Origin of the sequence: Streptomonospora arabica (assembly GCF_039531585.1) — a bacterium.
Taxonomy (GTDB): domain Bacteria; phylum Actinomycetota; class Actinomycetes; order Streptosporangiales; family Streptosporangiaceae; genus Streptomonospora; species Streptomonospora halophila.
Map to the genome: position 1 here is coordinate 1 of NZ_BAAAQI010000012.1, position 57,406 is coordinate 57,406.

Sequence of the window (57,406 nt, forward strand, 5' to 3'; positions counted from 1 at the left end):
AGCAGTTCCGGGCGGTGGCCACGCGCTTCGACAAGCTCGCCCTGCGCTACGAGGCCACGGTCCACATCGCCGTGATCGACATCTGGCTGCGCGACCTCGCAACGACACCTTCTTAAACAGGGCCTAGCCGCCCCTCCGCGGCGGGCCCCGCTCCCCTCCCGCCGGAGGCCGCACTCGCCGGCGGCGTCCGGCGCGGGCCCGCAGCAGCCGACGGGCCCCGGAACGCGTGTTCCGGGGCCCGTCGGCCTGTGCGCCGCCGCTCAGGCGGGCGGGCGGGTCACTTGACCGCGCCGGCCATCACGCCCTGCACGAAGTACCGCTGAAAGGCGAAGAACACCAGCAGCGGCACGACCATCGACAGGAACGCTCCGGCGGAGATCACGTCGATGTTGGCGCCGAACTGGCGCATCTCCGACTGCAGCGCCACGGTCATGGGCTGGCTGGCCTCCGAGGCGAAGACCAGCGCCACCAGCAGGTCGTTCCAGACCCACAGGAACTGGAAGATCCCCAGCGAGGCGATCGCCGGGCCGCCCAGCGGCAGGATCACCCGCCGGAAGATCGTCAGCTCCTTGCCGCCGTCCATGCGCGCCGCCTCCAGCAGGTCGCGCGGGATTGCCGCGAAGAAGTTGCGCAGCAGGAAGATGCCGAACGGCAGCCCGAAGCCCACGTGGAACAGCACCACCGCCGGGATCGACCCGTAGAGCGGGGTGCCGCCGTAGAGGCTGGAGATGGGCACCAGCGCCACCTGGAGCGGCACCACCAGCAGGCCCACCACGGCCAAGAACAGCCAGTCGCGCCCGGGGAACTCCAGCCAGGCGAAGGCGTAGGCCGCCAGCGAGGCCACCACCACGATGAGCACGGTGGAGGGCACCGTGATCAGCACCGTGTTGCCGAAGGACGCGACGAAGTCGGGGTTGTCCAGCAGTTCGGCGTAGTTCTGCAGGGTCAGCTGGGAGGGCTTGGTCAGCACCGCCCACCAGCCCGAGGCCGCGTTGTCCTGGGGCGAGCGCAGGCTGGAGAACAGCAGCCCCAGGGTCGGCACGAGCCAGAACAGGGCGATGAGGATCAGCACCACCTGCACCGCGCCCGATCCCGTGCGGGCCACCAGCCGCGCGGCCACCGACCGGCGCGGCGCGCCCTCGCCGCCCGGCTCGGCCGGAGCGGGCCCCGCGTCCGGCCCGGCCGGCTCCACCTGTGTGCTCATGAGTCCTCCCGGCGGAACCGTCGGATCTGGAAGACCATCGCGGGCACGACCAGCAGGAGCAGGAAGACCGCCAGCGCACTGCCCAGTCCCTGGTCGTTGATGCCGAAGGAGACCTGCCACATCTCCAGCGCCAGCACGTTGGCGTCGGCCCGCACCGATCCCGGTGCGATCACGAACACCAGGTCGAAGATCTTCAGGACGTAGATCATCAGGGTCACGAATACCACCATGAGCACCGGTGAGAGCAGCGGGACGGTCACCCGCCGAAACACCTGCCACTCGGTGGCCCCGTCGACCCGGGCGGCCTCCAGCGCCTCCCGGGGGATGGCCGAGAGCCCGGCGGCGATCAGCACCATGGCGAACCCGGCCCACACCCACAGGTAGGCGGCGATGATGGAGGGCGTGATGAGCGTGGGCCCCAGCCACGTCAGGCCGTTGTAGGGCTCGGAGAAGTTGGATGCGGCCAGCCGCAAGGTGTGGTCGCCGCCCTCCAGCCCGGTCAGCGTGAAGGTGCCGTCCGCCGCCGTGGTGGCGGTCGCGACCGCTTCGCCGTCGCGCACGGCCTCCACGCGCAGCGCGGGCAGACCGGTCTCGGTGGAGTCGATCTCCCCCTCCCGGCCGCCGCCTCCGCGGGTGAAGTCCACCCAGACCGTGCCGGCGACCCCGTCCGGGGAGGCCTGCGGCCGGGCGGCGTGCTCGGTGTCGCTGGGCAGCTCGTCGCTGTTCACGCCCACCAGTGGGATCGTGACCGTGTCTCCGGGGGTGACGGGCTCGGCGAGCCGGTACCCGCCCCCGGGTGTCTCCTCCAGCGGCACGCCCTCGCGCGGCTCCGCGCCGGGGTAGGCGCCGGTCGGCGCGACGGTGTCCTGGACGGTGGTGATGACCGCGTTGGCCAGGCCCCGGTCGGGGTCCTGCTCGTAGACGAGCCGGAAGATCACGCCGGAGGCGAGGAAGGAGATCGCCATCGGCATGAACACGACGATCTTGAAGGCCGTCGACCAGCGGATGCGCTCGGTCAGCACCGCGAAGACGAGGCCGGCCACCGTCACCACGGCCGGGGCGACCGCGATCCAGACGACGTTGTTGCGCAGGGCGATGAAGGTGTCGGCGCGGGTGAACATGCGCGCGTAGTTGTCGAGCCCGACGAACTCGGTGCCCGGGGCGTCCCACAGGCTGCGGTAGACCGAGAACAGGATCGGGTAGACGACGTAGATCCCGAGGAACAGCAGCGCGGGCAGCAGGAAGAACACGGCCAGCCAGGCGGGCGGGCCGAGGCGGCCCCGGGGGGCGGGGCCGCCGGCCCGCTCCGCCGCGGGAGCGGGGCCGGCGGTGTCGGCGGTGTCGGCGGTCATCGCAGGCGGCCGCCTTTCCCGCCGGGCCGCCGCTCGCGCGGCGGCGCCGGCGTACTGGTTGTCGTCGCCGTCGTCATGGGGCTACTCCGCGTTCGAGGCGGCCTGTTCGAGCTTTTCGGCCGCCCCCTCGGGATCGCTCGGGTCGCGCAGGTAGTCCTGCAGGACCGCCCACATCCCCTTGCCCTCGGTGGCGCCGAACTGGCTGGGCACCTGGTCGGAGAGGTCGTAGCGGACGTCGTCCCCGGCCTCCAGGATGGTCTGCGCCAGGGTCTGGGTGAACTCGTCGGGGTAGGCGTCGGCCTCGACCTGGGAGTTGGCCGAGAGGTAGCCGCCCAGCCCGGCCCAGGTGGTCTGGGCCTCCGGCGAGGCGAGGTAGGCCATCAGCCGCTGGACGCCCTCGGCCTCGCTCATGGCCACGGCGATGTCGCCGCCGACCACGACCGGTGCGTCCTCGCCCACGGCCGGGAAGGGGAAGGCCTGCGCGGTCTCGCCGACGGTGGCACCGGCCTCCTGGGCGCTGGCCGCCACGAAGTCGGCCTCGTAGACCATGGCGGCCTGCTCCTGGCCGAAGACCTGCGAGACGCAGGTCGGGAAGTCGGTCTGCACCGCGCCTTCGGTGCCGCCGGCCATCCAGTCCTCCTTGCCCCACACATCGGCGAGGGTCTCCAGGGTCTGCACGACGCTGTCGTCGGTCCAGGGGATCTCGTGGGCCACCAACTGGTCGTACTTCTCGGGTCCGGCCTGGGACAGGTAGACGTTCTCGAACCAGTCGGTCAGCGTCCAGCCCGAGGCGCCGCACATGGCGAAGGGGGTGATCCCGGCGTCGGAGAGCGTGCCGACGGTGGTGCCGGTAAGGTCGTCCCAGGTCTCGGGCGGGCTGACGCCCGCCTGGTCGAAGGCGTCGGGCCGGTACCAGATGATCGACTTGTGCGCGGCCTTGAGCAGCACGCCGTAGGCGTCGCCGTCGACCGAGCCCAGATCGCGCCAGTAGCCGGTGTAGTTCTTCTCCAGCGCCGAGGCCGCGTCGCCCGACAGCGGCACGAGGGCGTCCTGGGCGGCGTACTCCCGGACCAGGCCGGGCTGGGGCAGGACGGCCACGTCCGGCGGCTCGCCGGCCTCGATCTTGGGGCCGAGGTAGGCGCCGGTGTCCTCGCCGGTGGACTCGTAGGTGACGGTCGCTCCCGTCTCCTCCTCGAACCCGGCCAGCACCTCGGTGAAGTTCTCCTGCTCCACACCGGTCCACTTGGCCGCCACCAGCAGCTCCACGCCGGCCAGGTCGCCGGCGCCGCCGGACTGCGTCGCTCCGGGGCTGCAGGCGCTCGCCGCGACCAGCGCAGCGGCCGCGGTCACCGCGAGCGCGCCGCGCCCCCTCCACATGTGCTCACGCATGTGTTCCCTCCTTCGGCTGGGTGGTGGAAGCCGGCTCGCCCCAGATGCCGTCTCCCGTGGCGGGGTCGAAGAAATACAGCCGCCCGGTGTCCACCCGCACCCGCACCGGCTCACCGGGTGCGGTCTGCGAGCGGGGGCTGAACCGGGCGATGGCGTCGCTGTCCGGAGCGGCGGCGTCGATCTGGTCGGCGCCGGCGTCCCGGGCGAGTTCCTTGGTGTCCTCGGTGACCACCGGCGGAGCCGACAGCCGGAAGTGCACCAGCAGTTCGGCGCCGAGCGCCTCGACGAGGTCGGTGGTCGAGGTCAGGACCGCGCCACCGTCGGCGCCGCCGAGGTCGGCGTCGTCCATGTCCTCGGGGCGGATGCCCACGGCGATCTCGCCGCCGAGGTAGTCGCGCAGGCGGGGGCGCTCGTCCAGCAGGCCGGCGGGCACGGCCAGACGCTGCCCGCCCAGCTCCAGGCGCGCCCCCGGCCCGTCGGCCTCGAGACGGGCCTGGAAGAGGTTCATCGACGGCGACCCGATGAAGCCGGCGACGAACAGGTTGGCCGGGCGGTTGTACAGCTCCTGGGGCGGCGCGACCTGCTGCAGGACGCCCTTCTTCAGCACGGCCACCCGGTCGCCCAGGGTCATCGCCTCGACCTGGTCGTGGGTGACGTAGAGCGTGGTCACGCCCAGGTCGCGCTGGAGGCGGGAGATCTCGGCCCGCATCTGCACGCGCAGCTTGGCGTCGAGGTTGCTCAGCGGCTCGTCCATCAGGAAGGCCTGCGGCTGGCGCACGATCGCCCGGCCCATGGCCACCCGCTGGCGCTGTCCGCCGGAGAGGTTGCGGGGGCGGCGGTCGAGGTGCTCGCTCAGGCCCAGCGTCTCGGCGGCCGCCTCCACCCGCTGCTTGATCTCGCGCTTGGGGAGCTTGCGCAGCTGCAGCCCGAAGGCGATGTTGTCGCGCACCGAAAGGTGGGGGTAGAGGGCGTAGCTCTGGAACACCATGGCCACGTCGCGGTCGCGGGCGGGTGTGCGGTTGACGACGCGGTCGCCGATGGCCAGCGTGCCCGAGGTGATCTCCTCGAGCCCGGCGACCATGCGTAACGCCGTCGTCTTCCCGCAGCCCGAGGGCCCCACCAGAACCAGGAACTCGCCCTCCGCGATGTCGAGGTCGAGCCCCGCCACCGCGCTCGTCCCGTCCGGATAGGTCTTGCCGATGCCGGACAGTCGGACCTGCGCCATATTCTCCTCCGTGTACCGCGCCGTTCGGACACACCGCGGCCGGCAGTCGTCGACCGCGGGGTGAGGCCGGTCTGCGTCACACGGGTTTGTGACCCGTGCCGCAGCAGCACTGGCCCTCTTGTATCAGGGCATGTCGCGGCTGCCCAGGGGCCGGGAACCCCCTGTTACAAAGCTGTATCCGCTACTGCGGGGGCCGTGCGGACGCGTCGGCGGATCGGGCCAGGTCGCGGCCGATCACCATGCGCTGGACCTGGTTGGTGCCCTCGACGATCTGCAGTACCTTGGCTTCGCGCATCAGCCGCTCGGCGGGCAGGTCGCGGGTGTAGCCCGAGCCGCCGAGGACCTGGACGGCGTCGGTGGTGACGCGCATGGCGGTGTCGGTGGCGAAGAGCTTGGCCATGGCCGCCCGGGTGCCGAAGGGCAGGCCCGCGTCGCGCCGCCGGGCGGCGGCGAGGTAGAGCTGCCGCGCCGCCTCGACGCCGGTGGCCATGTCGGCGAGCATGAACGACAGGCCCTGGAAGTCGCCGATCGGCCGGTCGAACTGGCGGCGGGCGCGGGAATGGGCCACGGCAAGGTCGAGCGCCGCCTGGGCCAGGCCGACGGCGCAGGCGGCGATGCCCAGCCGCCCGGAGTCCAGTGCCGCCAGCGCGACGGCGAACCCCTGGCCCTCGTCGCCGATGCGCTGCTCGGTGCGCGCGCCGTCGAAGTGCACGACCGCGGTGGGCGAGGACGCCATGCCCATCTTGCGCTCGGGCGGGTCGGCCTCAACGCCCGGAGTGTCGGCGGTCACGTGGAAGCAGCTGATCCCGCGGGCGCCCGAACCGGGCTCGCCGGTGCGGGCGAAGACGGTGTAGAAGTCGGCGACCCCGCCGTGGGTGATCCAGGACTTGGCGCCCTCGACCGTGTAGCCGCCGTCCCCGCGGCGGGCTCGGGTGGTCATGGCCGCGGCGTCGGAGCCGGACTGGGCCTCCGACAGGCAGTAGGCGCCCAGCCGCCCGCCGCCGATCATCCCGGGCAGCAGCCCGGCGCGCTGCTCCTCGGTGCCGTAGGCTGCCAGCGGGAAGCAGGACAGCGTGTGCACGCTCAGCCCCAGCCCCACGGCCAGCCAGCGGGCGGCCAGCTCCTCAACGACCTGCAGGTAGACCTCGTAGGGCTGCTCGCCGCCGCCGTAGGCGGCCGGGTAGGGCAGGCCCAGCAGCCCGGCGTCGCCCAGCAGGCCGAAGGCGTCGCGGGGGAAGGCGCCCCGCTCCTCGTCGCGGGCGGCCCGGGGCGCCAGCTCCCTGTCGGCGATGTCGCGGACCAGATCCAGCAGGTCTGCGGCCTCGGGTGTGGGCAGGACGGGCTCGTGGGCCATGCCTTCGCTCCCCTGGAGTCGTCGGGCGGGATCGCCGCCGCGAACTAGTCGGACATCCTAATTGTTACTAGGAAGGCCTACTATATAGCGAGCGACCGGCGCGCCGCCTCCGGCGGCGGCCCCCGGGGAGTCGGTAGACGAAGACGCGGGAGCGCGACCCGGCGGTGAACCCGGCTGCGCGCCCCGCAACCCGCAGTGATGCCGACGGGGTCTTCCGGCCGCGGGCCCGACCGGCTCAGGCGTGCCACCCCGGCCCCCGCGGTCCTCCACCGCCCCCGGGACAGGGCGCCCGCCGCCCGATCCGGTGCCGGCGCACGCGCCGACGGTTGTCCCGGCCTCCGCGGACCGGACGGTCACTCGGCGATCGGCTCCAGCCGTGCCAGCATCCGCTCCCACGTCCACTCCCGGCACACCCGGTCGCGGCCCCGCTCGCCCATCGCGCGCGCGGTGTCGGGGTCGGCCAGCAGCAGCGACAGCTTCCCGGCGACCGAGCGCGCGTCGCCGCCGTCGACCACGTAGCCGGTCTCGCCGTGGCGCACGCGCTCCCCCGCGGCCGCCCGGCCGGCGACCACCGGTCGGCCGCAGGCCGCGGCCTCCAGCAGCCGCGCCCCCGCATCGGCGTTGCGGCGGCCCGAATCGGTCCGGCACGGCAGCGCGAAGACGTCCGCGGCGGCGTAGAGCGCGGGCAGTTCGGCCCGGGTGAAGGGCCCGGCGAAGGCCACCTGCCGCTCGACCCCCGCCCAGGCGGCCAGCTCGCGCAGCCGCCGCAGGTCCGGCCCCTCTCCGGCCACCAGCAGCCGCACGCCGGGAAAGCGCACCCGCAGCCAGGTCATGGCCCGCACCAGGCTGTCGGCTCCGCTGTCGCGCACCAGGCGGGCGCCCGCGCACAGGATCACGGGGCCCTCCCCCAGCCCGTGCTCGCTCCGCAGCGGCGCCCCGTCCGCGCCGGGCCGGAAGAATCCGGCGTCCACCCCCTCGGCCAGGCGCACCAGCCGCACCCGCGAGTCGGGCGCCAGCACCCGCTCCACCCGTATCCGGGCGTCCTCGTTCGGGCAGGCGAGCACGTCGGCTCCGGCGGCGATGCGGCGCAGGATCGGCCGCGCGGCCGGGCCCCAGGCGCCGGCCCCGCGCGTGGCGGCCACCACCTCTCCGTCGGCGGCCGCGCGCACGGTCGACGCCATCAGCCCCAGCCCGGCCTCGGCCAGCAGGACCCGGTCGCAGCCGTAGCCGCGCATCAGCCCCGCCACGCGCCGCGCGGTGCGCCGCGTCGGCAGCAGCCGCGGGCCGGCGTCGCGCTCGATCGGATAGTCCTGGTGGTCGTCGAACCCGCCGGTGCCCGCCGCGACGGTGTGCACGACGACGCCCAGGCCGTCGCGGCCGGCCAGGTGGCGGGCCAGCCGACTCCCGAAGGTCTCGGCCCCGCCCCCGCGGCCGGGAAAGTCGTTGGTGACCAGCAGCGTGCGCGCCGCCATGGTGGACCCCCGCATAGCTCGTCATGGCAACGGCTCGATGGCCGTCGAGTTCCTCGGCTCCTGCAGTATCCGCACAGGCCGCGGACAACCGCGGCGCCGCTCACCGCTCCGCTCACGCCGGAGGAACCGGCGCCCCCGCGCCGTCCCCTGCCGGCCGCCCCCTGACGGCCGACACCGCCATTGTGCCGCTCGCGCACCGGCGCCCGCGACGGGGCATGCCAACCGTGACGGGCCACACGTCGGACCCCGCGCGCCGGGCGCTTCGGCCCCGCCCCGGCGCGGCGCGGCCGCACCGCGGAGCGGGTCAGCCCACCGAGGAGAAGGCGACCACGCCGCGGCGGACCAGGTCCACGGCGCGGCGCGCGCTGCGGCGGACGCCGCTGTCCTCGGGTGCGGCGCCGGCGATCTGGCCGAGCATGTCGACCAGCTGCTTGGTGGTGCGCACGAAGTCGCCGGCGGGCATGTCCGCCTCGCCGAGGATGCGGTCGAGCCGGTCGCCGCGCGCCCAGCGGTGGGTGGTCCACACGAACCCGAGATCGGGCCGGCGCAGGAACGCCACGCCGTTGTCGCGCTCGACCTCGTGCAGCTCGCCCCAGAGCCGCTCCATCTCCTCCAGCACCGCCGCGGGCGGGCCGTCGGGCACCCGCGGGAACGAGTCGTCGTTGCGACGCGACTCGTAGACCAGCGAGGCCACGCACGTGGCCAGATCCTGGGGGTCCAGCTCCTCCCACAGGCCTCGGCGCAGGCACTCCGAGACCAGCAGGTCCAGTTCGGAGTAGACCTTGGCCAGGCGGGACCCCTCGTCGGTGACCGTGTCGCCGTCGAGGTACTCCAGGGTGTCCAGCACGCCGCAGACCCGGTCGAAGGTCCGGGCGATCACGTGCGAGCGCCCCTCGACGCGGCTGCGCAGCGAATCGGTCTCCTTGCGCAGCCGGAAATACCGCTCGGCCCAGCGGGCGTGGTCCTCGCGGTCGTCGCAGCCGTGGCACGGGTGCTGCCGCAGCTCCCTGCGCAGGCGGGTGATCTCGGGGTCCTCGGTGTCGTCGCCGCGGCCCTGCTTGCCCGGGTCGACGCCGCCGGTCCTGTCGAGCTTGTTGCGCAGCGAGGACGCCAGGTCGGTGCGCGACTGCGCCGAGCGGGCCGAGAAGTTCTTCGGGATGCGCAGCCGCCCGGCCGGCTCCACCGGAACCGGGAAGTCCGCTGCGTTGACCCGCTTGACCTGGCGCTTGACCGTCAGCACCAGGGGGGCGGGCACGTCGCCGCGCAGACCCGGGTCGAGCACGACCGCGAAGCCCGTGTGGCGCCCCGAGGGGACCCGGATGATGTCGCCGGCGCGCAGCCGCTCCAGACTGCGCACCGCCTCCTCGCGGCGGCGCGCGCTGCGGCCCTTGGCCGCCTGGTTCTCGCGGTCGCTGAGCTCGCGCCGCATCCCCGCGTACTCCATGAAGTCGCCCAGGTGGCACGTCGCCGCCTGCGCGTAGCCCGCAAGGGCCTCCTCCTGCTTGCGCATCTGGCGGCTCAGGCCCACGACCGCCCGGTCGGCCTGGAACTGGGCGAAGGAGGCCTCCAGCATGGTGCGGCTGCGCTCACGGCCCACCTGGCCCACGAGGTTGACCGCCATGTTGTAGGAGGGCTGGAAGCTGGAGTTCAGCGGGTAGGTGCGGGTGCTGGCCAGGCCGGCGACGGACTCGGGGTCGGTGCCGGGCTGCCAGACGACCACGGCGTGGCCCTCGACGTCGATCCCGCGCCGCCCGGCGCGCCCGGTCAGCTGGGTGTACTCCCCCGCCGTCAGCGCGGCGTGGGTCTCGCCGTTCCACTTGTCGAGCTTCTCGATGACCACGGTGCGCGCCGGCATGTTGATCCCCAGCGCCAGGGTCTCGGTCGCGAAGACCGCGCGGATGAGGCCGCGGGAGAACAGGGTCTCCACGACCTCCTTGAACGTCGGCAGCATGCCCGCGTGGTGGGCGGCCACGCCGTGCTCCAGGGCGCGCAGCCATTCGTCGTAGCCCAGCACCCGCAGGTCGGCGGCGGGGATGTCGGAGCACTGGCGCTCGGCGTAGGCGCGGATCTCCGCGGCCTCCTCCTCGGTGGTCAGGGCCAGGCCCGAGTACATGCACTGGCGCACGGCGTCGTCGCAGCCGGCGCGGCTGAAGACGAACACGATCGCGGGCAGCAGGCCCTCGCGGTCGAGCTCGTCGATGATCTGCACCCGGCTCGGCGGCGCGTACTTGGCGCGCGGCCGCGCGGAGGTGCGCGCCCGCGCCTGGGGATGGCGCCGGCGGTGCGCCAGCTGGGTGATGCGGTCGTCCTCCTGGGCGAGGCGGATCAGCCGCGGGTTCACCGCCATGCGCTCGCCGTTGACCATGATCTCGGCGGGGCGGGAGTCGGCCTTGCGGTCGCGCTTGCGGGTGCGCTTGCCGCCCCGGCCCGGCCCCTGGCCGTCCTCGCCGCCCTGGCCGTCGGCCGCCTCGTCGACCGGCACGAACAGGTCGTGGATCCGCTTTCCGGCCATGACGTGCTGCCACAGCGGCACCGGGCGCTTCTCGTCGACGATGACCGTGGTCTCGCCGCGCACCTGCTGCATCCACTCGCCGAACTCCTCGGCGTTGCTGACGGTGGCCGACAGCGCCACCACCCGCACCGACTCGGGGAGGTGGATGATGACCTCCTCCCACACGGCGCCGCGGAAGCGGTCGGCGAGGTAGTGCACCTCGTCCATGACCACATACGCCAGGCCCCCGAGGGTGTGCGAGCCGGCGTAGAGCATGTTGCGCAGCACCTCGGTGGTCATGACCACGATGGGCGCCTCGCCGTTGACCGTGTTGTCGCCGGTGAGCAGGCCGACCCGTTCGGCGCCGTAGCGGCGTACCAGGTCGGTGTACTTCTGGTTGGACAGCGCCTTGATGGGGGTGGTGTAGAAGCACTTGGCGCCGTCGCGCAGCGCCAGGTGCACGGCGTACTCACCCACGACGGTCTTGCCCGATCCGGTGGGCGCCGCCACCAGCACCCCGTCCCCCGCCTCCAGCGCCTTGCAGGCGCGCAGCTGGAAGCGGTCGAACTCGAAGCCGTAGAGCCCCTGGAACTCCTCGATGGCGGCGCTGGATTCGGCTTGGCGCCGACGGAAGGCGGCGTACCGCGCGGCGTGGGTACTCATATCCACCAAGCCTATGGCGTTGCGGCGGGTGAAGCGCACGTGGCGCAGCGCGCCCCGCCCCCGTGCCAGGCGGGTTCGGAGCCGGCCCCGGCGGAGAACCCGGCGCCCGGCCCGTGCGCCCGAGCGGGCGCGGGTCAGCTCGCCGCGGCGCCCCCGTCGCGGCCCTCGCGGCCGCGGGCCCCGCCCGAGTCCTGCTCGGCGCCGGGAGAACCGGGTGCGACCACCGCGGTCACCGGGACCTCGCCGCGCTGGACGGCGGCCTCCTCAGCCGTGAGGTACTCCTCGGGGATGTCGAACTCGCCGTCCTTGGCACCCAGCACGAACGCCTCCCACTCGGCGGGGGTGAAGAACAGGGTGCCCTTCTCGGGGTGCTTGCCGTCGCGCACCGCGCGGTAGCCGTCGTCGAACTTGGCGACCTCGACCACGGCCGAGGAGTCCTCGCGCGAGAGGGAGGAGCGCTTCCAGACGGCGTGGGTGGTGTCGTGCCACTTGGAGTTGCCCTTGGCCTCGGGCGGCAGGTCCCGGCGGGTGGGAGTGGCGTCGTCCATCAGACTGCTCCTCGGCGGCGTCGGATCCACCCCGCTGGTCGGGGATCGGCGTATCCGAGACTAGCGCCTCGGTTCGGCGTCGGCCTCGGACTCCGCGTCATCGAGCGGGGAGATCTCGTCGTCGTCGAGCCCCGCCAGCCCGTCGTTCGTGCGCCGGCGCCGGTCGTTGACGAAGCAGAACAGCTCGGCGGCCTCGAAGAGCAGGATGAGCGGGATGGCCAGCGCCAGCATCGACAGCGGCTCGGCGGGGGTGACGACCGCCGAGAGCACGAAGATGCCGAACAGGATCATCCGGCGGGAGCGCGCCAGCGCCTCGTGGGTGACGACGCCCATCAGGTTCAGCAGGGCCACCAGCAGCGGGGTCACGAACCCCAGCCCGAACACCACCATCATCAGGGTCATGTAGCCCAGGTAGTTGGTGATCGTGATCATCGGCATCACGTCTTCGGGCGCGAAGCCGAACAGCACGGACATCGCGATGCCGGTGATGTAGTAGGCGAGGGTCGCACCGGCCACGAACAGCACCGCGGCCAGGGGCACGAACACGTAGGTGTAGCGCTTCTCGCGGCCGTTGAGCGCAGGGGCGAGGAAGGCCCACAGCTGGTAGAGCCAGAACGGGCAGGAGACCGCCAGCCCCACGATCAGCCAGACGCGGAAGGCGACGAAGAACGGGTCGAACACGCCGGTGAAGATGAGGTCGCAGCCCTGCTCGCCGCCGCGCACCTCGGCCGGCAGGGAGCAGTAGGGCTCGTTGAGCCAGGCCCAGACGGGATCGTGGACCACATAGCCCACCGCGGTGCCCGCCGCGATGAACAGCATCGCCTTGACCAGGCGGTTGCGCAGCTCGCGCAGGTGATCCATCAGCGGCATGCGGCCTTCGGGGTCTCTCTGCCGCCGCCCTGCTCGACCCACCTGCATCGCCGCTACGCTCCTAGAACCCGACCTGACTCACACACCGGTCGGCGCACCGTGCGCCGACCGCGCGGCACCCGCCTCCGCCGGCGGCGGCTGGGGCGCCGTTCGAACTCTAGCCGCCGTAGCTGCGGCGGATGGGCTCGCCGTTCTCGTTGACGACCTGCTGGCCCGCCGGAAGCTCCGGGTAGCCGGCGCGGCCGTCCTGCTGCGGCTGCTCCCGGCCGTCGGTTCCGGCCTGGGCGCGGGACTCGTCGCCCTGGCGGGCCTGGGCCTGCTGGTCCGGCTTCTCCTTGTCCTCGGTCTCCTCGTCGGTCAGGCCCTTGGTCTCGGACTTGAGGATCCGGGCACTGCGGCCGAGGGACCGCGCCAGGTCGGGAAGCCGCCGCGCGCCGAACAGCACCAGCGCGATGAGCAGCAGAATGAGCAAAGTGCGGGCATCGAAACCCATGTCTCAACCTCTTTTCCCGGCGCCGCCTGCGCCATCGATGGTACGCCCCGCCTGAATCGGGGTCATGGGGCGTCCACCCGCCCGCGCCCGGTGAGGGCGCGCAGCCTTTCGTATGCCGGTTCGACATCGTCGCGGGTCCGCGCGAGCTGCCGCTGGAGCCGGCGCAGCTGGGCGAGCATCCTCAGGGCGAGAACGCCCACGCAGATCAGCCCGACCAGGGTCAGCGCGGCCAGCACAGCGAACACGAACACGGCTCCAGCTTACTGCTTGTACAGCACGATGGGGATGGACGAGGGATGAACCGGACGGATCAGGCGCCCGACCGGCGACCGGGAGCGCAGCTTACACCGCCCGCGGGCACGGCAAAACGCCGAAAAATCCGACCGCTGTCATCCTAGGCCTCCCTCCCGCGGCCCGGAAGAGCCCGAGCGCGACCTCCGGCGCGCCGCCGCCTCCGAATGCTCGCAGGCGGCCCGTCAGCCGCCGGGGCCGTAGGCGGCGAGGGCCCGCCGCGCCTGTTCGCGCACCCGCTCGGCGAGCTCGACCGGGGCCACCACGCGCGCCCGCGGCCCCAACCGCAGCGCCAGCCGGCACACCCACTCCGGAGCCGGGGTGCGCAGCACCGCCCGCACCCGGCCGCCGTCGAGCTCGTGCACCGAGGAGCACAGGTACTCCTCGGTGACCCAGCGCTCCGACGGCTCCAGCTCCAGGGTGACGCGGGCGTCGTCGGCGGACAGCTGCAGCACGCCCTCGCTGAGGTCGCGGCGCCGCGCCCGGGCGGGCACCTGCGCCGCCTCGGGCAGCACGGTCAGATCCAGCACGCGGTCCAGGCGGAACAGACGCACGTCGCCGCGCAGCCGGCACCAGCCCTCAAGGAACGCGTGGCCGTCGTGCACCACCAGGCCCATGGGGTCGACGTCGCGCTCGGTCACCTCGTCGGCGTAGCCGGCCAGGTAGCGCAGGTGGACCAGCTGCCCGGCGCGCAGCGCGTCGTCGCAGCGCCGCTGGACCTCGCGCACCTCCTCGCTCAGCTCGATGCGCACGCCCACCGATCCGGCCAGGCGCTCCAGCGGGTCGGCAGCGCCGTCCTCGGGCGCGGCGCCGCCGGCACCGTGCACGCCCGCGGCCTCGCCCGCGCCGGGCGGGGCAGCGGCGGCGGCGCGCAGCTTCTCGCCGACGCGCTTGAGCGCCTCGCTGTCGGCGACGCCGGGCAGCTCGCCCAGCAGGTCGACGCCGATGACCAGGCTGGCGGCCTCGTCGGCGGTCAGCCGCAGCGGCTGGGCCAGGGTGTCGGCGTTGCCGATGATGATCTCGCCGGTGGCCTCGGCGGCCTCGATGTCGACGTCGATCAGGTCGCCGGGGGTGTAGCCGGGCAGACCGCACATCCACAGCAGGCTCAGGTCCTTGAGCACCTGGCGCTGGCTCAGGCCGAAGTGGGCGGCGACCTCGGGCACGCGCACGTCGTGGCTGAGCGCGTAGGGCACGAGCATCAGCAGGCGGCGCAGCTGCTCGGAGGAGGCCGACTGCCGGCGGCCGGCGGCCGCGGGCACGGGCTCGGCGGCGGACTCGGCCGCCCGGGGGTCGGGGTCGCGGGCCGCGACCTCGGCCAGGTGGGCCGCCATCGCCTCGCGTGCCGCGGCGGGCGACTCGATCACGGCGCGGTCGCCGAACCGGGCCACCGCTCCCACAAGGTCGGCGACGTCGGTGTAGGGCAGGTCGAGCAGGTCCCAGCGCCGCTCCCCCGCCGCGTGCTCGCCGGCGGCGATGCGCTGGGCGCCGCGCCGCAGCTCGTGGCCGGAGTCGGCGCGCACCCGCACCCGCGCCACGCCCCGGGCCTCGCTGGGGCGGCCGCGCCGCACCACCGAGCGGACGTCGACGTCGGCGGGCACCTCGACGGGCGGACCGGACGAGGCGATCTCGACGTCGCCGACGATCCGGCCCAGCCGGAACACCCGGCGGTCTGCGCGGTCGCGGTCGAAGCCGGCGACGTACCAGTGGCCCTGGACGTTGACGACGCCCCAGGGCTCCACGCGGCGGCGCCGGGCGACCTCGTCGCCGGGCTTGCGGTAGTCGAAGGAGACCGCGCGGCGGTCGCGCACCGCCTGCCAGATCGGCAGGAACGCGGGCTCGTCGGTGCCCAGAACCGGGGTCAGGGCGGGCGCGGCGTCGGTGTCGACGGGCACACCGGCCGCACGCAGCTTGAGGATCGCGTTGGCCGCGGCCTCGCCCAGCGCGGCGTGGCGCCAGGCCCGCGCGGCCAGGCCCAGAACGGCGGCCTCGTCGGCCAGCAGCTCGATCTCGGGGAGCTCGTAGTGGGACCGCAGGATGCGGTAGCCCTCGTCGTCGCTCCACAGGTCGCCGCCGCCGGTCTCGATGGGGATGCCGGAGTCGCGCAGCTCGCGCTTGTCGCGCTCGAACATCCGCTTGAAGGCGGCGTCGCTCTCGGCGTCCTCGTAGCCGGCCACCGTGGAGCGGATCTCACGCGCGGTCAGGAAGCGCCGGGTGGCCAGCAGGCAGATCACCAGGTTGAGCTGCCGTTCGGTCTTCTTGCGCGACATGGACCTCCCCTACCCTTCCGCCGCAGCCGCGGTCCTGTCAGCCACGACGGTACCGCGCCCGAGGGGTCCGCGGAGCGCCGTGCACAACCCGCCGCGCGCGGACGCCCGGCCGGATGCGGGCACGCCCCGCGCGAAACGTTCGGGGCGCCCGGCCGATGCGGGCCGGACGCCCCGAAAGCGGTGCTCTGCGGCGCTGCGGCGCGCGCCGCTCGTTCTTAGGAGGACCCGCCGCCGGAACCGCCGCCGCTTCCGGAGCCGCCGCCCGACTGCTCCTCGGGCGGGGCGCTGTTGACCGCGTCGAGGATGTCGACGACGAACACCAGCGTCCCCTCGGGCGCGCCCTGCTGCGCGGCGCTGTCGCCGTAGGCCAGGTCCGGCGGGATGACCAGCAGCACGCGGCTGCCGACCTTCTGGCCGACCAGGCCCTTGTCCCAGCCCTTGATGACCTGGCCGTCGCCGATGATGAACGTGGCGGGCACGCCCTCGGCTCCCTGCCGGGTCCAGGTGGCGTCGAAGGTCTCGCCGTTCTTCCACTGCACGCCGGTGTACTGCACGACCAGCTGCTGTCCGGCCTTGACCTCCGGGCCGTCGCCCTCGATCAGCTGCTCGGTCTTCAGCTTCTCAGGAGGATCGGTGTCCTCGGGGATCGTGATGTCGGGCTCGTCGTGGCCGGGCTGCTTGACGGTGGGCATGCCGTCGCCGCCGTTGCTCGTGTGCTCACCGGAGACCACTTCGGACTCGCCGTAGCGCTCGTGGATGTCCAGGACCGACACCGAGCTGCCCGGCTTGGGCGAGGGCTGGCCCTGCTGCTGGGCCTGGGCCGGGTCCTGGGGCGGGAAGGCGTAGACGACCCGGCTGCCCACCGGCTGGTTGACGAGGCTCTCGGTGAGGTCCTCGTTCAGCTGGCCCAGGTTGAGCAGGATCGGGGCGTCGGCCTCGTAGGTGGACTGGGTCTGCTTGGCCTTGCCTTCGGCCGTCCACTGGTACTCCACGACATCGGCCTGGACGATGTCGCTGTCGCGGATGAGCTCGTTCTCGCCGCTGCCCTTCTCGACCACTCCGGAGACCTGCTCCTGCGGCGGGGCCTTGCCGCTGAAGTCGACCTTGGGCTCCTTGCCGAATTCGCCGCTCACCTCGGGCAGCCGGTCGTCGAGCTCCTCCTCGCCCGACTTCAGGAAGGCGGGGGTGCGCCAATCCTCGGGGATGGCACTGCAGCTCGTCACCGCGAGCAGCACAGCAAAGCAAGGCGCCGCGATGGCGGCGGCACGCAGTCGCATAGGTCACTACCTCAAATATCCGGCTCGGGTCCCCGTCACACTATCGGAACGCCAATAATGCCCCGGCGGGGTGAGAACAGCGTAAGAGCCGGAGTCGCGCGACCGCATACCGATTCCATACCGGCACCGCCGGACTACATGCCGGCGATGAGCTTCTCGACGCGCTCGTCGACCGCCTTGAACGGGTCCTTGCACAGCACCGTGCGCTGGGCCTGGTCGTTGAGCTTGAGGTGGACCCAGTCGACGGTGAAGTCGCGCCGCTTCTCCTGCGCCCTGCGGATGAACTCGCCGCGCAGCCGGGCCCGCGTGGTCTGCGGGGGCACCGACTTGGCCTCGAACGTCTGCAGGTCGCCGATCACCCGGTCCATCTGGCCCTTGCGCTGCATGAGGTAGAACAGGCCGCGGTCGCGGTAGATGTCGTGGTAGGTCAGGTCGAGCTGGGCCACCCGCGGCGAGGACAGCGACAGGCCGTGCTTGGCGCGGTAGCGCTCCAGCAGCAGGTACTTGGCCACCCAGTCGATCTCGCGCGCGACCAGGTCGAGGTTCTGGGTCTCGACGGCCTCCAGCGTGCGCGCCCACAGCTCCAGCACCCGCTTGCCCGTGGCGTCGGTGCCGTTGCGGTCGACGAAGTTCTGCACCTTCTCCAGGTACTCGCGCTGGATCTCCAGCGCGCTGGCCTCGCGCCCGTTGGCCAGGCGCACCTTGCGCCGCCCGGTCATGTCGTGGCTGACCTCCCGGATGGCGCGGATCGGGTTCTCCAGCGTGAAGTCGCGCATGACCACGCCGTTCTCGACCATGCGCAGCACCAGGTCGGTGGAGGCCAGCTTGAGCAGGGTGGTGACCTCGCTCATGTTGGAGTCGCCCACGATGACGTGCAGGCGGCGGAAGCGCTCGGCGTCGGCGTGCGGCTCGTCGCGGGTGTTGATGATCGGCCGCGAGCGGGTGGTGGCCGAGGAGACGCCCTCCCAGATGTGCTCGGCGCGCTGGCTGACGCAGTAGAGCGCGCCCCTGGGTGTCTGCAGCACCTTGCCCGCCCCGCAGATGATCTGGCGGGTGACCAGGAACGGGATCAGGATGTCGGCGAGCCGCCCGAACTCGCCGTGCCGGCCCACCAGGTAGTTCTCGTGGCAGCCGTAGGAGTTGCCGGCGGAGTCGGTGTTGTTCTTGAACAGGTAGATCTCGCCGGCGATGCCCTCTTCGTGCAGCCGCTGCTCGGCGTCGACCTGCAGGCCCTCCAGGATGCGCTCGCCCGCCTTGTCGTGGGCGACCAGGTCGGCGAGGCTGTCGCACTCGGGAGTGGCGTACTCGGGGTGGCTGCCCACGTCGAGGTAGAGCCGGGCGCCGTTGCGCAGGAACACGTTGCTGCTGCGGCCCCAGGAAACCACCCGGCGGAACAGGTAGCGCGCCACCTCGTCGGGGGAGAGCCGCCGCTGGCCCCGGAACGTGCAGGTGACGCCGTATTCGTTCTCCAGACCGAAGATCCGACGTTCCATGTGGTCTCACCAATCCCGTCCTGTCACCGCCCCCGGCCGGCGCCGGAGCGCTGCACGACTCCCAGAGTATTTATCGGCAGCGGGGTCCGCCCGGAAACCCTGGAGCCCCGGCGGGGGCGGCCCCGCCGCCGGGCACCCCGTGCGGGCGCCGCGGCAGCCGGACCGCGCCCGCCGATACCGGGGTCAGGAGCCGTTCTGCTGTGCGGACCCGCTGCCCGACTCCTCCTCGGACGAATCACCGCCGCCGGAACCGCCCGCCGACGACGCCCCCTCCTCCATGAGCCCGGTGAGCCGGTCGCCGGTGATGCGGCGGAACTTGCGGTGCTCGCGCCGCTCGCGCTCCAGCACGGCCACCTCCAGGCCTCCGGCGTCCAGGTCGCGCTCCTCGCCGTTCTCGTGGCGCAGGGCGTGCACGGCCGCGTTGAGCGCGTCGCCCAGCGAGGCGTCCTTGTCGAAGCGCTCCTTGAGGGCGGTGGTGACCTGCTCGGCCGACCCGCCCATCGCGAGGAATCCCTGCTCGTCGACGACCGAGCCGTCGAAGGTGATGCGGTAGATCTGGTCGGCGGCGGCGTCCTCGCCCACCTCGGCGACGACGATCTCCACCTCCCAGGGCTTGTTGCTCTCGCTGAAGACGGTGCCCAGGGTCTGGGCGTAGATGTTGGCCAGCACCCGCCCGCTGACGTCGCTGCGGTCGTAGGCGTAGCCGCGCACGTCGGCCATGCGCACGCCCATCTGCCGCAGGTTCTCGAACTCGTTGTAGCGGCCCACCGCGGCGAAGGCGATGCGGTCGTAGAGCTCGCTGATCTTGTGCAGGGTCCGGGAGATGTTGTCGGCCACGAACAGGATGCCGCCGTCGTACTGCAGGACGACGGCGCTTCGGCCGCGCGCGATGCCCTTGCGGGCATAGTCGGCCTTGTCCTTCATGCTCTGTTCGGGCGAGACGTAGAACGGCATCGACACCGCGAATCGTTCCTTTGCTACAGATCGTCGGGGCGGGGGATCAGCGCAGCGGAGCCCGGGGGCCGTCGGGGCGCTCGGAGCGCTCCTGGACCACCCTGGTCGACAGGCGCGCGACGTCCTCCTCGGGCATGCGCCGGTGGCCGTCGCCGCCGATCACGTCGACCAGCGGGTAGATGCCGCGGTGCAGGTCGGGGCCGCCGGTGGCGGAGTCGTCGTCGGCGGCGTCGTAGAGCGCCTGGATCGCGACGGTGGCGGCGTCCTCCTCGACGAGGTCGCCGGCGAACAGCTTCTTCAGTGCTCCGCGCGCGTAGACCGATCCGGAGCCGATCGAGTGGTAGTCGTGCTCCTCGTAGCGTCCGCCGACGGGGTCGTAGCTGAAGATGCGGCCCTGCCGGCGGTCGGTGTCGTAGCCGACCAGCAGCGGCACCACCACGAAGCCCTGCAGGGCCATGGGCAGGTTGCCGCGGATCATCGTGGCCAGCCGGTTGGCCTTGCCTTCGAGGGACAGCGAGCGCCCCTCCATCTTCTCGTAGTGCTCCAGCTCCACCTGGAACAGCTTGGCCAGCTCGATGCCGATGCCCGCGGCCCCGGCGATCGCCATCGCCGAGAACTCGTCGGTGCGGTAGAGCTTGTCCATGTCGCGGTTGGCGATGACGTTGCCGGAGGTCGCCCGGCGGTCGCCGGCCAGGACCACGCCGCCGGGATAGGTCAGGGCGACGATCGTGGTGGCTTCAGGGGTCAGGTGCGATGCGGAGACGCCCTGCGGCAGCTCCCGGCCGGCCGGCAGCAGGTCGGGAGCGACCACGCCGAGCAGCTCGGTGAACGAGGAGGTTCCCGGATTCATGAACGCGGCTGGCAGCTGACCACCGCCGTCGAACGCTTCGGACACTCGGCTCCCTTCAGATGGCGTCCCGCCCGGTGGGGGCGGGCGGGACGCGTGAGGTTGTTCGGTTGGCAGGTACCGACGACCCTAGTGACCGCCGTGGAGGACGGCGCACCAGCGTGCCGGGACTCCGCTGAGAGCGAACCGGCCGGGCCCGCTGGCCGGGCCCGGCCGGACGGCTCGGGCGGCCTCGGTCCGGGACGGGTTCCCGGCCGGGGACCGCCGCGCCCGGGCGGCGCGGCCCGGGCACCGGATCACTGACCGCCCTTCTGCACGAACTGGCGCACGAAGTCCTCGCTGTTGCTCTCCAGGACCTCGTCGATCTCGTCGAGGATGTCGTCGACGTCCTCGTCCAACTTCTCGTTGCGCTCCTGCGCCTCGGCGCCGGCCTCGGTCTCTTCGACGTCCTCGTCGCGACGGCTGCCGTGCTTCTGGCCGCCCGTGTCCTTCGTCGCCATGGATGCAACCTCCTCAATGGAGCTTTCGCCCTTATCTTGGCCCAAGCGCGAGCGCCTCAACCTCGATGGCGGCGCCCGTTGTGCGCGTGTTACCGCCCGGCCCGGGCGTCGGCCCCTCATCCGGGCGAACGCGGGCGGGGTGGCGGGGATTCCCCGCCGCGGGCGGCACCGCCCCGGCCCGGGCAGGCTGCGGGGCGCTCAGCGGCGGTCCCCGGTGAGCACCGAGACCAGGTCGGCGGCGGTGGCCGAGCGGTCCAGCAGGTCGCCCACGTGCTCGCGGGTGCCGCGCAGGGGCTCCAGCGTGGGTACGCGCTGCAGCGAGTCGCGGCCGGGCAGGTCGAAGATGACCGAGTCCCAGGAGGCCGCGGCCACCGAGTCGGCGTACTTGGCCAGGCAGCGCCCGCGGAAGTAGGCGCGGGTGTCCTCCGGCGGCTCGGTGACGGCGCGCTCGACCGCGTCCTCCGGCAGCAGCCGCCGCATGCGGCCCCGGGCCGCCAGGCGGTTGTAGAGGCCCTTGTCGGGGCGGACGTCGGAGTACTGCAGGTCGACGAGCTGGAGGCGGTGGTGGCCCCAGTCGATCCCGTCGCGGGCGCGGTAGCTCTCCAGCAGCTTGAGCTTGGCCACCCAGTCCAGCTCCTCGGACAGCTGCATGGGGTCGCCGGCCAGGCGGTCCAGGGTGGACTCCCAGCGGTCCAGGATGTCGGAGGTGTCGGCATCGACGTCGGTACCGAAGCGGTCCTGGACGTACTTGCGCGCCAGTTCCAGGTATTCGCGCTGCAGCTCGACGGCGGTCATCCGGCGGCCGTCGCGCAGCCGCGCGGCGTGGGTGAGGCCCGGGTCGTGGGAGAACGCCCGCAGGTCGGCCACGGGTGTCTCCAGCGACAGGTCCACGTTGAGGAAGCCGTCCTCGACCATGGACAGCACCAGAGCGGTGGTGCCGAGCTTGAGATAGGTCGAGATCTCGCTCATGTTGGCGTCGCCCACGATCACGTGCAGGCGCCGGTACTTGTCGGGATCGGCGTGCGGCTCGTCGCGGGTGTTGATGATGGGCCGCTTCAGGGTGGTCTCCAGGCCCACCTCCACCTCGAAGAAGTCGGCCCGCTGGCTGATCTGGAACCCGCTGTCGCGGCCGTCGGCTCCGATGCCCACGCGGCCGGCGCCGCAGACCACCTGGCGCGACACGAAGAACGGGATGAGGTGGCGGACGATGTCGCCGAACGGCGTGGAGCGGCGCATCAGGTAGTTCTCGTGGCAGCCGTAGGAGGCGCCCTTGTTGTCGGTGTTGTTCTTGTAGAGCTGGATGGGCTCGACGCCGGGGATGGTGCTCGCGCGGCGGCAGGCGTCGGCCATCACGCGCTCGCCGGCCTTGTCCCACAGCACGGCGTCGCGGGGGTTGGTGACCTCCGGCGCGGAGTACTCGGGGTGGGCGTGGTCGACGTAGAGGCGGGCCCCGTTGGTCAGGATGACGTTGGCCAGCCCGAGGTCCTCGTCGGTGAGCTGGGTGGGATCGGCGACCTCGCGGGCGAGGTCGAAACCGCGCGCGTCGCGGAGCGGGTTCTCCTCCTCGAAGTCCCAGCGGGCCTTGCGCGCCCGCGCTGCGGAGGCCGCCAGGTAGGCGTTGACCACCTGCGTGGAGGTCACCATCGCGTTGGCACCGGGGTTTCCGGGCACGGAGATGCCGTACTCGGTCTCGATGCCCATAATCCGCTGCACACTCATGGTGGAAGGTTATCCATCGTGGGCGGGTCTTGAACTCGCCCCGGCGAATTGTGGCGCAAGAGCCACTGATTTCCCCCCTTTCGGTGCAGACCGCGGCATCGGGGAAACGGGGCTGTGCCCGGGATCCGCCGCCCGCGGGGCCCGATCGGGAATTTCCCGGGGCGGCGCGCCGGGGGCGCGAACCGCACCGGCCGGCCCCCGCGGGCGGGGGCCGGCCGGTGCTGGGCCGCCCGCGCGGGGCGGCCCGACGTGCCGATACGACGCTGCGGCCCGGTCCTGCAGGCGTCCTACAGGTACTGGCCGGTGTTGGCCACGGTGTCGATCGAGCGCCCGGAGTCGGCGCCCTTCTTGCCGGAGACCAGGGTGCGGATGTAGACGATCCGCTCGCCCTTCTTGCCGGAGATCCGGGCCCAGTCGTCGGGGTTTGTCGTGTTGGGCAGGTCCTCGTTCTCGCTGAACTCGTCGACGCAGGCCTGCATGAGGTGGGAGACGCGGATGCCGCGCGCCGTGTTGTCGATGTAGTCCTTGATGGCCATCTTCTTGGCGCGGTCGACGATGTTCTGGATCATCGCCCCGGAGTTGAAGTCCTTGAAGTACAGGACGTCCTTGTCGCCGTTGGCGTAGGTGACCTCCAGGAAGCGGTTCTCCTCGCTCTCGGAGTACATCCGCTCGACGACCCGCTGGATCATGCCGTCGACGGTGGCGCGCGCCGAGCTGCCGTGCTCGGCGAGGTCCTCCTCGTGCAGGGGCAGGTCCTCGGTGATGTACTTGGAGAAGATGTCGCGGGCGGCCTCGGCGTCGGGGCGCTCGATCTTGATCTTCACGTCGAGGCGCCCGGGCCGCAGGATCGCCGGGTCGATCATGTCCTCGCGGTTGGAGGCGCCGATCACGATGACGTTCTCCAGCCCCTCGACACCGTCGATCTCGCTGAGGAGCTGGGGGACGATGGTGTTCTCGACGTCGCTGGACACCCCGGACCCGCGGGTGCGGAAGATGGAGTCCATCTCGTCGAAGAAGACGATGACCGGCGAGCCCTCGCTGGCCTTCTCGCGGGCGCGCTGGAAGACCAGGCGGATGTGCCGCTCGGTCTCGCCCACGTACTTGTTCAGCAGCTCGGGGCCCTTGATGTTGAGGAAGAAGCTCTTGCCGACGTCGTGGCCGGTCTTCTCGGCGACCTGCCGGGCCAGGGAGTTGGCCACCGCCTTGGCGATGAGCGTCTTTCCGCAGCCGGGCGGGCCGTAGAGCAGCACGCCCTTGGGCGGGCGCAGCTGGTGCTCGTAGAACAGGTTCTTGTGCAGGTAGGGGAGCTCGACCGCGTCGCGGATCATCTCGATCTGCCCGCCGAGGCCGCCGATATCGGTGTAGGCGATGTCGGGGACCTCTTCGAGGATGAGCTCCTCGACCTCGGACTTGGGGATGCGCTCGTAGACGTAGCCCGAGCGCGGCTCCAGCAGCAGGGAGTCGCCCGGGCGCACGGGCTGGTCGCGCAGCGGCTCGGCGAGGCGGACGATCTTCTCCTCGTCGTGGTTGCTGATCACCAGCGCGCGGTCGTTGCCCTCGAGGAACTCCTTGAGCAGCACGACCTCGCCGATGGTCTCGAAGGACTGGACCTCGACGACGTTGAACGCCTCGTTGAGCATCACCTCCTGGCCGGGCCGGAGCTCGTCGACCTCGACCGAGGGACTCACGTTGACCCGCATCTTGCGGCCGTTGGTGAAGATCTCGACGGTCTCGTCTTCGCGCGCCTCCAGGAAGACGCCGAATCCCGACGGGGGCTGCGACAGCCGGTCGACCTCCTCCTTCAAGGCCGTGATCTGGTCGCGAGCCTCCTTGAGGGTCGCCACGAGGCGCTCGTTCTTGCCGTTCGCGGCGGCCAGGTTGGCCTGCGCCTCGCGCAACCGGTCCTCGAGCAGCCGCACGTGGCGGGGGGAATCGGCGAGCTTGCGCCGGACTACGCTGAGCTCCTTCTCCAGATAGGAGACCTGAGCGGTGAGTTCCGCGACTTCACGGTCGCGTTCGGTCTGACGCTCGTCGTCGCGATCGGCCACGTCCGCCACCTCCCTATAAGAAGGACGACTACTCGAAACCCTACCTACCCATGGACTATTCCTAACCTCCCGCCCGCCGCGAGTGTCGAAGCGCTCACTTTTCGATGTTGTGAAGGCCTAGGTCACCCTGATAGGGGGCTGCGCGGCGTAATGGGAACGTAATGTCAGGATTCCTGCGTTTCGGCCACCCCACCGGATTCGGACGCGGGGCCGCCGGCTTCGCCGCCGCTCCGCTCGCCGGAGCCGCGGGACTCCTGTTCACGCTGCCAGTCCTGGCCGTAGGCGCCCTTGGCGGGCCGCCGGCGGCGCTGGGGCGGCTCGGCGCCGTCGGCCAGGCGCCGCGCGGTCACCAGGAACCCGGTGTGGCCGATCATCCGATGATCGGGGCGTACGGCCAGCCCTTCGACGTGCCACTCGCGCACCAGCGTCTCGAAGGCGCGCGGCTCGTAGAAGGAGCCGTTGTCGCGCAGTCCCTCGACCACCCGCGAGATCTGGGTCGTGGTGGCGACGTAGGCGCACACCAGCCCGCCGGGCACCAGCGCCTCGGCTGCGGCGTCCAGGCACTCCCACGGAGCCAGCATGTCCAGCACGACCCGGTCGACCTCGGTCTCCGCCAGATCCTCGGCCAGATCGCCCACAGTCAGCCGCCAGGCCGGGTGCTCCCCGCCGAAGAAGCGCTCCACGTTGGTGCGCGCGATGTCGGCGAAGTCGGCCCGGCGCTCGTAGGAGCAGACCAGCCCCTCCTCCCCCACGGCGCGCAGCAGCCAGCACGTGAGCGCTCCGGAGCCGCCGCCGGCCTCGACCACCCGGGCGCCGGGGAAGATGTCGGCCTGGGCGACGATCTGGGCGGCGTCCTTGGGGTAGACGATCGTGGCGCCGCGCTTCATGGACAGGGTGAAGTCGGCCAGCAGCGGGCGCAGCGCCACGTAGGCGATGTTGGAGGTCGAGCGCACGACGCTGCCCTCGGGGCTGCCGATGAGCTCGTCGTGGTCCAGCCGCCCGCGGTGGGTGTGGAAGGCGGCCCCCTCCCGCAGGGTGATGGTGTGCATCTTGCCCTTGGGATCGGTGAGCTGCACGATGTCGCCCTCGCTGAAAGGGCCGCGGCGGCCGTGGATGCCGGTCACAGGTACTCGTCTCTTCACGGTGTCGGTGGATCGGGGGCGGGCAGTCGCCCACGTTAGCGGCCGGCGCCCCGCGCGGCGTAATCGCGCGCACCGCCCCACCTGGCGCGCAGCGCACCCGGGAGTGCCGCGCAGGGGCCACAATGAGACTGCGGGCACACCCGGGCCGTGCCCGCCTCGCACACGGGTCGAAAAGGACGGATGAGGATGGCGCCCAGTACTCCCGAGGTGGGTCTCGGCATCGACATCGGCGGCAGCGGGATCAAGGGGGCCCCGGTCGACCTGGGGCAGGGAACGTTCCTGGTCGACCGGATCAAGCGGGCCACGCCCCGGCCCGCGACGCCCGCCGCCGTGGCCGGGGTCGTCGCCGAGATCGCCGACGCGTTCCCCGAGCACGTCGCGGGGTCGGCGCCGCTGGGGGTGACCTTCCCCGCCGTCATCCAGCACGGCGTGGCCCGCAGCGCCGCCAACGTCGACGCGTCCTGGGTGGGCACCGACGCCGAGAAGCTGCTCGCCGACGCCACCGGGCGCCAGGTCTACGTGGTCAACGACGCCGACGCCGCCGCGGTGGGCGAGCACCGCTACGGCGCGGCGCGCGACATCCGGGGCGTGGTGCTGCTGACCACCCTGGGCACCGGGATCGGCACGGCGCTGCTGGTGGACGGGCACCTGGTGCCCAACACCGAGTTCGGGCACCTGGAGATCGACGGCCACGACGCCGAGACCAGGGCCGCGTCCAGCGTCCAGGACCGCGAGGGGCTCTCCTACGAGCAGTGGGCGCGCGAGCGGCTGCAGCGCTACTACGACGAGGTCGAGCGGCTGCTGTGGCCGGATCTGATCGTGGTGGGCGGCGGGGTGAGCCGCATCGCCGACAAGTTCCTGCCCTTCCTGCGGCTCAACGCGCCGATCGTGCCCGCCGAGCTGCGCAACACCGCCGGGATCGTGGGCGCCGCCTGCCTGGCGGTGGAGCGCTTCGGCCCGGCGGTGCCCGACCTCGGCACGCAGGGCGCCGACGCGCAGGGCTGAGGCCGCGCGGCCGCGGCGCTCAGTCGCGCGGCGCGGCCAGCACGCCCGCGATGCGCCGTGCGGCGTCGGCGGGCCGGGCCGCCGGGGTGAGCGGGGTGCGGTGCGGCGGCGGGACGACGGGCTGGGCGCCCCAGCACATCCACCACCACAGGCGCCCGCGGTGCGGCCGCAGCAGCGCCCGCTGGACGCGCGGCGCCGATCCCTCCGCCGGTCCCGCCCCCACGGCCTCGACCGCTCCGACGGCTGCGTCCATGCGGGCCTGCAGCCCGCGGGAGTGCAGCTCGGCGGAGAGACCGCACAGCGCGCGCAACCACAGGGGATCGTCGGCGCCGCAGTCAAGTCGGTGGCCACCTGCGGCCAGCACGGGTATCCCCGACGGCGGGGTCTCGACGGTCATCGTCGCTCCTGACTGTTACGCGAATCCCTTGCACCGCAGGGACTTTGGCCTCTTGACTGTGCCTCGGCACGAGGGTCCGCGAAACCCGGAATGCGACCTACGCATAGCGGCACTCTTTTCACTCATAGCCACCCATGCCAGGTAGAACCCCTAATCTAGGCTCATGCCCCGACGAGAAAGCGCTCTGCCGACGGAGTTCTGGGAACGCGACGGCGTCGCCGAAGCACTGGCGACCTGCGATCTCGCCCGTGTCCTGGCGCAGGTGCGGCTCGCCCGCGGATGGTCGCAGGGCGAGCTCGCCCGCGCGGTCGGCTACTCGCAGAGCTGGGTGTCGCGGGTCGTCAACCGTCAGCAGTCGCTCACCGTCGACCAGGTCCGCGAGATCGCCGGGCGGTTGGCCATCCCCGTCCGCCTCCTCGGGTTCGCGGACTCCGCAGAGCCGGAGAGGGGGGCCGGTCCGACGAGACGACGGGAATTCGGCAAGGCCGTCGCCGCGGCCGCGCTCGCGCCCCGCTCGGCGCCGCAGAGCGTGCAGGCCGACGAGGCGACGGCGCCCACGCTGCGCGCGATCACCGGCGGACAGCGCCGGCTCGACTCCGCCGCGCCTTCGCGCGAGCTCGCCCGCGGCGCCGTCGCCCACGTGGAGCTGACCGGGCGCACCCTGGCGCGCTCGCACAGCACGCCGTTCGCGCCGGGCATCGCCGCTGCGGCCAGCGAGGCCGCCGGCTTCGCCGCCTGGCTGCACGCCGACATGGACGACGCCGGCTCGGCACGCGGCTACTACCGCACCGCCGTGCGCAACGCGCGGCTGGCCGGCGACCCGCTGCTGGGCGCCTACATGACGGGCAGCCTGGCGGCCTTCGAGACCGACACCGAGGACGCCGCCGCCGGCCTGGAGCTGGCCGACGAGGCCGCACGGCTGCTGGGCACCGACGCCCACCCCACGGCGACCGCGTGGCTGGCCTGCACCCGCGCCATGGCCCACGCCACGCTCGGCGACGCCGAGGCCGCCGACGCCCAGATCGCGACCGCCGAGCGCGCCGTCGAGCGCAGCGACAACACCGGGCCGCCCTGGCCCTGGGTCTTTCCCTTCACGACCGCCAAGGTCGCCGGATACCGTGCGCTGACCGGAGTGCGGCTGCACCGCCCGCACGAGGCCCGCGCGGCCTTCGCCGAGGCCTTCGGCGGGGTGCGCCCCTCGGCCAAGCAGGGCGCGGGGCTGATGGTGGAGCTGGCGAGCGCACACGCCGACGCCGGCGACGTCGACGAGGCGTTCTCACTGGCCGCCGAGTCGCTGCGGATCGGCGCGCACTTCCGCTCCGACCGGCTGATCTCGCGCGTGCGGCGCTTCCGCCGCGCCTACAGGGGGCCCGGGGCCCGCTGCGTCAAGGAGCTGGACGAGCACCTGGCGGCGGCGCTGGCCGGGTAGCGCCACGCGGCCCGGCCGGCGTGGGCATCCGCAGCCGGCCGGGTACCACCCCGGCACGAGAGGAAGGACGATGCGGCGTCTTGCGATCACCGGCCACCGCGGACTCTCCGAGGCGTTGGAGCGCGATGTCGACTCCGGTCTGCGCGAACACCTGAGCGGCCTGGCTCCGCGGCTGACCGGGCTGTCCTGCCTGGCCGACGGCGCCGACGCACTGTTCGCGCGCGCCGTGTTGGACGCGGGCGGCGCGCTGGAGGCGGTGGTGCCCGCCGAGCGCTACCGCGACGGCCTGCCCGCCTGGCACCGGGCCGCCTACGACGCGCTGCTGTCGGAGGCGGTCCTGGTGCACCGGCTGCCGCACGTGGAGTCCACCTCCCGGGCGCACATGGATGCGGGCCGGTACCTGGTGGAGCACTGCGACGAGCTCGTGGCCGTGTGGGACGGCCGGCCCCCGCGCGGTCCGGGCGGCACGGCCGACATCGTCGACTACGCCCGGAGCCTGAACCGCCCCGTCACCGTGGTCTGGCCCGAAGGCGCCGCGCGCTGACGCGCGCGCACGCGCCGCCGATGGGCGGGGCCGGCGTCAGCGGCGGGTGAAGGCCTCCTGCACGTCGGCGGTGCGCAGCACGCCGTAGGTCGTGCCGTCGGGCTCCACCAGCAGGTAGTCCGGCGCCGAGTAGGCGCGCAGCGCTTCCAGCAGGTCGTCGCCCTCCAGGTCGGCGCTGATCACCGCGCCGCGGGTGATGCCGCCGGCCACACTGGAGACCGGCACCCAGGGCAGCCGGGCGTCGGGGACCGCGGCCGCGGCGGCCTCGTTGACGATCGAGGTGGGCGTGCCGGCGGTGTCGGCGACCAGCACCGCACGCGTGCCCTCCTCGCGCATGCGCCGCCGGGCCTCGGCCAGCGGGGTATCGGCGCCGACGACGGTGGCCCGCCTGCCGAGCTCACGGGCCCGCAGCGTGGGCACCCGCTCGCGCAGGCGCGCCGCGCGCAGCGCCGAGGCCGCGCCCATCCAGATGAACGAGGCGAGCAGCAGCGCCCACAGCAGCCCGAACAGGTTGGGCGCCGATCCGGTCCGCAGCCCGTAGAGCACCGGCACGGCGACGATGAGCACCGCCAGCACGCGGCCGCCCCAGGCCGCGACCACGGTGCCCGCGCGGGGCCGCCGGGTGATCGCCCAGACCACGGCGCGCACCAGGCGTCCGCCGTCCAGCGGCAGCCCGGGCAGCAGGTTGAACACGCCCACCAGCAGGTTGGCCACCCACAACTGCCAGATCAGCACGCCCAGAACGGTGCGCGGGTCGACGAGCCAGTAGGCCGCGAACCCGCCCCCGGCCAGCACCAGCGACAGCACCGGCCCCGACAGCGCCACCAGGAACTCGCGCCCGGGGGTGGGGGCCTCGCGCTCGATCTCGGAGACGCCGCCGAGCATGTAGAGGGTGATGCGGCCGACGGGCAGGCCGAACATGCGGGCTGTGACGGAGTGGGCGAGCTCGTGCACGAGCACCGACAGGTAGAGCAGCACCGCGAAGACGAACGCCACCAGGTAGGAGACCGCGCCCAGCTGGAGGGTGCGCTCGACCACCGGCTGGTAGATCACGGTGATGATGACCGCGATGATCAGCCACGACGGGGTCACGTAGACGGGGATGCCGAACGGCCGGGCCATGAGCCATCCCGACCTCCGGCGCGCGGGGCGGGGGGTGCTCGGGCTCTCGGGCGGGGTACTGCTGCCGTGGTCGGTCACACCCACCACTCTATGCAAACGGCCGCCGCGTACAGGGCCGTCGGGCCGCGGGCGGCGGCCGGGGCGCCCGGCCGCTCCGGACGGCGGAGGCCGCCGGGACGCCTCGCCAAGCCGAATGCCGCGCCCGGCGGGCCGTCGTACTGTTGGGGCATGGACTCCCCCGACGCCGCTCCCCTGATCCCTGCGCTGTCGCCGTCGCGGGCCGCCGACTTCCTGCAGTGCCCGCTGCTGTTCCGCTTCCGCGCCATCGACCGCCTGCCCGAGCGCCCCAGCGCCGCCGCACTGAAGGGAACACTGGTGCACGCGGTGCTGGAGCGCCTCTTCGAGCTGCCCGCCGAGACCCGCACCCGCCGGACGGCGCTTTCGCTGCTGGAACCGCAGTGGGAGCGCCTGCGCGAGTCCCGGGCCGAGGCCGCCGCCGCGCTGTTCCCCACCGAGGACGACGCCGCGGCGTGGCTGGCCGAGGCCCGCCGGCTGCTGGAGCGCTACTTCGAGATGGAGCGCCCCGAGCGGCTCGAGCCCCGCGACCGCGAGCTGCGCTTGGACGTCACACTGGAGTCCGGGCTGCGGCTGCGCGGCTACCTGGACCGCCTCGACGTCGCCCCGACCGGCCAGATCCGCATCGTCGACTACAAGACCGGCAAGTCCCCGCACCCCCGCTTCGAGGACAAGGCGCGCTTCCAGATCTTCTTCTACGCCGTGATGCTCTGGCGCGAGCTGGGCGAGGTCCCCGCCCGGCTGCAACTGATGTATCTGGGCGACGGCGGAGTGCGCTGGTACGAGCCCACCGAGCAGGAGCTGCGGGCGGCGGAGTCGGAGATCCTGGGCATCTGGCACGACATCGAGCGCACCGCGCGCTCGGGCTCCTGGCACCCGCGGCCCAGCAAGCTGTGCGGCTGGTGCGACCACCAGGCGCTGTGCCCGGAGTTCGGCGGCACCCCTCCCCCACTGCCCGAGCCGGCCCGGGCGGGCTGATCCGCGGCGCGTGCGCGGCCCCGCGTTCCTACCGGCGGAGGAGACGAGATCGGCCGGGCGGAGGTCCGCGGGGCGGGCGCGCGCTTCTAGCGTGGTGCGGGTGACCGCCGCACCGCCCGGGCCCGCGCCCGAAACCGCCTCCGGCGCCGACGACGCCGGCGGCGGGCTCGCGCCGCTGCGCGCCCGGCGGTGGGCGTGGCTGACCGACGCCGCGATGGTGGTGGCGCTGGCCGCCACGAACTCGGCACTGGTCACCCTCAGCCGCGAAACGCCCGAGATGTCGGCCGTGTGGGTCCACGGCGCCGTCGGCCACGCCGCCGGCGCCGCGCTGGCGCTGACCCTGCTCGCGCGCCGCTACCTGCCCTTCACCGTGCTGATCGTGCTCACGGTCAGCGGGCTGGCCGGGGACGTCGCCGGTGTGCTGGTCTGGGGTGCGGCGAGCCTGGGCATCGCGGCGGCGGCCTACTCGGTGGGCCGCTACCTGACGCTGGTGCGCTCGCTGGCCGGGGTGGGCGCGGGAGTGGTGGTCAACGTCGCGACCACCGTGCTGAGCCCGGCCACCGGGTCCGCCGAGAGCGGCGAGCCGTGGTGGATCAACCAGGCGTTCTATCTGGGCTGGATCCTGGCCTCGTGGTGGGTGGGCCGACTGGTGCGGATGCGGTCGTTCCACATGGTGGAACTCGCCGCCCGCGCCGAGCGGCTGGAGCGCGCCCGCGACGCCCACACGCGCGCGGTGCTGGCCGAGGAGCGCACGCGCATCGCCCGCGAGCTGCACGACGTGGTGGCCCACCATGTGAGCGTGATGACCGTGCAGGCCACGGCCGGGCGCCGGGTGATCGAGCGCTCGCCGGAGCGGGCCCGCCAGACCCTGGTGGAGATCGAGGAGACCGGTCGCCAGGCGATGTCGGAGATGCGGCGGATTGTGGACGTGCTGCGCGAGCCCGACGGGGACGGCGGCGCCGACCGCGGTCCGCAGCCGGGCCTGGGCGGGATCGGCGAGCTGGTGCGCCAGATCAGCGACACCGGAATGCCGGTGGAGCTGGTGGCCGAGGGCGTCCCGGTGGAGCTCGCCCCGGGACTGGACCTGACCCTGTACCGCGTCGTGCAGGAGTCGCTGACCAACGTGCTCAAGCACGCGGGCCGCGACGCGCCCACGACCGTGTCGGTGCGCTACGGCACGCGGGCGGTCGACGTGTCCGTGGCCGACGAGGGCGGGAGCGCGCCCGGGACCGGCTCGCGGCCGCCGGCCTCCGACGAGCCCGGCCACGGCCTGGTGGGCATGCGCGAGCGGGTGGCGCTCTACGGCGGAGAGCTGGAGGCGGGACCGCGCGACGGCGGCGGGTTCGAGGTGCGCGCCCGCATCCCGCTGGCACGCCGCGGCTGACGGCGGCACCGCCCGCGCAGGGCCCGGACGCCGCGCCGGGCGGCGGCCGGGCGGCGGCCGAGCGGCGGCCGTACAGCGGCCGCTTCCGGCCGCGGTGGTCGGAGCGCACCCGGTGATCGCCGAGAATCGGCACATGGCCATCCGCGTCCTGCTCGTCGACGACCAACCGCTGCTGCGCACCGGGTTCCGGCTGATCCTGGAGTCCGAGCCGGAGATCTCGGTGGTGGGCGAGGCGGCCGACGGCCACGCCGCCCTCGCCGACACCCGCCGGCTGCTGCCCGACGTGGTGCTGATGGACATCCGGATGCCCGGCAAGGACGGCATCGACGCCACCCGCGAGATCCTCCGGTGGGCCCGCGGCAGCGGCCAGCAGGTGCGCGTGCTGGTCCTGACGACCTTCGACCTGGACGAGTACGTCGTCGAGGCGCTGCGCGCGGGCGCAAGCGGGTTCCTGCTCAAGGACGTGCCGCCGGACGAGCTCGCGGGCGCGATCCGGGTGGTGGCCGACGGCGCGGCGATCGTGGCGCCCACCGTCACCCGCCGGCTGCTCGACCGCTTCGCCGACAAGCTCCCCACCTCGCGCGAGCGCCCGGCGCCGCAGCTGGACCACCTCACCGAGCGCGAGCGGGAGGTGCTGCGGCTGCTGGCGCGCGGCCTGTCCAACGCCGAGATCGCGCGCCGCCTGGTGGTCAGCGACACCACGGTCAAGACCCACGTCGGCAACGTGCTGACCAAGCTCGGGCTGCGCGACCGGGTGCAGGCGGTGGTGCACGCCTACGAGACCGGCATCGTGCGCCCCGGCGAGGACGAGGACTGACAGTCCCGCCCCGGTGTCTCCGGCGGGCCCCGCCCGGTACCGCCCGCCTTGGCGGGGGCGAAGCGCGGCGCCGCAGCGCACCCTCCCCGGCCCACGGGCGGGGCTCTCGCGCGTGCGGCCGCGCCGCACCGCCCGGTCCCCGCGGTCGCGCCGCCGCCTCCGCCGGGCATGGCGGCGGTGATCGGGGTAGTGGTCGCGGTGCGGTCGTCATGGGCGGACCCGCTGCGCGCGGCGGCCGCCCGCAAGCGCCGCGCCGCACGGGCCCCGTCCTCAGGACGGAGGCGGTGACCTGGGATCATGGGCAGTGATCGACCTCACCGCCCAGCCGGGGTCCGCGCCGCCAACCGGCGCCCGAGATGCGGCGTCTCACCCCGTGGTCGCCCCTGCGGCCGCCGCTTTCGCGCACAGAGGAGGTATCGAGAACCGGTCATGGCCGAAGACCCCCAGCTCTCCGCATCGCCGAACGAGGACAATCTGCTCAGCCGGCTGCGGGATTGGCGCGCCGCCCGGGAGGCGGAGATGCACTCCGACCTCTTCGAGGAGGCCGTGGAGCTGCCCGACCCGCGCGCCCTCGACCTCGTGCTGCGCGTGGGCGAGCTGCTGCTGGCCAGCGGCGAGAGCACCGAGGTCGTCAGCGAGTCGATGCTGAGCCTGTCGGTCGCCTTCGAGCTGCCGCGCTCGGAGGTATCGGTCACCTTCACCGCGATCACGCTGTCGACGCACCCGGGCGGCGACCATCCGCCGATCACCGGGGAGCGGGTGGTGCGCCGGCGCACCCTGGACTACTTCCGCGTCAACGAGCTGCACGCCCTGGTCCAGGACGCGGCGCTGGGCGCGGTCGAGCTTGAGGGCGCCGTCGCGCGCCTGCGGGCGATCAAGCGCGCGCGTTCGCCCTACCCGAACTGGCTCATCGTGACCGGGTTCGGCCTGATCGCCTCCAGCGCCAGCCTCATGGTCGGCGGCCAGCTGGCCGTGGCGGCCGCGGCGTTCCTGGCGACGGTGCTGGGCGACCGCACCTCGGCGTTTTTGGCGCGGCGCGGGGTGGCCGAGTTCTACCAGATGACCGGGGCGACGATGGTGGCCTCCTCCATCGGTGTGGGGCTGCTGTGGGCCAGCGACAGCCTGGAGCTCGAACTGCAGGCCGGCGCGGTCATCACCGGCAACATCATGGCCCTGCTGCCGGGGCGGCCCCTGGTGGCCAGCCTGCAGGAGGGCATCAGCGGCAGCTACGTCTCGGGGTCCGCGCGGCTGCTGGAGGTCTTCCTCACCCTCGGCGCGATCATCACGGGTGTCGGCGCGGTGGCCTACACCGCCGTGCGCCTGGGCGTGGACGTGACCCTGGACGACCTGCCGACCCTGGGCACCGACCTGAGCCTGCCGGTGCTGATCGGCGCGGCCGGGATCGCCATGGCCTTCGCGGTCTCGCTGACCGTCCCGCCGCCGATGCTGCCGTGGATCGGGCTCATGGGCGTGATGATCTGGGTGATCTACGCGGGGGTGCGCGGGCTGCTGGACGCGCCGCCGATCATGGGCACCGCGGCCGGCGCCGTGGCCATCGGCGTGGTCGGCCACGCCCTGGCGCGCCGCACCCGGCGGCCGGTCCTGCCCTATGTCATTCCGGCGATCGCGCCGCTGCTTCCCGGCAGCATCCTCTACCGGGGCCTGCTGGAGATCACGCTCAGCCAGCCCGTCCAGGGCCTGCTGAGCCTGTCGGAGGCGGTGGCCATCGGCCTGGGCCTGGGTGCCGGAGTCAGCTTCGGCGGCGAGCTGATCCGCGCCTTCCAGCGCGGCGGGCTCGCCGGCGCCGGCCGCCGCAGCCGACCCGCCGCCCGCCGCAGCCGCGGAGCGGTGTAGCGGCGCCCCCGCCCCCGCCCGACGCGCGTGGGTCCGACCGGCGCACGTCACGGAAGCGCGCGGAAGCCGTCTTCCTTGGCCCGGACCAGCATGCCGACATTCGTCGAGGGAAGGTTGGTCGTGTGGAACCGGCCGAGTCGGTCGGCCCGGCGGCAGGCGTCCTCGACTCGCTCGGCGAAGTCCTCGAACCGGGTGCCGCGCCGACGCCGCCGGTCCCACTCGCCCTTCTGCCAGCCCGGCAGTACCTGCTGCAGCATCAGCGCCGCTTCGCCTGTTCTGCAGCACTTCTTCACATCCTCGGCCTTCCGGTGATGCAGCAGGAGCCACACCTCGAAATCAGGATGAGAAACCGCGATACAGACGGACACATCTTTGGCTGTCCGATTGAAGTCCTGCGCACATTCTTCGGCCGGAGTGACATCCTCTCCTTCGGTGTCGAACACGGCCCAGACCTGGTGGAATCCGTCGGCTGCGCACCGGGTCGCCTCTTTGACTATACGAAGGGCGTCTGTCGATTTCGCCTGCCGTACCTCGAGCCGAAAACCAGAATAGCGCTCCCGCAGGCCTTTGAGGTACGCGACCTCGGTTTCGCCTTCGCAGAGAACGAGAACGGCCTTACGTTCCTTTGGACCTGCCGGGCGCCTTCCGCCGGTACGGCGCTGAGGAGTCATCGGGGATGGGATCCTCCCTAGCCGCCAGTGCGGCGGAAAACAAGTCGTCGTCAACGAAAGGGACGGCGCCGTAGCGGCCGGCGAGGTACTTCCGGGCGCGGGCACCCTCGTCAGCGACCTCGTAACCGGACAGAGGATACAACTCGGTCGCACCCTCCGGACTCTTTTCCGAGAACCAGATCTGATCCCGCGCGAGAACCTCCCCACCGCGAATCCTACCCAAAAGGGCGGCGTCGTGGCTGGTGAAGATCAACTGGGCGCCGCGAGGATTGGTTTGGGGGTCCCGAAACAGCTCGATCAAGCGTGCGGAAAGATGAGTGTGCAAGCTGGCGTCCAACTCGTCCACTACCATGGTGCGCCCGCGATCGAGCACGGAGAAGGCGCGCAGGCCCAGATCCATCAACGCCTGCGTCCCTTCAGACTGGTCCTCCAGGCCGAGGACGTGCTCGTGCCCCGACGCCCGGTGACGAAACACCCACCTGACGAACTCCTGCTCCCGGCCATCCCGCATCTCCCGTGAGAAGGATTCCGTTTGGATGTCCTCGATGCCGGTGTCGGCCGCCACAAGAAGCTTACTGAGGCGCTTCTCGGTAATTCGGTCGCAATGCCCCGGAACCTCCACCCTTCTCCTGGGAAGCCCGAAAGTACGCTGCCTGATCACCAAACCGGTGGTGAACCACCGCGAGACTGCGCGGAGTGAACGCATCTCCGTTGAATCGAACGACTTCGGCTGCAACTTCGCGAAGACCTCCATGAGGAGGACGTTCGACTCAATCTCGATCACGTCGGAAACGGGGAACAACCCGCCCTCGGGTTCGTTCGACAGTTCATCCCCGTCCCGCTCGAACACCACCTCTTCACGCCCGTCGGCGGTGTAGCGGAACAGCCACTCCGCAACGACGGCGGTGTCATCGATGACGAAGCCGTAGGTGTGCCGCTCGCCGTCGTCGAGCAGGTCGACCACGTATGTCGAGGGACGACCGGGCGAGTCGTGGTCCAAGCGGAACGGCGAGCGCTCGATGCCTTCCGCGGGTTCTTCCTCGCGACCTCGCCGCGGATAACCGCGCACCTGGAGCACCATGAACCGCAATGCGTCGACGATGTTGCTCTTGCCCGACGCGTTGGCGCCGAAGATACCGGCCACGCGCAGCGGTTCCACACTCTCCGGCGCGGGCGGTTCCTCGCCCTGCCGGCCTTCGGGGGTCAGCAGAAGCTGCTGTTCGTCGCGCAACGACCGGTGGTTCGTTACGCGGAAACTGAGCAGCATCCCGGAATCCCCTCGTAGCGGTCGGTCACGAGTACGCCACTCCCATCGCAGCGCGGTCTCCACCTTAGAACAGACCGCCTGTCCCCTCAGGGAGATCACGCAACGTGCGCCCGTCTCGGTTCGCCGCGCGGCGCAGCCGCGGAGCGGTGCAGCCGCGGAGCGGTGCAGCAACCGCGCCCCCTCCCGACGCGCGGGCTCCGGCGGCCTAGAGTTCGGGGGATGGACTACGCAGCGGGCGCAGGCACCGGGGCGCGGCCGCAGGCGGGCGGAGCCGGCGGGCCGGGGCCGCCCGGTTTGCAGGAGTGGCCCTGCGGCGCGGACGAGGCGCGGGCGCTGCAGGAGCGTTCGGCGCCGCTGGTGCGCCGGGAGGCGATCGACGCCGGCGCCGTCTCACTGGTCGCGGGGCTGGACGTGGCCTACTCGGCCGACGACGACCGGCTCGCCGCCGCCGCTGTCGTGCTGGCCGCTCCGGAGTGGGAGGTGGTCGACTCCGCTACCGCCGTGTCGCGGCCGCGCTTTCCCTACGTGCCCGGCCTGTTCGCGTTCCGCGAGGCGCCCGCGCTGCTGGAGGCCGTCGCGCAGCTGGGCACGCGGCCCGACGTGCTCGTCTGCGACGGATTCGGGCTGGCGCACCCGCGCCGGTTCGGGCTCGCCTGCCACGTGGGCGTCGCGCTGGACCGCCCGGTGCTGGGCGTGGGCAAGACGCCGTTCGTCGGCCGCGCCGAGGAGCCCGGACCCGAGCGCGGAGCCTGGTCGCCGCTGGTCGACGGCGGCGAGGTCGTCGGCCGCTGCCTGCGCACCCGGACGGGTGTGAAACCGGTCTACGTATCGGTCGGCCACCGCGTCGACCTCGCCTCGGCCGCCGCGCTGACGCTGCGCCTGGCGCCCCGCTTCCGGCTGCCCGAGCCCGTGCGGCAGGCGGACCGGCTGTGCCGCGACCGCCTGGCGGGGGTCTGACCTCCGGCGCCCCGCGCGCACGGACGACCGGCGGATGCCCTCGGCACTCGACACGCGGCGGGTCCCCTTTATCCGACATGCCGGGACCACTGCGTGGCCGGATCCGGCCAATAAGCCGCGACACCAGATCGAACGGCCGACTCGCGGCGTCGAATACGCACAAAACCAGTTGCACTGTGACTCGCGCCACTAGGCTTCTGGTGCCATCAGTTGAGAAGACCGGAGGCGCACAATGTGCCCGCACCGACCCGCATGCCCGTCCTCCGACGACGTCGCCCGCGAAGCGGCCCGCGTCGTCGCCAGTCACCCGGAGCAGGGCTGGAGCCTGCTCTGCAACGGCGTCGTGATCTTCGAGGACACCGGCGAGCTGCTGCCCAACGGCCGCGTCGTCGCCCCGCACCGCCCGACCGACGTCCGGGCCGTCGCCTGAGGCCGGACCCGACACGCACCGAGCCGTCCGATCCGGCCGACCGAGCGGGGACCGCCGTCCGTCCCCGCGACCCGGCCCGGCGCAGGCCGCCGGTCCGGATGCTCAGCCCAGCCGTTCAGCGAGCCAGTCGACGACGGCAGTGGCCACCGCACCGGTGTCCTTGGCCAGATCGTGGCGCTCGCCGGCACGCACCACCAGCGACGCGGCGTCGGCCGCGTCGGGAACGCCGAAGGGGTCGCGGTCCCCGTTGACCACCAGGGTCGGCACCCCCGCCCCGCGCAGCTCCGGGGCGCGCGAGCGCTCCGGCTTGCCCGGCGGATGCAGGGGGAACGCCAGCGCTACCACCGCCGCCGCGCCCAGCTCCGCGGCGGTGCGGCACGCGACCCGGGCGCCGTTGCTGCGTCCGGCCGGCACGAGCGGAAGCCCGGCCAGCCGCGCGTCCGCGCACACCGCCCGGACCGCGGAGATCCACGCCTCGTCCTGGGGACCGGTGGCCGAGCCGGGCATCGTGCGACCGGCCACCCGGTAGGCCTGCGTGATGCGCGCCACGGCTCCGCCCGCCTTCAGCACCGCGTCGCACACCGCGGTGATGTCGGGCGCGTCGACACCGCCTCCCGCGCCGTGCGTGATGGCCAGCAGATAGCGCGGCGGCCCGCCGGTCGGCACATCGATGTCGGCGAGCGCAGGCCCACGGGGCGTGTCGAGCTCCATGGCTCCAAGCTTAGGCGTGTCCGCCCGATCACCGTTCTACCGCGCGCCCGCCGGACCGCGGCGCCGGGCGGGCCGCCCGCTCGTCAGGCGGGCGGCGCGGACGCCCGCCCCGCGCCCATCTTGCGCCCCACCGGACCCGCGGAGCCCGCGCGGCGCCGCGCGCTGCACCCGCCCCGCGGGAGCGACACGGGACACGCCCGGAGACCCCCCGCACCCCCACCACCGATGCACCCCCGCCACAGCCGCCCGACCCCGACCCCGACCACCCGCGACGGCCGCACGTCACTCCCCCGCATCGGGCCACCCTTCCGGCAGCACCGGCTCACGGGAGCCCGCGGCGAGCCGGAGGCGCTCGCGGAAGTCGTCGTGCAGGGCCCGGCCCCAGACGTACTGGCCGGGTGTGCGCACCGCCTCCTCCAGCGCGCGGCGCAGCGCGGCGGCGTTGTTCTCGCCCTGGGCCAGCGGCAGGGCGAGGTGGGTGTACATCCGGTTCAGCGCGACGAACAGCTCGCCGGTCAGCATCGGCGCGCTGTGCTGGGCCGCGGCCGCCTCGACGTAGGGGTCCCACCAGACCTCGTCCTCACGGGCCTGCCCGTCCTCCTGCTCGGCGGTCTCCGGGTCGGGCGCCAGGAAGCCGCGGCGCAGGCGGGCGCGGACCTCGTCGGCGGTGGCGGGATCGCGGTGGGCCAGGCCGTCGGCCCACACGCGCTCGGCGGCCTCGCCGTCGCCGCGCACCGCGAGCAGCCGGGCCAGCAGTTCGACGGCGCCGCCCGCGACCTCGGGGGCCACCGCCCCCTCGGGCGCCGCGCCCGGCGCCTCCGGCGCGGGGCCCGCGCCCTCGCGCGGTTCTCCGCCGCGCGCGCCGGCCTCGGTTACGACGGCCGCGAACGCGCCGATCGCGTACTCCACGTGCACGGCGCCCAGCAGCAGCCGCAGTCCGGTGTGCTCGCCCAGCTCCAGGCCCCGGTGGACGACGTCGGCGGCGGCGTCGGTCAGGCCCCGGGCCAGCAGCCGCGCCGCGTAGTCGTGCGCCGCCTCGGGCACGATCTCGGCTGAGTCGCTGCTCAGCACCTGGTCCCAGTGCGCCTCGGCGGTTTCGGTGTCGCCGCGGTCCTCGGCCAGGCGCGCGAGTCCGTAGTGGGCGGCCGGCCGGTAGCGGTTGTTGCCCGAGTCGAGGACGTCGCGCCAGGCGGCGCGCGCCTGTTCGGCGTCGCCCTCGGCCTCGAAGGACAGGGCCAGGTGGTAGGCGGCGCGCGGGGCGAACTCGGGGTGGCCGGTGCCGATGGCGGTGCGCGCGGCCGACCGCGACGCCGCCACCTCGCCCATGTCGTGGCGGACGACGGCCAGCCCGAGGGCGGCCAGCGGCAGATAGCGCTGCGCACCGCCCTCGACCACGCGTTCGTAGACCTGGGCGGCGCGGTTGAGGTGTCCGTTCTCGGCGAGGTCGCGCGCCTGGTCGCACAGGCTCTTGGACTCGGACTCGTCTCCGGCGGCGTCGTGGGTGGAGGATCCGGCGGACGCTGTCATCTGGCGCTGCTTTCCACACGGGGGGCGGTTCGGGCGGCGCGGGGCCGACCCGGCGGTTCCACTGGGAGGTTAGCCCGTCGGCGCGGACACGATGACGAGGCGTGGCCGCACCGCCCGGAATCGGCGGGGCGCCCCCCGGTACCGGTACCGCGGCGATACCCGGCACCGATACCGCGGCGGTAGGCGGCGGTATCCGGCGACCGCAACCGCCACCTTTACATCGTAGATTTATCTCTTTCCCGACGAGTCCGGCGCACACGGCGAGCGGCCGCCGTCCCCGCGCTCGTACTCCGCGGGTCCGGCGGCCGCCGCTCGCCCTCGGACCGCTCCCCCGCCCCCCGGGGGGCGGGGCCGGCCGCTAGACCTCGAACGCCTCCGGCGGCGGGCAGGCGCAGACGAGGTTGCGGTCCCCGTAGGCCTGGTCGATCCGCCCGACCGGGGACCAGTACTTGTCGAACCGCAGCCGCTGCACCGGGAAGGCGCCCTCGTGCCGCGAGTAGGGGTGGCGCCACTCGTCGGCGGTGAGCGCCTCGGCCGTGTGCGGCGCGTTGCGCAGCGGGTTGTCGTCGGCCGGGTAGGCGCCCTCGGCGACCCGGTCGATCTCGCCGCGGATGGCGATCATGGCGTCGACGAAACGGTCCAGCTCCTCCAGGTCCTCACTCTCGGTCGGCTCGACCATCAGCGTCCCCGCCACGGGGAAGGACATCGTGGGCGCGTGGAACCCGTAGTCGATCAGCCGCTTGGCGACGTCCTCGTTGCTGATGCCGGTCCGCTTCTGCAGGCCGCGGATGTCGATGATGCACTCGTGGGCGACCAGGCCGCCCCGGCCGGTGTAGAGCACCGGGTAGTAGGGCTCCAGCCGCTTGGCGACGTAGTTGGCGCCGAGCACCGCGGCCTCGGTGGCCGCGCGCAGCCCCTCCTCGCCCATCATCCTGATGTAGGCCCAGGAGATCTGCAGGATCCCGGCCGACCCGAACGGCGCCGACGACACCGGGCCCACCCCGGTGTAGGGCCCGGCCTCGGGCTGGCTGGGGTGGTTGGGCAGGTAGGCGGCCAGGTGGGAGCGCGCCGCCACCGGGCCGACACCCGGACCGCCGCCGCCGTGCGGGATGCAGAAGGTCTTGTGCAGGTTCAGGTGGCTGACGTCGGCGCCGAACCGCCCGGGCTTGGCCCAGCCCAGCAGCGCGTTCAGGTTGGCACCGTCGACGTAGACCTGGCCGCCCGCCTCATGCACCAGGTCGCACACCTCGGTGATGGTGTCCTCGTAGACGCCGTGCGTGGAGGGGTAGGTGACCATGATGGCGGCCAGGTCGCCGGCGTGCTCGGCGGTCTTGGCGCGCAGGTCGTCCATGTCGATGTTGCCGCCGTCGTCGCAGGCCACGACCTTGACCCGCATGCCGGCCATGGTCGCGCTGGCGGCGTTGGTGCCGTGCGCCGAGCTGGGGATCAGGCACACGTCGCGCCCCCGCTCGCCGCGCCCGCGGTGGTAGCCGCGGATGGCCAGCAGCCCGGCCAGCTCGCCCTGGGAACCGGCGTTGGGCTGCAGCGACACCGCGTCGTAGCCGGTGATCTCGGCGAGCCACCGCTCCAGGTCGCGCACGATGCGCACGGTCCCGGCGGCCTGCTCCAGCGGCGCGAAGGGGTGCAGCGACGCGAACTCCGGCCAGGTCACCGACTCCATCTCGGCCGTGGCGTTGAGCTTCATCGTGCACGAGCCCAGCGGGATCATGCTGCGGTCCAGCGCCAGGTCCTTGTCGGCGAGGCGGCGCATGTAGCGCAGCAGCGAGGTCTCGCTGCGGTGGGCGGAGAAGACCGGGTGGGTCAGGTAGTCCACCCCTCGGCGCAGCTCCTCCGGCAGGGCCGCGCGCCGGTCGGCGCCGGCGGTCCGGCCGGGGACGCTCTTGCCGAAACCGGTGAACGCCGCCACCACGGCCTCGATGTCGGCGGTGGTGGTGTTCTCGTCGCAGCTGACGCCCACGGTGTCGGAGCCGGCGGCCAGCAGGTTGACGCCGCGCTCGGCGGCCGCCTCGACGACCGATCCCGCCGCCCCGGGCACGCGCACCCGCAGCGTGTCGAAGAACCGCTCGCCGACGACCTGGAACCCGGCCGCGCGCAGCCGCTCGGCGAGGTCGGCGGCGTGGCCGTGCACCCGCTCGGCGATCGCCCGCAGCCCGTGGGGCCCGTGGTAGACCGCGTACATGCCGGCCATCACCGCCAGCAGGACCTGGGCGGTGCAGATGTTGCTGGTGGCCTTCTCGCGGCGGATGTGCTGCTCGCGGGTCTGCAGCGCCAGCCGGTAGGCGGGCTTGCCCGCGTTGTCGACCGAGACGCCCACCAGGCGCCCGGGCAGCTGGCGCTGGAGCCCCTCGCGCAGCGACATGTAGCCGGCGTGCGGGCCGCCGAAGCCCATCGGGACCCCGAAGCGCTGGGTGGAGCCCACCGCGATGTCGGCGCCCATCTCACCCGGGCTGCGCAGCATCGTCAGCGCGAGGATGTCGGCGGCCACCACCGCCAGCGCGCCGCGCTCGTGCGCCTCGGCGATGACCGGGCGCGGGTCGCGCACCGCTCCGCTGCCGGCCGGGTACTGCACCAGCACGCCGAAGGCGTCGGTGTCGGGCAGCCCCTGCGACAGGTCGGCCACCACCACGTCGATGCCCAGCGGCTCGGCGCGGGTGCGCAGCACCGACAGGGTCTGCGGGAACACGTCGGAGTCGACGACGAAGACGTCGCTGCTGCCGCGGGTGGCGCGGCGGGCGAGGGTCATCGACTCGGCCGCGGCCGTGGCCTCGTCCAGCAGCGAGGCGCCCGAGACCGCCAGCCCGGTCAGGTCCGAGACCATCGTCTGGAAGTTCAGCAGCGCCTCCAGGCGCCCCTGGGAGATCTCCGGCTGGTAGGGGGTGTAGGCCGTGTACCAGGCCGGGTTCTCCATGATGTTGCGCAGGATGACGGGCGGGGTGGTGGTGTCGTAGTAGCCCTGACCGATCATCGAGGTCAGCACCCGGTTGCGGTCGGCCAGTGCGCGCAGCTCCGCCAGCGCCTCGGACTCGCCGGCCGCGGCGGGCAGCTCCAGCGGCGCCGGCTGCCCGGGGCGGGCGAGGATGCGCTCGGGCAGCGCCGCGGTCATCAGGTCGTCGGTGCTGCCGTAGCCGACCGCCTTGAGCATCTGCGCGAGCTCGGCGGAGTCGGGGCCGATGTGCCGGTCGGCGAAGTCGCGGGCCGCCGCGGCGCCGGCGTCCGGCCCTCGTTCACGGGTTGGCTGCTCCGTCATGGAGACCTCCTGGTCGCTGTGCCGCTTTCGCGGCTGCTCCTGTCTGGTCTCCCCCTCTGTCGCTCACGGCCCGCCAGGGCCGAGGCGCAGGCACGTCTCGCCTACCGCTCCAGAGTGGCCTCCTCCACGCGGTCCTTGGTGCCTGAGAGGTTACTGGGGAGTTTTGCCCCGTCGGCGCCCCGCTGTGGGGTCTCTCCCGCGTGGTATCGACGGCCGGATCGTGGTGTCGACTGCGTTGTTCGGTTGTGGGTCGTCCATTATGTACGGCCCTGATGGACCACAGGGCGGCGGGGGCGTACTGCCCGCCTTCGCGGTCGCGCGCGTGTCAGGCCCGCCGCACAGCCGACGTTACTGGATCCGGGCGCATTCGTGGAGTGCACGCGGGTAGGCGCGCATCACACCCGCGCCGCCGCCCGCGGACCGGGCGGCCGGCGCCGGCGAGCGCGGACGGGGAGGCCGGCGCGGCCGGCGGAGTCCGCGGGAGGCCGGAGGTCAGCCGGTCTTGCGCTCGCGGCGGCGCCGCGCCAACTCGTCGGCGGGCCGCGCCTGCGGGCTCAGCGACCCGCCAAGCTCCTCGCCGGGAACCTCGTCGAGAGCGCCCTCGAGCTCGCGCCACACGCGCCCCAGGGCGATCCCGAACACGCCCTGCCCGCCCTGCATCAGGTCGACGACCTCGTCGGGCGACGTGCACTCGTAGACGCTGACGCCGTCGCTCATCAAGGTGACCTGGGCGAGGTCGGCGGTACCGCGGTAGCGCAGGTGGTCCACCGCCGGGCGGATCTGCTGCAGGGAGATGCCGGTGTCGAGCAGCCGCTTGACGACCTTGAGCAGCAGGACGTCGCGGGAGTCGTACAGCGGGGGCCTACCGCCCTCCTGCTGCACGGTGGGGCCGACCAGGCCGGTGCGGGCCCAGTAGTCGAGTTGCCGATAGGTGATTCCGGCGGCCGCACATGCCGTGGGGCCGCGATAACCGACGTCCATAGGCAGCGCCACCACGTCCTCTTCGCACAGCAGGCCCTGCTCCCCAGCTCGCCGTATCGCTGTATGCCTGAGAGCGGAGGTTTGCTGCTCACCGCTAGTAACCGCCACGCCGAACCTCCGGCTCCTCGGCCCACGGCGGTTTGACAGGGGGCATGAAGGGTGCGCCGCGGGTTCCTTCGACATTGAAGGTAAGCCGGTCGCACGGACAGCGTCAACGACACCCATCGGCGCGTCGCGGAACCTGTTTCGCCGCCGCCGAGCACCGCCGCCGTCCATTTGCAAGCATAACCGAAGGACGGCTCGCGGGCGGCTTTCCCGCCTTCCTGACCTGCACCGGAACCGGAGCACCGGACCGGGCGGCGACCCGGGTGCCGCGCCGGCGCCCGCGGGGCGCGTCCACATACCCGCGACACGCCGTCGCCGAAACCGTCGCGTCCAGGCGGATCCGGCCGCCGCGGCCGCCGCCACCGCGACCGGGCCGCCCGGTTCGCACGGTTCCCCCACCCGCGTGCGGCGCCCCGACGCGCGCGGGCCGCTGCGGCCCGCTGCCCGAGCGGCCCTCGCACCGGGGCCCTCGCCGGCCCGGGTGCCCGCGCGAGGGGGGACACCGCGTCTGGTATCTCTGGTGGCTGCCACAACGGGCGGCCGCCGGCCGCCGCGTTCCATCCGTCTCCCCGGAAGGGGCAGCAGGTGAACCGGCCTACCACGAACTGGGCGGGCAACATCGGCTTCGCCGCCGAGCGCCTCCACCACCCCTCCACCGTCGCCGAGGTGCAGGCCGCCGTCGCCCGCGCCGAGCGGGCACGGGCCCTGGGCAGCGGGCACTCCTTCAACGCCGTCGCCGACACCCCCGGCGACCTCGTCTCGCTCGCCCGCCTGCCGCGCACGATGGAGCTGGACACCGCGGCCGGAACCGTCCAGGTGGGCGCGGGCGTGCGCTACGCCGAGCTGGCGCAGTGGCTCCAGGAGCGCGGCCGCGCCCTGCACAACCTGGGATCACTCCCCCACATCTCGGTGGCCGGGTCGGTCGCCACCGCCACCCACGGCTCCGGCGACGCCAACGGCAACCTCGCCACCGCGGTGGAGGCGCTGGAGCTGGTGACCGCCGAGGGCGACCTGGTGAGCCTGAGCCGGGCCGAGAACGGCGCCGAGTTCGACGGCGCGGTCGTGGCGCTCGGCGCGCTCGGGATCGTGACCGCGATGACGCTGCGCACCGAACCGGACTTCGACGTCGCCCAGAGCGTCTACGAAGGCCTGCCGCTGGAGGCGCTGGACGAGGACTTCGACGCGATCACCGGCGCCGCCTACAGCGTCAGCCTGTTCACCCGCTGGCGCGACCCGGTGGTCGACCAGGTGTGGCTCAAGCACCGGGTGGGCGGCGGCCCGCCCGCCGGCGGCGCCGACGGCTTCTTCGGAGCGCGGCCGGCGGACGGGCCCCGCCACCCCGTGCCGGAGATGTCGGCCGAGCACTCCACCCGGCAGCTGGGCGTGGCGGGCCCCTGGTCGGAGCGGCTGCCGCACTTCCGCCCCGGATCGCCGCCCAGCAGCGCAGGCGAGGAGCTCCAGGCGGAGTACCTGCTGCCGCGCGGCGCGGCCGTCGCGGCGCTGCGGGCGCTGGAGCCGCTGCGCGAGCGCATCGCCCCCGTCCTGCAGGTCCACGAGATCCGCACGATCGCCGCCGACGGGCTGTGGCTGAGCCCGAGCCACCGCCAGGACACCGTCGGCTTCCACTTCACCCTGGTCCCCGACACCGCCGCGGTGCTGCCGGTGCTGGAGCTCATCGAGGAGCGGCTGGACCCCTTCGGCGCCGTGCCGCACTGGGGCAAGCTGTTCACCGCGCCGGCCGGGTCGCTGCGCGGGCGCTACAGCAGGATGCGCGACTTCGCGGCGCTGGCCCGCCGGTTCGACCCGCGCGGCAAGTTCGCCAACGCGTTCCTGCGCGAGCACGTCCTCGGCGGCTGACGCCGCCCCGCTGTCCTACAGCCGCTCGATGGCCCGGCGGGGCGAGCGGGCGTGGCGGGCCATGTCGCGCCAGGGCTCGGCCCCCGAGCGCTCGGGGAGGGTGCGCACCGTCCAGTGCCGGGCCGTGTCCACGCGCTCCAGCTCGTCCCAGGACAGCGGGGCCGCCACCGGCGCTCCGGGCAGCGCGCGCACCGAGTACGGCGCCACCGCCAGCTGGGCGTAGCCGTTGCGCAGGTAGTCCAGGAACAGCCGGTCGCCGCGGCTGCGCTTGCGGAACCGCGTGGTCAGCTCGTCGGGGCGGCGGCGCGCGACCAGTTCGGCGATGACGTGGGCGAAGTCGCGGGCCTGGCCGGCGTCGATCTCGGGGCGGATGGGCGCGACCACGTGCATGCCGCGCGAGCCGGTGGTCATCACGAACGCGGCCAGGCCCAGGCTTTCCAGCACCTCGCGGACGTCGTAGGCCGCGCGGCGCACCTGCGCGAAGTCGTCGCCGGGCGGGTCGAGGTCGATGACGAGCCGGTCGGGGCGGCGCAGGTCGCCGACCCTGGTCAGCCACGGGTGCAGGGTGATGGCGGCCTGGTCGGCCAGCCATACCAGGGTGGCGGCGTCGTCGCAGACCAGCATCTCGTTCCCGGCGCGGCCGTCGTCCTTGGCCACGTGCACCGACCCGGCCCACGGGGGCGCGTAGGAGGGGCGGTTCTTGACGTAGAAGCCGCCCTCGGGGTCGGCGATGCCGTGCGGGTAGCGCTGCACGGCCAGCGGGCGCCCCCGCAGGTGGCGCAGCATCGGCCCGGCGACCGCGCGGTAGTACTCGGCCAGCTCGCGCTTGGTGACCCCGCCCGGCTCGAACAGCTCCTTGCCGGGCCGGCTGATGCGGACCCGGTGGGCGCCCACCCGCCATGTCAGCGCTTCCGTGTCCAACCGTGCCCTCCCCCGCCCGCGCCGGCGTGTTCGCGTGCGTCTTTACCCGCGGCCTGCGGCGTTTTACCTGGTAACGGGCAGTATGAGAGGTAAGCCCGAGCGGAAGGAGGCGCCCGATGGCCTCTCCGGTGTGGAAGGGAACACTGTCCTTCGGTCTGGTGAGCCTGCCGGTGCGGCTGTTCAGCGCGCGCGAGCGCCACGGCACCCGGTTCCACCAGTTCCAGCGCGACACCTCCGACCGCATCCGGTACCGGAGGGTCAACGAGCGCACCGGCAAGGAGGTGGACTCCGCCGAGATCGTGCGCGGCACCAAGGCCGACGCCTCCTCGGGCGCCGACGAGTACGTCATCGTCGAGCCCCGGGAGATGGAGGAGATCGCGCCCGGCCGGTCCAGCTCTCTGGAGATCACCGCGTTCGTGCCGGCCGACGACGTCGAGGCGCTGTGGTACGACTCCGCCTACTACGTCGCCCCCGAGTCCAAGGGGTCGGCCAAGCCCTACCGGCTGCTGTGCCGGGCCCTGGAGCACTCGGGCCGACTCGGGCTGACCACGCTGGTGATGCGCGAGCGCCAGCACCTGGCGGTGGTGGGACCCCAGCAGGGCGTCCTCACGCTGAGCACGCTGTGGTGGGCCGACGAGGTCCGCGACCCGGAGGAGACGCTGCCCGCCATCCCCGAAACCGACCTGGGCGAGCGCGACCTGGACTTGGCCGAGCAGCTGATCGGCGCCATGGCCGAGGAGTGGCGGCCCGAGGCGTACACCGACGACTACCAGGAGCGCATCGACGAGCTGATCCGTGCCAAGAGCGCGGGCGAGCGGGTGCGCTACGCCGAGGAGGGGCCGCCGCCCGAGACCAACGTCGTGGAGCTGACCGAGGCGCTGCGCGCCAGCCTGCGCGGCGGCGAGGAGGAGTCCCCGGCCTCCCGGTCCGGCAAGGGCGGCCGGGGCGGAGCCCGGCGCGGCCGCTCCGCTGACGGCGGCGCCGGGAAGGGCGGCACCGCGAAGGACCGCGCCGGGACCGGCGGAAAGGGCGGGGCCCGTTCCCGCGGAGGCGGCGGCGCGGCGCCCGAGCCGCGCGAGGCGCCGCTCTCCGAGCTGTCCAAGCGCGAGCTGTCGCGGCTGGCCTCCGAGCTGGACGTCCCCGGCCGGTCGAAGATGGACCGCGCCGAGCTGGAGGAGGCCGTCGAGCGCGCCCGCTCGGGCGGATCGGCGCGCTCGGCCTCCTGACCCCGCGGGCGGTTGCGGCGCCCGGGGTGGTCGAGGAACTCCGCGCGTTCCTCGACCGGATCCGGCCGGGCCTGCGGCGGCGCCCATCTCAGCCCTCGATGGACAGGTCGGTGGGCACGTCGGCCGGCTCCAGGTCGGTGCGGGGGCGGACATAGCCCACCGCGTGGCGCCAGCGCCCGGAGGACTGCGCCGCGTCCGGGCAGATCTCCACCACGACCTCGGGCACCACCCGCGCGTAGTCGTGGGCCGAGCCCCACCGGGAGGGCAGCTTGGGCGGCCAGGGGTGGTCGCCGCCGGAGGGGCGCAGCAGCTTCGCCATCTCCCGGCGCTGCGCGGGGGCCAGCTCTTTGGTCCGCCCGACCACGCGCAGGGCGCCGGTCTGGGAGTCGCGGCGGCCCACGATCAGCTCCCGCGGGTCGCCGGCGCCGCCGATCACACCGCCGACGATCGCCTCGGTGGTGACACGCCGCTTGTACTTCAGCCAGTCGCGGCGCCCCGGCCGGTACCGGCCGCGCCCGTCCTTGGCGACCAGGCCCTCCACGCCCACCCGCCACATCTGGTCGAACCACTGCCGGGCGACGTCGACGGCGCCGGTCTGCCAGCCGAGCATGAGCGCCGGCTCGCCGACCCCGCGCATCAGCTCCTCCAGGCGGGCGCGCCGGTCGTCCAGCGGGCGCCCCGCCAGCTCGGCCCCGTCCTCGCGCAGAAGGTCGAAGACGATGAAGTGGCAGGGCTCGGTGCGCGCCAGCCGCTGCGCCTCCTGGGGACCGGAGTGGCCGCGGCGCTGCAGGCCGGAGAAGTCGAGGCGGCCCTCGGTCGACCAGCGCACGATCTCGCCGTCGACCGCGGTGCCCGGGGGCAGCGAGGCCTCGACCGCCGCGGCGACGTCGGGGAAAACGGCCTCCAGCCGCCTGCCGGAGCGCGAGGTGATGGACACGTCGCCGTCGCGCCGGACGATGGCGCGGTAGCCGTCCCACTTGGGCTCATAGCGCCAGTGCGGGCCCTCGGGCAGGACGTTCGCGGTGCGGGCGAGCATGGGTTCCACGCACCGAGACTGCCCGGGACGGGCGCCGCGCAGCCCGGCGCAGGTCCGATCATGGACCGATGTTGACCGCGCCTTGGCGGAGTGTTGCGGCGGGGACCGCCCGGGGAGGCCGGGCGAGGGGGATCAGGTGGTGCGGCCGAAGTCCTCCGGCGAGATCTGGTCGAGGAACTCGCGGAACTTCTCGACCTCGTCCTCCTGCTCGTCGGGGATGGGCACCCCGGCCTCCTCGATCACGTCCTCGTGGGCGTAGATGGGCGCGCCGGTGCGCAGCGCCAGCGCGATGGAGTCGGAGGGGCGGGCACTGACCTCGACCCCGTTGGAGAAGACCAGTTCGGCGTAGAAGATACCGTCGCTGAGCGCGGTGACGTTGACGGTGGTCAGGTCGGCGTCCAGCGCATCGAGGACGTCGCGGAAGAGGTCATGGGTGAGCGGGCGCGCGGGCATGACGCCCTGCTGGGCGAGCGCGATCGCGGTGGCCTCGACCGCGCCGATCCAGATCGGCAGGTAGCGTTCGCCGTCGGTCTCCTTGAGCAGGACGATCGGCTGGTTCGAGGGCATCTCGACCCGGACGCCGACAACCTCCATGTGCTTCACTGCGGCTCCGTCCCACGACTTGTCGTGCCGGAGGGGGCACCCGCCAGGGTGTGCTCTGCTCCGTCTTCTTCACGGTACACCGCCACACCGACAGGCGTCCGAGACAGGTCCGGGACCGCGGGGCGCCCGGACCGGGCTCCGATAACCTTCCCCGACGCCGCTTACAGGTGACATGACCGCGATGTCCCCGATCGCGCCATCGGTGGCGGTCTTCCCTACAAAGGCTCTCCGGTGGAGGGGAGGCGCAAACCTGCTCGGCGCGGCCGGAGGCGCAGGAGCCTCAGCGCCGTGGCTTGGTCAGCAGGACCAGGCGGAACTTGCCGATCTGGACTTCGTCGCCGCCGCCGAGCTCGGCCTCGTCGATGCGCTCGCGGTTGACGTAGGTGCCGTTCAGACTGCCGACGTCGCGGACGCCGAAACCGTTGCCGCGCCGGAAGAACTCCACATGGCGCCGGGAGACCGTGACGTCGTCGAGGAAGATGTCGCTGTTGGGGTGGCGCCCCACAGTGGTGACGTCGCTGTCCAGCAGGAAGCGGCTGCCGGCGTTGGGGCCGCGCTTGACGACGAGCAGCGCCGTGCCGGGGGGCAGGGCGTCGACGTTGGTGGGCTCGCCGGGAAGGTCCTCGCCCTCGGCCTCAGCCTCCAGCGCCTGGATGCCGGCGATGGAGATGGTGGAGGTGGTCTCACCGACGGAGTCGCGGCTGCCACCGGATCCGGGGGCGGAACCCTGCCCCGCCGTACGGATGGGGGAACCGCAGTTGGAGCAGAAACGGGCATCATCCGCAACGGCGTGACCGCACTGCGTGCAGTAAACGCTCGACATAGGTCGGCTCGGCCTCCTACCGCACGGGGCGGTGCTTGATTCGGCTGGTGGTCCTTTGCGCCTGGGTGGGCGGCGTACCGCGCACCCACTGGGAAAACGGGGTGGGCCGGTGCTGTGTTCCCCCGGCTCACCTCGGATTCTTACATGGTGTCATCCCCTGCCGTGCTCTGCTGTGCACACGATCGCGTCCCGCTAGCCGGCCCGGCGCAGCGCCGGAGGGCCGCCAGTGGGGAACACTCGACTCTAAACCATATCCACGGCGCACAGGAGGCGGTGCCGACCCGTCGGGGCCCTCCGGTGCACGGCCGGGTCCGGCCGTGCACCGGAGGGCCCTCGACTCGGCTCCGGCGGTCGCCGGGCTCAGCCTTCGGCCTGCTCGACCACCTGGGCCCACTCCTCCAGCAGCCGCTGGGCGGTGTCGGAGTCGGGCCCTTCGGCCCACAGATGGGTGACCGCCTCGGAGGTGTCGGGCAGGATCAGCACCCAGGAGCCGTCGGACTGGACCACCCGGACACCGTCGGTGGTGTCGACCTCGCGTCCTTCCGAGGCCTCGACCACGGCGCGCATGACGCTTCCCTTGACCGCCCACGGTGTGGGCACCGAGCGGCGCAGCAGGTGGGCCTGCGGGATGCGCCGGTCGATCTCGCTGAACGAGAGCCGGGTGCGCGCCACCAGGCCCAGCAGCCGCACGAACGCGGCGATGCCGTCGCTGGTGCGGGAGAACTCCGGCACCACGTAGCCGCCGCGGCCGTCGGCGGCGAAGACGATGTCGTCGGCCTGGGCCGCCTTGGCCAGCTCGTCGACGGCGGTGGGCGTCCACTGCACGTCGACGCCGTGGTAGCCCGCGACCTGCCCGGCCACGCGCGTGGTGGTGACCGGCAGCGCGACCCGGCCGCCGCCGCGCTCGGCGGCGATCAGGTCGAGGACCACCAGCAGGGCGCGCTCGTTGTCGACGACCTGGCCGTTCTCGTCGACCACCGACAGCCGCTCCGCCACGGGGTCGAACCGCACGCCGAAGTCGGCCCGCGACGACGAGACGAGCTCGCCCAGGTACTGCAGGTCGCGCATCTGCTTGGCGAGCGTGTCGGTGGGCGAGTCCTCGTCCAGCCGGTTGTTGACGGTGAGCACGTCGGCGCCGAGCCGGCCCAGCAGCGAGGGCAGGATCAGCGACCCGGTGCCCCCGGCGCAGTCGACGACCACCTTGAGGCCGGCCTCGCCGATGCCCGTGGTGTCGACGGTGCGCAGCAGGTCGTGGGCGTAGTTCTCCACGCCCCGCGACGGGAAGGACAGCTCCGCGATCTCGCCGGGGAAGGCGCGGCGGTACTCGGCGCGCGAGAACACCCGCTCCAGCTTGCGCTGCGCCCCCGGCGAGAGGTCGGCGCCGCGCTCGTCGAAGAACATGATGTCCACCGACTGCGGGTCGCCGGGCGAGGTCCGCAGGCTGATGCCGCCGGCCACCCCGCTCTGGGAGGTGTGGAAGCGCGCCACCGGCAGCGGCACCACCTCCAGGTCGCGCACGTCGATGGCGGACGCGGTCAGCGCGCTGATGACCGCGCGCTTGAGCGCGCGGGCCGCCCGGGAGACGTCGCGCGAGGTGGTGACCACCGATCCCTTCTTCAGCGTGGTGGCGAACGCGCTCGCCAGGCGCACGGCGAGCTCGGGGGTGATCTCGACGTTGATCAGGCCCGAGACTCCGCGCTGGCCGAACAGCGAGCGCTGGCCGCGGGACTCCCAGATCACGTTGGTGTTGACGACCGCGCCGGCCTCGATCGTCTTGAACGGGTAGACCTTGACGTCGTTGGAGAGGTAGGCCTCGGACTCGACGACGCACTCCTCGCCGACGATCGCCCCCTCCTCCACCCGGGCGCTGGACATGACGTCGGTGTTCTTGCCGATGACGCATCCGCGCAGGTTGGTGCTGGCGCCGATGTAGACGTTGTCGTGCACCACGGTGCGGTGCAGGAACGCCTCGGAGCGCACCACCACGTTGCTGCCGAGCACGCTGAACTCGCGCAGTTCGGCGCCGGCCTCGACCTTGGCGTAGTCGCCGATGTAGAGCGGGCCCTTGAGCACGGCCTCGGAGTCGACCTCGGCGCCCTCGGCCATCCACACGCCCGGCGATACCTCGAAGCCGTCGATCTCGACGTCGACCTTGCCGGAGAGGACGTCGGCCTGGGCGCGCAGGTAGCTCTCGTGGGTGCCGACGTCCTCCCAGTAGCCGTCGGCGATGTAGCCGTAGAGCGGCTCGCCGTCCTTGAGCAGCTTGGGGAACACGTCGCCCGACCAGTCGACGACCTCGCCCTCGGCGACCTCGTCGAGCACCTCGGGTTCCATGATGTAAATGCCGGTGTTGACGGTGTCGGAGAAGACCTGGCCCCAGGTCGGCTTCTCCAGGAACCGCTGCACGCGCCCCTGCTCGTCGACGATGATGATGCCGAACTCGAGCGGGTTCTCGACCCGCTTGAGCCCGATGGTGACCTTCGCTCCGTTCTCGCGGTGGTACCGCACCATGTCGCTCAGGTCGATGTCGGTCAGCGCGTCGCCGGAGATGACGATGAACGGCTCGCCGCGCAGGTGCTCCTCGGCGTTCTTGACGCTGCCGGCGGTGCCGAGCGGCACCTCCTCGGCAACGTAGTGCAGGTTCATGCCGAGTTCCTCGCCGTCGCCGAAGTAGTTGCGGATCAGCGTGGCCAGGAACTGGACGGTCACGACGGTGTCGTCGAAGCCGTGCCGCTTGAGCAGCCGCAGGACGTGCTCCATGATCGGCCGGTTGACGACGGGCAGGAGTGGCTTGGGCTGGTTGGCGGTCATCGGGCGGAGGCGGGTGCCCTCTCCTCCGGCCATGACTACGGCCTTCATCGGGGCCACCCCCAGACCCCGCGATGTGGACGGCCGGACGCCCTCGGGCGCGTTCTCATGGTGGGGATGTCGCTCCCTTCCTGTTGTTCGTGCCGCTGGGTGGTGGTCCGGGGCTTTGGGAACCGCCGCCGGGAGCCGTCTGGTCCGACGGCGCCGGCTCCGGGGCCCCGCGGCTGTCGTGGCCGGAAGTGGCCGCTACCCCGGGCAGGGCGTTCTCACCCGTGCCCGATGGATGGTCGGCCCGCCGGGCGTGCGCGATCAGGCGCCGCCCCTGCACCGCGTACAGCAGCCCGGCCCACCAGTAGATAGCCGTTCCCCAGATTGCGAACGCCCAACCCGCGACGCGCGCCACATCGCCGACGATTCCGGCGTATCCGGCTACGAAGAGCAACGGGAAGGAGTAGAGCAGGCAGAGGGTGGCCGCCTTGCCCGCGAAGTTCACCGGCAGCGTGCCGTAGCCGTAGTAGCGCATGACCGGCAGCGCCAGCACCATCAGCACGTCGCGCAGCACCAGCACCGCCATCAGCCACCACGGCACGATGCCGCGCATCACCAGCCCCAGCAGCGCGGCGAAGATGTAGAGGCGGTCGGCCATCGGGTCGAGCACCGCGCCCAGCCGGCTCATCTGGTTCCAGGCCCGAGCGATCTTGCCGTCGAGCCAGTCGGAGATCCCGGCGAAGGCCAGCACGCCCAGCGCCCACCAGTCGGCCTGGGGCACCAGCACCAGCCACAGGAACACGGGCACGCCCACGAGGCGCAGCATGCTCAGCAGGTTCGGCACGGTCCAGACCCGGTCGCCTGCGGTGCGCGCCGCTGCGCGCGGGCTCACTCGGCTCGCCACCCCACCTCCCAAGTGTCCGAATAGCGAGCTTACCCGGCACAGGCTCGGGTTATAGCGAGGAGGTCACAGCGGAAACGCGCGGTTACAACGGCGACAGGGCGAGCGTGCGCAGCCGGTCGGCGCCGGTGGGCTCCTCGTCGCGGAGTCGGCAGCGGCGGATTCCGTAGCGCCCGAAACGCGCCCGCACCGCCTCAACGACCGCGGCGTCGGGGGTTTCGGGCACCTGGTTGAGCACCACCGGGCCCAAGTGGAACCCGGCGGCCGACAGCTCGTCCGCGGCGCGCTCGGTCTCGGCCAGCACCATCCGCCGCGGCAGCAGCACCAGGTGCACCGCCGCTTCGCCGCGCAGCCGTTCGGCCGCGCGCTCCAGGCGCAGGCGGCGCGCGTGCAGCTTGTCCAGCAGCGGGTCGCGCTCGGGCTCGGCGGAGCCCCCGACCACGCCCGCGGCGAAGCGGTCGGCGTCGACGGCGCGCTCCCGCTGGCGCGCCAGGCCCTCCAGCCAGGGGGTGAGCAGCGTGGGCATGTGCAGCATGCGCAGCAGGTGGCCGGTCGGGGCGCTGTCGACGACCAGCCGGTCCCACTCCCCGGGCACCCGGTCCATCGCGTCGATGAGCAGGTCGTTCAGCGCGGACTCGGTCATGCCGGGTCCGGCGGCGGCGTGGTCGAGGTGACGCTGGACCGCCGGCATGATCTCGCGCGGCAGGGCCGCGTAGGCGTCGTCGGTGACCTGCTTGACGCGGCGGCGCACGGCGGCCTCGGCGTCGGGTTCGGCGGCCCACAGGTTCTCGGCGACCCGGCGCGGGCTCTCGCCGAGCCGGGTCTCCAGCGCGTCGCCGAGCGAGTGGGCGGGGTCGGTGGAGATCAGCAGGGTGCGCAGGCCCCGGTCGGCGAGGGCGAGCGCGGCGGAGGCGGCCATGGTCGTCTTGCCGACTCCGCCCTTGCCGCCGAAGAAGGCGATGGGCTCGGCGCCGACCACGCCGCCCGCCGGGGCCTCGCCGGCCTCGGCGCGGCCGGCCGGCCCCGCTTGCTCGTCGGCGGCCACGGCCGCATCCCCCCTGCCTGTCGCCGCCCGACGGGGGCTCAGCAGCACACCCCGGCGTCGCCGAAGGTCTCCCGGCCCATGCGCTGATGCCATTCGTGCAGGTCGGCGACCATGTACGGAATCAGGTCCAGCGTCTCATAGCCGGCGGGGTCCTCCACGCCCAGCGTCTGCAGCAGCAGCATGGCCCGCAGCGTGTCCTGCTGGGTGCGGGCCTCGCGGCGCAGTGCGTAGCGCCAGCGGGCGTCGAACCACTCCTGGTGGAACGCCTCGATCCGGCGCCACGCACTGCGCAGCCGCTCCCACCTCCCGGTCACGTCACTGGCTCTCGTCGGTGCCCGCGGTCTCGTCGGCCGACGCGGCCTCCGGCGCCCCGGTCCCGCGCTGGGCGAAGGCCCGGCGCAGGGCGATCGCCGCCTCGACGATCAGCCAGACCGCCAGCACGAAGATGGCCACGTCCAGCGGCGCCAGCAGGAACATCTGCATCGGGTCGCCCGAGGAGACGAAACCGATCAGGTTGATGACCAGCGCCCAGGTGGTCATGATCACCAGGAAGACCAGCGGCACCAGCACCGCGATCGGGTTGCGGCTCTTCTTGGTCACCCAGACCGCGATCACCGACAGCGCCAGTCCGGCGGTGAGCTGGTTGGTGGTGCCGAACAGCTGCCACAGGGTGCCGAAGGCGAAGTTGCCCGGTACCAGCGCCAGAGCCAGCGGGATCAGCACCGCCACCGAGGTGGCCGCCGTCAGGTTGCGGGCCAGCGGCCGGAACCCGCTGATCTCGGCGATCTCCTGGATGATGTAGCGCTGCAGCCGGACGCCGGTGTCCATGGAGGTCGCGGCGAAGCTGATCACGACGATCGCGGCGAAGACCGCGCCTACGGACAGCGGGACGCCGAGGTTGCCGGCGAACCCGGCCACACCGTTGACGAAGTTGCCCACCGCGCCGTCGGAGGCGGTCGCGAAGTCGACGTAGAGGGTGTCCCACTCGCCGGCGGTGGCGACCACGCCGGCCGTGCAGGCCAGGATCGAGCACAGCGCCAGCGCGCCTTCGCCGGAGGAGGCCAGGTAGCCCACATA

At 73.0% G+C, this 57,406-nt stretch carries 48 protein-coding genes and 1 riboswitch (1 of these 49 cut by a window edge); of the genes, 11 read left to right on the top strand and 37 right to left on the bottom strand.

What is annotated here, in order from left to right:
* Positions 1-277 precede the first annotated feature (277 nt).
* The 20 genes from ABD284_RS18010 to ABD284_RS18105 all read right to left on the bottom strand — a co-directional run bounded on the left by ABD284_RS18010 (position 278) and on the right by ABD284_RS18105 (position 25,581).
* A complete protein-coding gene (locus ABD284_RS18010; RefSeq protein WP_344144930.1) occupies positions 278-1,204 on the bottom strand; it encodes a carbohydrate ABC transporter permease in 927 nt (308 codons plus the stop codon).
* Positions 1,201-2,556: a carbohydrate ABC transporter permease gene (locus ABD284_RS18015; protein WP_344144932.1), complete on the bottom strand. Its 1,356-nt coding sequence runs from the start codon at positions 2,554-2,556 to the stop codon at positions 1,201-1,203. The genes ABD284_RS18010 and ABD284_RS18015 overlap by 4 nt, the downstream gene beginning before the upstream one ends.
* An 81-nt stretch (positions 2,557-2,637) precedes the next feature.
* Positions 2,638-3,945 carry an ABC transporter substrate-binding protein gene (locus tag ABD284_RS18020; RefSeq protein ID WP_344144934.1) on the bottom strand — a complete coding sequence of 436 codons (1,308 nt, stop codon included), beginning with the start codon at positions 3,943-3,945 and terminating at the stop codon, positions 2,638-2,640.
* The gene (locus tag ABD284_RS18025) at positions 3,938-5,170 is read right to left on the bottom strand and encodes an ABC transporter ATP-binding protein (RefSeq protein WP_344144936.1); all 1,233 of its coding nucleotides are present in this window, start codon (positions 5,168-5,170) and stop codon (positions 3,938-3,940) included. Before ABD284_RS18025 ends, ABD284_RS18020 begins: the two co-directional genes overlap by 8 nt.
* A 181-nt stretch (positions 5,171-5,351) precedes the next feature.
* Complete coding sequence (locus ABD284_RS18030; RefSeq protein WP_344144938.1) at positions 5,352-6,524, bottom strand: acyl-CoA dehydrogenase family protein; 1,173 nt, start codon at positions 6,522-6,524, stop codon at positions 5,352-5,354.
* A 353-nt stretch (positions 6,525-6,877) separates the two neighbouring features.
* The gene (locus ABD284_RS18035) at positions 6,878-8,011 is read right to left on the bottom strand and encodes a glycosyltransferase family 4 protein (RefSeq protein WP_344144940.1); all 1,134 of its coding nucleotides are present in this window, start codon (positions 8,009-8,011) and stop codon (positions 6,878-6,880) included.
* A gap of 289 nt (positions 8,012-8,300) precedes the next feature.
* Complete coding sequence (locus ABD284_RS18040) at positions 8,301-11,150, bottom strand: DEAD/DEAH box helicase (RefSeq protein ID WP_344144942.1); 2,850 nt, start codon at positions 11,148-11,150, stop codon at positions 8,301-8,303.
* Between the two features lie 134 nt (positions 11,151-11,284).
* Positions 11,285-11,698: a DUF397 domain-containing protein gene (locus ABD284_RS18045; RefSeq protein WP_344144944.1), complete on the bottom strand. Its 414-nt coding sequence runs from the start codon at positions 11,696-11,698 to the stop codon at positions 11,285-11,287.
* A 60-nt stretch (positions 11,699-11,758) separates the two neighbouring features.
* Complete coding sequence (gene tatC / locus ABD284_RS18050) at positions 11,759-12,568, bottom strand: twin-arginine translocase subunit TatC (RefSeq protein WP_344144946.1); 810 nt, start codon at positions 12,566-12,568, stop codon at positions 11,759-11,761.
* A gap of 157 nt (positions 12,569-12,725) precedes the next feature.
* Complete coding sequence (tatA, locus tag ABD284_RS18055) at positions 12,726-13,061, bottom strand: Sec-independent protein translocase subunit TatA (protein WP_344144949.1); 336 nt, start codon at positions 13,059-13,061, stop codon at positions 12,726-12,728.
* A 62-nt stretch (positions 13,062-13,123) separates the two neighbouring features.
* Positions 13,124-13,312, bottom strand: a complete 189-nt coding sequence (locus tag ABD284_RS18060) for a hypothetical protein (RefSeq protein WP_344144951.1) — start codon at positions 13,310-13,312, stop codon at positions 13,124-13,126.
* Positions 13,313-13,537: 225 nt separating this feature from the next.
* A complete protein-coding gene (locus tag ABD284_RS18065) occupies positions 13,538-15,619 on the bottom strand; it encodes a helix-turn-helix transcriptional regulator (protein ID WP_344144953.1) in 2,082 nt (693 codons plus the stop codon).
* Between the two features lie 215 nt (positions 15,620-15,834).
* Positions 15,835-16,842: an FKBP-type peptidyl-prolyl cis-trans isomerase gene (locus ABD284_RS18070; RefSeq protein WP_344144955.1), complete on the bottom strand. Its 1,008-nt coding sequence runs from the start codon at positions 16,840-16,842 to the stop codon at positions 15,835-15,837.
* Positions 16,843-17,030: 188 nt separating this feature from the next.
* Positions 17,031-18,389, bottom strand: coding sequence for a Pup--protein ligase (gene pafA / locus ABD284_RS18075; protein ID WP_344144957.1), 1,359 nt, complete (start codon positions 18,387-18,389; stop codon positions 17,031-17,033).
* Positions 18,390-18,572: 183 nt separating this feature from the next.
* The gene (prcA, locus tag ABD284_RS18080) at positions 18,573-19,343 is read right to left on the bottom strand and encodes a proteasome subunit alpha (RefSeq protein WP_344145172.1); all 771 of its coding nucleotides are present in this window, start codon (positions 19,341-19,343) and stop codon (positions 18,573-18,575) included.
* Positions 19,344-19,389: 46 nt separating this feature from the next.
* On the bottom strand, positions 19,390-20,238 hold the full coding sequence (gene prcB / locus ABD284_RS18085) for a proteasome subunit beta (RefSeq protein ID WP_344144959.1): 849 nt from the start codon (positions 20,236-20,238) through the stop codon (positions 19,390-19,392).
* Between the two features lie 248 nt (positions 20,239-20,486).
* Positions 20,487-20,690, bottom strand: coding sequence for a ubiquitin-like protein Pup (locus ABD284_RS18090; RefSeq protein ID WP_344144961.1), 204 nt, complete (start codon positions 20,688-20,690; stop codon positions 20,487-20,489).
* Positions 20,691-20,888: 198 nt separating this feature from the next.
* Complete coding sequence (gene dop / locus ABD284_RS18095; RefSeq protein WP_344144963.1) at positions 20,889-22,409, bottom strand: depupylase/deamidase Dop; 1,521 nt, start codon at positions 22,407-22,409, stop codon at positions 20,889-20,891.
* A 287-nt stretch (positions 22,410-22,696) separates the two neighbouring features.
* Positions 22,697-24,466, bottom strand: a complete 1,770-nt coding sequence (arc, locus tag ABD284_RS18100) for a proteasome ATPase (RefSeq protein ID WP_344144965.1) — start codon at positions 24,464-24,466, stop codon at positions 22,697-22,699.
* Between the two features lie 155 nt (positions 24,467-24,621).
* Positions 24,622-25,581, bottom strand: a complete 960-nt coding sequence (locus ABD284_RS18105; protein WP_344144967.1) for a tRNA (adenine-N1)-methyltransferase — start codon at positions 25,579-25,581, stop codon at positions 24,622-24,624.
* Positions 25,582-25,785: 204 nt separating this feature from the next.
* Here ABD284_RS18105 and ppgK point away from each other — a divergent pair, with 204 nt between their 5' ends.
* Positions 25,786-26,604, top strand: coding sequence for a polyphosphate--glucose phosphotransferase (gene ppgK / locus ABD284_RS18110; protein WP_344144970.1), 819 nt, complete (start codon positions 25,786-25,788; stop codon positions 26,602-26,604).
* A 19-nt stretch (positions 26,605-26,623) separates the two neighbouring features.
* Here the strand turns inward: ppgK and ABD284_RS18115 are convergent, their stop codons facing one another.
* The gene (locus ABD284_RS18115; RefSeq protein ID WP_344144972.1) at positions 26,624-27,001 is read right to left on the bottom strand and encodes a hypothetical protein; all 378 of its coding nucleotides are present in this window, start codon (positions 26,999-27,001) and stop codon (positions 26,624-26,626) included.
* Between the two features lie 163 nt (positions 27,002-27,164).
* On the opposite strand from ABD284_RS18115, the gene ABD284_RS18120 reads away from it, so the two are divergent.
* Together ABD284_RS18120 and ABD284_RS18125 are read left to right on the top strand one after the other, a co-directional pair.
* Positions 27,165-28,430, top strand: coding sequence for an NsdA family TPR-like regulatory protein (locus ABD284_RS18120; protein WP_344144974.1), 1,266 nt, complete (start codon positions 27,165-27,167; stop codon positions 28,428-28,430).
* A 70-nt stretch (positions 28,431-28,500) separates the two neighbouring features.
* Entirely contained in the window at positions 28,501-28,974 is a 474-nt protein-coding gene (locus tag ABD284_RS18125) for a hypothetical protein (RefSeq protein ID WP_344144976.1), read from the top strand.
* A gap of 36 nt (positions 28,975-29,010) precedes the next feature.
* On the opposite strand, the gene ABD284_RS18130 is transcribed toward ABD284_RS18125, so the two are convergent.
* On the bottom strand, positions 29,011-30,174 hold the full coding sequence (locus ABD284_RS18130) for a site-2 protease family protein (protein WP_344144978.1): 1,164 nt from the start codon (positions 30,172-30,174) through the stop codon (positions 29,011-29,013).
* 150 nt (positions 30,175-30,324) lie between these two features.
* On the opposite strand from ABD284_RS18130, the gene ABD284_RS18135 reads away from it, so the two are divergent.
* The 4 genes from ABD284_RS18135 (at position 30,325) to ABD284_RS18150 (ending at position 35,204) form a co-directional block, all read left to right on the top strand.
* Complete coding sequence (locus ABD284_RS18135; RefSeq protein WP_344144980.1) at positions 30,325-31,149, top strand: RecB family exonuclease; 825 nt, start codon at positions 30,325-30,327, stop codon at positions 31,147-31,149.
* Positions 31,150-31,249: 100 nt separating this feature from the next.
* Positions 31,250-32,533, top strand: a complete 1,284-nt coding sequence (locus tag ABD284_RS18140) for a sensor histidine kinase (protein WP_344144982.1) — start codon at positions 31,250-31,252, stop codon at positions 32,531-32,533.
* Between the two features lie 133 nt (positions 32,534-32,666).
* Entirely contained in the window at positions 32,667-33,350 is a 684-nt protein-coding gene (locus ABD284_RS18145) for a response regulator (RefSeq protein WP_344144984.1), read from the top strand.
* Positions 33,351-33,779: 429 nt separating this feature from the next.
* Positions 33,780-35,204, top strand: coding sequence for a threonine/serine exporter family protein (locus ABD284_RS18150; RefSeq protein WP_344144986.1), 1,425 nt, complete (start codon positions 33,780-33,782; stop codon positions 35,202-35,204).
* Positions 35,205-35,251: 47 nt separating this feature from the next.
* Here ABD284_RS18150 and ABD284_RS18155 read toward each other — a convergent pair whose 3' ends face one another.
* Positions 35,252-35,875, bottom strand: a complete 624-nt coding sequence (locus ABD284_RS18155) for an RloB family protein (RefSeq protein WP_344144988.1) — start codon at positions 35,873-35,875, stop codon at positions 35,252-35,254.
* Positions 35,820-37,142 (bottom strand): AAA family ATPase, encoded by a 1,323-nt coding sequence (locus ABD284_RS18160; protein ID WP_344144990.1) that lies wholly within the window; start codon positions 37,140-37,142, stop codon positions 35,820-35,822. The genes ABD284_RS18155 and ABD284_RS18160 overlap by 56 nt, the downstream gene beginning before the upstream one ends.
* A 219-nt stretch (positions 37,143-37,361) precedes the next feature.
* Here ABD284_RS18160 and ABD284_RS18165 point away from each other — a divergent pair, with 219 nt between their 5' ends.
* Entirely contained in the window at positions 37,362-38,099 is a 738-nt protein-coding gene (locus tag ABD284_RS18165) for an endonuclease V (protein ID WP_344144992.1), read from the top strand.
* A gap of 232 nt (positions 38,100-38,331) precedes the next feature.
* Entirely contained in the window at positions 38,332-38,529 is a 198-nt protein-coding gene (locus ABD284_RS18170; RefSeq protein WP_344144993.1) for a DUF5999 family protein, read from the top strand.
* Positions 38,530-38,631: 102 nt separating this feature from the next.
* Here the strand turns inward: ABD284_RS18170 and ABD284_RS18175 are convergent, their stop codons facing one another.
* From ABD284_RS18175 to ABD284_RS18190, 4 genes are all read right to left on the bottom strand, one after another.
* Positions 38,632-39,240: an alpha/beta hydrolase family protein gene (locus tag ABD284_RS18175; RefSeq protein ID WP_344144994.1), complete on the bottom strand. Its 609-nt coding sequence runs from the start codon at positions 39,238-39,240 to the stop codon at positions 38,632-38,634.
* Between the two features lie 282 nt (positions 39,241-39,522).
* Entirely contained in the window at positions 39,523-40,767 is a 1,245-nt protein-coding gene (locus tag ABD284_RS18180) for a tetratricopeptide repeat protein (RefSeq protein WP_344144996.1), read from the bottom strand.
* 358 nt (positions 40,768-41,125) lie between these two features.
* A complete protein-coding gene (gene gcvP / locus ABD284_RS18185) occupies positions 41,126-44,035 on the bottom strand; it encodes an aminomethyl-transferring glycine dehydrogenase (RefSeq protein ID WP_344144998.1) in 2,910 nt (969 codons plus the stop codon).
* Between the two features lie 119 nt (positions 44,036-44,154).
* Positions 44,155-44,244: riboswitch (glycine riboswitch) on the bottom strand.
* A gap of 283 nt (positions 44,245-44,527) precedes the next feature.
* Positions 44,528-45,124: a MerR family transcriptional regulator gene (locus tag ABD284_RS18190; protein ID WP_386699672.1), complete on the bottom strand. Its 597-nt coding sequence runs from the start codon at positions 45,122-45,124 to the stop codon at positions 44,528-44,530.
* A 582-nt stretch (positions 45,125-45,706) separates the two neighbouring features.
* Between ABD284_RS18190 and ABD284_RS18195 the strand changes: the two genes are divergently transcribed.
* Complete coding sequence (locus ABD284_RS18195) at positions 45,707-46,978, top strand: FAD-binding protein (protein WP_344145002.1); 1,272 nt, start codon at positions 45,707-45,709, stop codon at positions 46,976-46,978.
* Between the two features lie 15 nt (positions 46,979-46,993).
* On the opposite strand, the gene ligD is transcribed toward ABD284_RS18195, so the two are convergent.
* Entirely contained in the window at positions 46,994-47,899 is a 906-nt protein-coding gene (gene ligD, locus ABD284_RS18200) for a non-homologous end-joining DNA ligase (RefSeq protein WP_344145004.1), read from the bottom strand.
* 116 nt (positions 47,900-48,015) lie between these two features.
* Between ligD and ku the strand changes: the two genes are divergently transcribed.
* Positions 48,016-49,125, top strand: coding sequence for a non-homologous end joining protein Ku (ku, locus tag ABD284_RS18205; RefSeq protein ID WP_344145006.1), 1,110 nt, complete (start codon positions 48,016-48,018; stop codon positions 49,123-49,125).
* An 88-nt stretch (positions 49,126-49,213) separates the two neighbouring features.
* Here the strand turns inward: ku and ABD284_RS18210 are convergent, their stop codons facing one another.
* The 8 genes from ABD284_RS18210 to ABD284_RS18245 form a co-directional block, all read right to left on the bottom strand.
* Positions 49,214-50,161 carry an ATP-dependent DNA ligase gene (locus tag ABD284_RS18210; protein WP_344145174.1) on the bottom strand — a complete coding sequence of 316 codons (948 nt, stop codon included), beginning with the start codon at positions 50,159-50,161 and terminating at the stop codon, positions 49,214-49,216.
* A 132-nt stretch (positions 50,162-50,293) separates the two neighbouring features.
* A complete protein-coding gene (locus ABD284_RS18215; protein WP_311545219.1) occupies positions 50,294-50,764 on the bottom strand; it encodes a bifunctional nuclease family protein in 471 nt (156 codons plus the stop codon).
* 280 nt (positions 50,765-51,044) lie between these two features.
* Entirely contained in the window at positions 51,045-51,587 is a 543-nt protein-coding gene (locus ABD284_RS18220; RefSeq protein WP_344145010.1) for a double zinc ribbon and FHA domain-containing protein, read from the bottom strand.
* A 360-nt stretch (positions 51,588-51,947) separates the two neighbouring features.
* Positions 51,948-54,446 (bottom strand): sugar phosphate nucleotidyltransferase, encoded by a 2,499-nt coding sequence (locus ABD284_RS18225; protein ID WP_344145012.1) that lies wholly within the window; start codon positions 54,444-54,446, stop codon positions 51,948-51,950.
* Positions 54,447-54,501: 55 nt separating this feature from the next.
* On the bottom strand, positions 54,502-55,209 hold the full coding sequence (locus ABD284_RS18230) for a CDP-alcohol phosphatidyltransferase family protein (protein WP_386699676.1): 708 nt from the start codon (positions 55,207-55,209) through the stop codon (positions 54,502-54,504).
* Positions 55,210-55,369: 160 nt separating this feature from the next.
* The gene (locus ABD284_RS18235) at positions 55,370-56,203 is read right to left on the bottom strand and encodes an ArsA family ATPase (protein WP_386699677.1); all 834 of its coding nucleotides are present in this window, start codon (positions 56,201-56,203) and stop codon (positions 55,370-55,372) included.
* A gap of 164 nt (positions 56,204-56,367) precedes the next feature.
* The gene (locus ABD284_RS18240) at positions 56,368-56,643 is read right to left on the bottom strand and encodes a cory-CC-star protein (RefSeq protein WP_344145016.1); all 276 of its coding nucleotides are present in this window, start codon (positions 56,641-56,643) and stop codon (positions 56,368-56,370) included.
* 1 nt (position 56,644) lies between these two features.
* On the bottom strand, positions 56,645-57,406 hold the 3' portion of the coding sequence (locus ABD284_RS18245) for a carbon starvation CstA family protein (RefSeq protein ID WP_344145018.1). 978 nt of this gene lie beyond the right edge of the window; the window shows 762 of its 1,740 coding nt (coding positions 979-1,740); its start codon lies off the right edge, out of view — the gene reads right to left on this strand; its stop codon occupies positions 56,645-56,647.

Bases quoted from the DNA above. Each gene is read 5' to 3' on its own strand.
- ABD284_RS18235 (WP_386699677.1), bottom strand. From the start codon at position 56,203: ATGGCCGCCTCCGCCGCGCTCGCCCTCGCCGACCGGGGCCTGCGCACC.
- ABD284_RS18165 (WP_344144992.1), top strand. From the start codon at position 37,362: ATGGACTACGCAGCGGGCGCAGGCACCGGGGCGCGGCCGCAGGCGGGC.
- ABD284_RS18160 (WP_344144990.1), bottom strand. From the start codon at position 37,142: ATGCTGCTCAGTTTCCGCGTAACGAACCACCGGTCGTTGCGCGACGAA.
- ABD284_RS18040 (WP_344144942.1), bottom strand. From the start codon at position 11,150: ATGAGTACCCACGCCGCGCGGTACGCCGCCTTCCGTCGGCGCCAAGCC.
- ABD284_RS18175 (WP_344144994.1), bottom strand. From the start codon at position 39,240: ATGGAGCTCGACACGCCCCGTGGGCCTGCGCTCGCCGACATCGATGTG.
- ABD284_RS18155 (WP_344144988.1), bottom strand. From the start codon at position 35,875: ATGACTCCTCAGCGCCGTACCGGCGGAAGGCGCCCGGCAGGTCCAAAG.
- ABD284_RS18115 (WP_344144972.1), bottom strand. From the start codon at position 27,001: ATGACCGTCGAGACCCCGCCGTCGGGGATACCCGTGCTGGCCGCAGGT.
- prcA (WP_344145172.1), bottom strand. From the start codon at position 19,343: ATGCCGTTCTACGTCTCGCCCGAACAGAGCATGAAGGACAAGGCCGAC.
- ABD284_RS18170 (WP_344144993.1), top strand. From the start codon at position 38,332: ATGTGCCCGCACCGACCCGCATGCCCGTCCTCCGACGACGTCGCCCGC.
- ABD284_RS18180 (WP_344144996.1), bottom strand. From the start codon at position 40,767: ATGACAGCGTCCGCCGGATCCTCCACCCACGACGCCGCCGGAGACGAG.
- ABD284_RS18220 (WP_344145010.1), bottom strand. From the start codon at position 51,587: ATGTCGAGCGTTTACTGCACGCAGTGCGGTCACGCCGTTGCGGATGAT.
- ku (WP_344145006.1), top strand. From the start codon at position 48,016: ATGGCCTCTCCGGTGTGGAAGGGAACACTGTCCTTCGGTCTGGTGAGC.
- ABD284_RS18230 (WP_386699676.1), bottom strand. From the start codon at position 55,209: ATGCTGCGCCTCGTGGGCGTGCCCGTGTTCCTGTGGCTGGTGCTGGTG.
- ABD284_RS18125 (WP_344144976.1), top strand. From the start codon at position 28,501: ATGCGGCGTCTTGCGATCACCGGCCACCGCGGACTCTCCGAGGCGTTG.
- ABD284_RS18135 (WP_344144980.1), top strand. From the start codon at position 30,325: ATGGACTCCCCCGACGCCGCTCCCCTGATCCCTGCGCTGTCGCCGTCG.
- ABD284_RS18025 (WP_344144936.1), bottom strand. From the start codon at position 5,170: ATGGCGCAGGTCCGACTGTCCGGCATCGGCAAGACCTATCCGGACGGG.
- ABD284_RS18225 (WP_344145012.1), bottom strand. From the start codon at position 54,446: ATGAAGGCCGTAGTCATGGCCGGAGGAGAGGGCACCCGCCTCCGCCCG.
- ABD284_RS18045 (WP_344144944.1), bottom strand. From the start codon at position 11,698: ATGGACGACGCCACTCCCACCCGCCGGGACCTGCCGCCCGAGGCCAAG.
- ABD284_RS18010 (WP_344144930.1), bottom strand. From the start codon at position 1,204: ATGAGCACACAGGTGGAGCCGGCCGGGCCGGACGCGGGGCCCGCTCCG.
- tatA (WP_344144949.1), bottom strand. From the start codon at position 13,061: ATGGGTTTCGATGCCCGCACTTTGCTCATTCTGCTGCTCATCGCGCTG.
- ABD284_RS18030 (WP_344144938.1), bottom strand. From the start codon at position 6,524: ATGGCCCACGAGCCCGTCCTGCCCACACCCGAGGCCGCAGACCTGCTG.
- tatC (WP_344144946.1), bottom strand. From the start codon at position 12,568: ATGCCGCTGATGGATCACCTGCGCGAGCTGCGCAACCGCCTGGTCAAG.
- ABD284_RS18090 (WP_344144961.1), bottom strand. From the start codon at position 20,690: ATGGCGACGAAGGACACGGGCGGCCAGAAGCACGGCAGCCGTCGCGAC.
- ABD284_RS18120 (WP_344144974.1), top strand. From the start codon at position 27,165: ATGCCCCGACGAGAAAGCGCTCTGCCGACGGAGTTCTGGGAACGCGAC.
- ABD284_RS18020 (WP_344144934.1), bottom strand. From the start codon at position 3,945: ATGCGTGAGCACATGTGGAGGGGGCGCGGCGCGCTCGCGGTGACCGCG.
- dop (WP_344144963.1), bottom strand. From the start codon at position 22,409: ATGAGTGTGCAGCGGATTATGGGCATCGAGACCGAGTACGGCATCTCC.
- ABD284_RS18145 (WP_344144984.1), top strand. From the start codon at position 32,667: ATGGCCATCCGCGTCCTGCTCGTCGACGACCAACCGCTGCTGCGCACC.
- ABD284_RS18150 (WP_344144986.1), top strand. From the start codon at position 33,780: ATGGCCGAAGACCCCCAGCTCTCCGCATCGCCGAACGAGGACAATCTG.
- ABD284_RS18065 (WP_344144953.1), bottom strand. From the start codon at position 15,619: ATGTCGCGCAAGAAGACCGAACGGCAGCTCAACCTGGTGATCTGCCTG.
- pafA (WP_344144957.1), bottom strand. From the start codon at position 18,389: ATGGAACGTCGGATCTTCGGTCTGGAGAACGAATACGGCGTCACCTGC.
- ABD284_RS18210 (WP_344145174.1), bottom strand. From the start codon at position 50,161: ATGCTCGCCCGCACCGCGAACGTCCTGCCCGAGGGCCCGCACTGGCGC.
- ppgK (WP_344144970.1), top strand. From the start codon at position 25,786: ATGGCGCCCAGTACTCCCGAGGTGGGTCTCGGCATCGACATCGGCGGC.
- ABD284_RS18035 (WP_344144940.1), bottom strand. From the start codon at position 8,011: ATGCGGGGGTCCACCATGGCGGCGCGCACGCTGCTGGTCACCAACGAC.
- gcvP (WP_344144998.1), bottom strand. From the start codon at position 44,035: ATGACGGAGCAGCCAACCCGTGAACGAGGGCCGGACGCCGGCGCCGCG.
- ABD284_RS18015 (WP_344144932.1), bottom strand. From the start codon at position 2,556: ATGACCGCCGACACCGCCGACACCGCCGGCCCCGCTCCCGCGGCGGAG.